60 protein-coding genes (2 of these 60 cut by a window edge) are annotated in these 57,671 nt (G+C 27.1%); 4 read left to right on the top strand and 56 right to left on the bottom strand.

Annotation, left to right across the window (positions count from 1 at the left end; genetic code table 11):
* The 27 genes from AAQM_RS10455 to AAQM_RS10585 form a co-directional block, all read right to left on the bottom strand.
* Positions 1–536 carry the 5' portion of a flagellar biosynthetic protein FliR gene (locus AAQM_RS10455; RefSeq protein WP_129096040.1) on the bottom strand. The gene continues 214 nt to the left of window position 1, outside the view, so 536 of the gene's 750 nt are visible here — the first part of the coding sequence; its start codon is at positions 534–536; its stop codon lies off the left edge, out of view.
* On the bottom strand, positions 536–2,572 hold the full coding sequence (gene fliK, locus AAQM_RS10460; RefSeq protein WP_129096041.1) for a flagellar hook-length control protein FliK: 2,037 nt from the start codon (positions 2,570–2,572) through the stop codon (positions 536–538). Before fliK ends, AAQM_RS10455 begins: the two co-directional genes overlap by 1 nt.
* A gap of 10 nt (positions 2,573–2,582) precedes the next feature.
* On the bottom strand, positions 2,583–3,047 hold the full coding sequence (gene flgC, locus AAQM_RS10465) for a flagellar basal body rod protein FlgC (RefSeq protein ID WP_129096042.1): 465 nt from the start codon (positions 3,045–3,047) through the stop codon (positions 2,583–2,585).
* Between the two features lie 13 nt (positions 3,048–3,060).
* Positions 3,061–3,354, bottom strand: a complete 294-nt coding sequence (gene fliE / locus AAQM_RS10470) for a flagellar hook-basal body complex protein FliE (protein ID WP_228254545.1) — start codon at positions 3,352–3,354, stop codon at positions 3,061–3,063.
* A gap of 10 nt (positions 3,355–3,364) precedes the next feature.
* Positions 3,365–3,700 (bottom strand): hypothetical protein, encoded by a 336-nt coding sequence (locus AAQM_RS10475; RefSeq protein ID WP_129096043.1) that lies wholly within the window; start codon positions 3,698–3,700, stop codon positions 3,365–3,367.
* Positions 3,701–3,766: 66 nt separating this feature from the next.
* The gene (locus AAQM_RS10480) at positions 3,767–4,585 is read right to left on the bottom strand and encodes a P-loop NTPase (RefSeq protein ID WP_129096044.1); all 819 of its coding nucleotides are present in this window, start codon (positions 4,583–4,585) and stop codon (positions 3,767–3,769) included.
* 2 nt (positions 4,586–4,587) lie between these two features.
* The gene (gene flhF, locus AAQM_RS10485) at positions 4,588–5,739 is read right to left on the bottom strand and encodes a flagellar biosynthesis GTPase FlhF (RefSeq protein WP_129096045.1); all 1,152 of its coding nucleotides are present in this window, start codon (positions 5,737–5,739) and stop codon (positions 4,588–4,590) included.
* Positions 5,736–6,146, bottom strand: coding sequence for a hypothetical protein (locus AAQM_RS10490; protein ID WP_171920714.1), 411 nt, complete (start codon positions 6,144–6,146; stop codon positions 5,736–5,738). Before AAQM_RS10490 ends, flhF begins: the two co-directional genes overlap by 4 nt.
* Positions 6,115–6,492, bottom strand: a complete 378-nt coding sequence (locus AAQM_RS10495; protein WP_129096047.1) for a hypothetical protein — start codon at positions 6,490–6,492, stop codon at positions 6,115–6,117. Before AAQM_RS10495 ends, AAQM_RS10490 begins: the two co-directional genes overlap by 32 nt.
* Positions 6,493–6,502: 10 nt before the next feature.
* A complete protein-coding gene (locus AAQM_RS10500) occupies positions 6,503–6,805 on the bottom strand; it encodes a hypothetical protein (RefSeq protein WP_129013427.1) in 303 nt (100 codons plus the stop codon).
* Between the two features lie 2 nt (positions 6,806–6,807).
* Positions 6,808–7,584 carry an OmpA/MotB family protein gene (locus tag AAQM_RS10505; RefSeq protein ID WP_129096048.1) on the bottom strand — a complete coding sequence of 259 codons (777 nt, stop codon included), beginning with the start codon at positions 7,582–7,584 and terminating at the stop codon, positions 6,808–6,810.
* Positions 7,585–7,593: 9 nt separating this feature from the next.
* The gene (locus AAQM_RS10510; protein ID WP_129096049.1) at positions 7,594–8,349 is read right to left on the bottom strand and encodes a motility protein A; all 756 of its coding nucleotides are present in this window, start codon (positions 8,347–8,349) and stop codon (positions 7,594–7,596) included.
* Positions 8,350–8,352: 3 nt separating this feature from the next.
* Positions 8,353–9,231, bottom strand: coding sequence for a FliM/FliN family flagellar motor switch protein (locus tag AAQM_RS10515; protein ID WP_129096050.1), 879 nt, complete (start codon positions 9,229–9,231; stop codon positions 8,353–8,355).
* 10 nt (positions 9,232–9,241) lie between these two features.
* Positions 9,242–9,559 carry a flagellin gene (locus AAQM_RS10520; protein ID WP_129096051.1) on the bottom strand — a complete coding sequence of 106 codons (318 nt, stop codon included), beginning with the start codon at positions 9,557–9,559 and terminating at the stop codon, positions 9,242–9,244.
* Between the two features lie 76 nt (positions 9,560–9,635).
* A complete protein-coding gene (locus AAQM_RS10525) occupies positions 9,636–11,633 on the bottom strand; it encodes a tetratricopeptide repeat protein (protein WP_129096052.1) in 1,998 nt (665 codons plus the stop codon).
* A 13-nt stretch (positions 11,634–11,646) separates the two neighbouring features.
* Positions 11,647–11,976, bottom strand: a complete 330-nt coding sequence (locus AAQM_RS10530; RefSeq protein WP_129096053.1) for a hypothetical protein — start codon at positions 11,974–11,976, stop codon at positions 11,647–11,649.
* Between the two features lie 53 nt (positions 11,977–12,029).
* Positions 12,030–14,141 carry a flagellar hook-basal body complex protein gene (locus tag AAQM_RS10535; RefSeq protein WP_129096054.1) on the bottom strand — a complete coding sequence of 704 codons (2,112 nt, stop codon included), beginning with the start codon at positions 14,139–14,141 and terminating at the stop codon, positions 12,030–12,032.
* 74 nt (positions 14,142–14,215) lie between these two features.
* A complete protein-coding gene (locus tag AAQM_RS10540) occupies positions 14,216–15,718 on the bottom strand; it encodes a flagellar hook-basal body complex protein (protein ID WP_129096055.1) in 1,503 nt (500 codons plus the stop codon).
* A gap of 9 nt (positions 15,719–15,727) precedes the next feature.
* A complete protein-coding gene (locus AAQM_RS10545) occupies positions 15,728–16,408 on the bottom strand; it encodes a flagellar hook capping FlgD N-terminal domain-containing protein (RefSeq protein WP_129096056.1) in 681 nt (226 codons plus the stop codon).
* 9 nt (positions 16,409–16,417) lie between these two features.
* Positions 16,418–16,705 (bottom strand): FliM/FliN family flagellar motor switch protein, encoded by a 288-nt coding sequence (locus tag AAQM_RS10550; protein ID WP_128987113.1) that lies wholly within the window; start codon positions 16,703–16,705, stop codon positions 16,418–16,420.
* 75 nt (positions 16,706–16,780) lie between these two features.
* Positions 16,781–17,440 carry a FliH/SctL family protein gene (locus tag AAQM_RS10555; protein WP_129096057.1) on the bottom strand — a complete coding sequence of 220 codons (660 nt, stop codon included), beginning with the start codon at positions 17,438–17,440 and terminating at the stop codon, positions 16,781–16,783.
* Positions 17,440–18,450: a flagellar motor switch protein FliG gene (gene fliG / locus AAQM_RS10560; RefSeq protein WP_129096058.1), complete on the bottom strand. Its 1,011-nt coding sequence runs from the start codon at positions 18,448–18,450 to the stop codon at positions 17,440–17,442. The genes AAQM_RS10555 and fliG overlap by 1 nt, the downstream gene beginning before the upstream one ends.
* A 12-nt stretch (positions 18,451–18,462) precedes the next feature.
* Positions 18,463–20,181, bottom strand: coding sequence for a flagellar basal-body MS-ring/collar protein FliF (gene fliF, locus AAQM_RS10565; RefSeq protein ID WP_129096059.1), 1,719 nt, complete (start codon positions 20,179–20,181; stop codon positions 18,463–18,465).
* Between the two features lie 16 nt (positions 20,182–20,197).
* Entirely contained in the window at positions 20,198–20,602 is a 405-nt protein-coding gene (flgB, locus tag AAQM_RS10570; RefSeq protein WP_129096060.1) for a flagellar basal body rod protein FlgB, read from the bottom strand.
* Positions 20,602–21,321, bottom strand: coding sequence for a flagellar hook-basal body protein (locus tag AAQM_RS10575; protein ID WP_129096061.1), 720 nt, complete (start codon positions 21,319–21,321; stop codon positions 20,602–20,604). The genes flgB and AAQM_RS10575 overlap by 1 nt, the downstream gene beginning before the upstream one ends.
* A 12-nt stretch (positions 21,322–21,333) precedes the next feature.
* Entirely contained in the window at positions 21,334–22,278 is a 945-nt protein-coding gene (locus AAQM_RS10580; protein WP_129096062.1) for a hypothetical protein, read from the bottom strand.
* Positions 22,279–22,292: 14 nt separating this feature from the next.
* The gene (locus AAQM_RS10585) at positions 22,293–22,664 is read right to left on the bottom strand and encodes a response regulator (protein ID WP_128987120.1); all 372 of its coding nucleotides are present in this window, start codon (positions 22,662–22,664) and stop codon (positions 22,293–22,295) included.
* Between the two features lie 171 nt (positions 22,665–22,835).
* Between AAQM_RS10585 and flgG the strand changes: the two genes are divergently transcribed.
* From flgG to AAQM_RS10600, 3 genes are read left to right on the top strand one after another with little or no spacing between them, the layout of a single operon-like run.
* Positions 22,836–23,621: a flagellar basal-body rod protein FlgG gene (gene flgG / locus AAQM_RS10590; RefSeq protein ID WP_129096063.1), complete on the top strand. Its 786-nt coding sequence runs from the start codon at positions 22,836–22,838 to the stop codon at positions 23,619–23,621.
* Between the two features lie 15 nt (positions 23,622–23,636).
* Complete coding sequence (locus AAQM_RS10595; RefSeq protein ID WP_171920715.1) at positions 23,637–24,017, top strand: hypothetical protein; 381 nt, start codon at positions 23,637–23,639, stop codon at positions 24,015–24,017.
* A 3-nt stretch (positions 24,018–24,020) separates the two neighbouring features.
* The gene (locus AAQM_RS10600; protein WP_129095328.1) at positions 24,021–25,013 is read left to right on the top strand and encodes a hypothetical protein; all 993 of its coding nucleotides are present in this window, start codon (positions 24,021–24,023) and stop codon (positions 25,011–25,013) included.
* 5 nt (positions 25,014–25,018) lie between these two features.
* Here AAQM_RS10600 and rimM read toward each other — a convergent pair whose 3' ends face one another.
* From rimM to rpsL, 19 genes are all read right to left on the bottom strand, one after another.
* Positions 25,019–25,555: a ribosome maturation factor RimM gene (gene rimM / locus AAQM_RS10605; RefSeq protein ID WP_129095329.1), complete on the bottom strand. Its 537-nt coding sequence runs from the start codon at positions 25,553–25,555 to the stop codon at positions 25,019–25,021.
* A 3-nt stretch (positions 25,556–25,558) separates the two neighbouring features.
* Entirely contained in the window at positions 25,559–25,798 is a 240-nt protein-coding gene (locus AAQM_RS10610; RefSeq protein ID WP_128987125.1) for a KH domain-containing protein, read from the bottom strand.
* Positions 25,799–25,814: 16 nt separating this feature from the next.
* Positions 25,815–26,042, bottom strand: coding sequence for a 30S ribosomal protein S16 (rpsP, locus tag AAQM_RS10615; protein WP_004511333.1), 228 nt, complete (start codon positions 26,040–26,042; stop codon positions 25,815–25,817).
* 88 nt (positions 26,043–26,130) lie between these two features.
* Positions 26,131–27,483, bottom strand: coding sequence for a signal recognition particle protein (gene ffh / locus AAQM_RS10620; RefSeq protein WP_129095330.1), 1,353 nt, complete (start codon positions 27,481–27,483; stop codon positions 26,131–26,133).
* A gap of 150 nt (positions 27,484–27,633) precedes the next feature.
* The gene (locus AAQM_RS10625) at positions 27,634–28,389 is read right to left on the bottom strand and encodes a pseudouridine synthase family protein (protein ID WP_129095331.1); all 756 of its coding nucleotides are present in this window, start codon (positions 28,387–28,389) and stop codon (positions 27,634–27,636) included.
* Complete coding sequence (waaA, locus tag AAQM_RS10630; protein WP_129095332.1) at positions 28,380–29,531, bottom strand: lipid IV(A) 3-deoxy-D-manno-octulosonic acid transferase; 1,152 nt, start codon at positions 29,529–29,531, stop codon at positions 28,380–28,382. The genes AAQM_RS10625 and waaA overlap by 10 nt, the downstream gene beginning before the upstream one ends.
* Positions 29,531–30,250: a zinc ribbon domain-containing protein gene (locus tag AAQM_RS10635; protein ID WP_129095333.1), complete on the bottom strand. Its 720-nt coding sequence runs from the start codon at positions 30,248–30,250 to the stop codon at positions 29,531–29,533. The genes waaA and AAQM_RS10635 overlap by 1 nt, the downstream gene beginning before the upstream one ends.
* Positions 30,243–30,998: a Nif3-like dinuclear metal center hexameric protein gene (locus tag AAQM_RS10640; RefSeq protein ID WP_129095334.1), complete on the bottom strand. Its 756-nt coding sequence runs from the start codon at positions 30,996–30,998 to the stop codon at positions 30,243–30,245. The genes AAQM_RS10635 and AAQM_RS10640 overlap by 8 nt, the downstream gene beginning before the upstream one ends.
* Positions 30,999–31,001: 3 nt before the next feature.
* Positions 31,002–31,937, bottom strand: coding sequence for a glycine--tRNA ligase subunit alpha (gene glyQ, locus AAQM_RS10645; RefSeq protein WP_129095335.1), 936 nt, complete (start codon positions 31,935–31,937; stop codon positions 31,002–31,004).
* Positions 31,938–32,171 (bottom strand): glutaredoxin family protein, encoded by a 234-nt coding sequence (locus tag AAQM_RS10650; protein ID WP_129095336.1) that lies wholly within the window; start codon positions 32,169–32,171, stop codon positions 31,938–31,940. It lies immediately after the preceding gene.
* A complete protein-coding gene (gene purE / locus AAQM_RS10655) occupies positions 32,171–32,665 on the bottom strand; it encodes a 5-(carboxyamino)imidazole ribonucleotide mutase (protein WP_128987133.1) in 495 nt (164 codons plus the stop codon). Before purE ends, AAQM_RS10650 begins: the two co-directional genes overlap by 1 nt.
* 37 nt (positions 32,666–32,702) lie before the next feature.
* Positions 32,703–33,962: a glycosyltransferase family 9 protein gene (locus AAQM_RS10660; RefSeq protein WP_129095337.1), complete on the bottom strand. Its 1,260-nt coding sequence runs from the start codon at positions 33,960–33,962 to the stop codon at positions 32,703–32,705.
* Between the two features lie 13 nt (positions 33,963–33,975).
* Positions 33,976–35,268: a peptidase U32 family protein gene (locus tag AAQM_RS10665; RefSeq protein ID WP_129095338.1), complete on the bottom strand. Its 1,293-nt coding sequence runs from the start codon at positions 35,266–35,268 to the stop codon at positions 33,976–33,978.
* A gap of 130 nt (positions 35,269–35,398) precedes the next feature.
* Positions 35,399–38,293, bottom strand: a complete 2,895-nt coding sequence (locus AAQM_RS10670; RefSeq protein ID WP_129095339.1) for a cache domain-containing protein — start codon at positions 38,291–38,293, stop codon at positions 35,399–35,401.
* A gap of 66 nt (positions 38,294–38,359) precedes the next feature.
* A complete protein-coding gene (locus AAQM_RS10675) occupies positions 38,360–39,889 on the bottom strand; it encodes a DNA repair protein RecN (protein ID WP_129095340.1) in 1,530 nt (509 codons plus the stop codon).
* Positions 39,890–39,892: 3 nt separating this feature from the next.
* A complete protein-coding gene (locus AAQM_RS10680) occupies positions 39,893–40,759 on the bottom strand; it encodes an NAD(+)/NADH kinase (protein WP_129095341.1) in 867 nt (288 codons plus the stop codon).
* Between the two features lie 138 nt (positions 40,760–40,897).
* Positions 40,898–43,003: an elongation factor G gene (gene fusA, locus AAQM_RS10685; protein WP_129095342.1), complete on the bottom strand. Its 2,106-nt coding sequence runs from the start codon at positions 43,001–43,003 to the stop codon at positions 40,898–40,900.
* A gap of 9 nt (positions 43,004–43,012) precedes the next feature.
* Positions 43,013–43,480, bottom strand: coding sequence for a 30S ribosomal protein S7 (gene rpsG, locus AAQM_RS10690; protein ID WP_129095343.1), 468 nt, complete (start codon positions 43,478–43,480; stop codon positions 43,013–43,015).
* 16 nt (positions 43,481–43,496) lie between these two features.
* Entirely contained in the window at positions 43,497–43,880 is a 384-nt protein-coding gene (gene rpsL, locus AAQM_RS10695; protein ID WP_014475127.1) for a 30S ribosomal protein S12, read from the bottom strand.
* A gap of 238 nt (positions 43,881–44,118) precedes the next feature.
* Between rpsL and AAQM_RS10700 the strand changes: the two genes are divergently transcribed.
* Positions 44,119–45,270, top strand: coding sequence for an MFS transporter (locus tag AAQM_RS10700; RefSeq protein ID WP_129095344.1), 1,152 nt, complete (start codon positions 44,119–44,121; stop codon positions 45,268–45,270).
* Position 45,271: 1 nt separating this feature from the next.
* Here AAQM_RS10700 and AAQM_RS10705 read toward each other — a convergent pair whose 3' ends face one another.
* From AAQM_RS10705 to rpoB, 10 genes are all read right to left on the bottom strand, one after another.
* Positions 45,272–46,087 (bottom strand): DUF2971 domain-containing protein, encoded by an 816-nt coding sequence (locus tag AAQM_RS10705; RefSeq protein ID WP_129095345.1) that lies wholly within the window; start codon positions 46,085–46,087, stop codon positions 45,272–45,274.
* A gap of 50 nt (positions 46,088–46,137) precedes the next feature.
* A complete protein-coding gene (locus AAQM_RS10710) occupies positions 46,138–46,947 on the bottom strand; it encodes an ion transporter (RefSeq protein WP_129095346.1) in 810 nt (269 codons plus the stop codon).
* A gap of 67 nt (positions 46,948–47,014) precedes the next feature.
* The gene (locus AAQM_RS10715; RefSeq protein ID WP_129095347.1) at positions 47,015–47,287 is read right to left on the bottom strand and encodes a hypothetical protein; all 273 of its coding nucleotides are present in this window, start codon (positions 47,285–47,287) and stop codon (positions 47,015–47,017) included.
* A gap of 2 nt (positions 47,288–47,289) precedes the next feature.
* Positions 47,290–47,886: a nucleotide-binding protein gene (locus tag AAQM_RS10720; protein ID WP_164967049.1), complete on the bottom strand. Its 597-nt coding sequence runs from the start codon at positions 47,884–47,886 to the stop codon at positions 47,290–47,292.
* A 143-nt stretch (positions 47,887–48,029) separates the two neighbouring features.
* Positions 48,030–48,365, bottom strand: coding sequence for a cupin domain-containing protein (locus tag AAQM_RS10725; protein ID WP_129095349.1), 336 nt, complete (start codon positions 48,363–48,365; stop codon positions 48,030–48,032).
* 41 nt (positions 48,366–48,406) lie between these two features.
* Positions 48,407–48,649, bottom strand: a complete 243-nt coding sequence (locus tag AAQM_RS10730; RefSeq protein ID WP_129095350.1) for a cupin domain-containing protein — start codon at positions 48,647–48,649, stop codon at positions 48,407–48,409.
* A gap of 165 nt (positions 48,650–48,814) precedes the next feature.
* Complete coding sequence (locus AAQM_RS10735) at positions 48,815–49,102, bottom strand: YciI family protein (RefSeq protein ID WP_129095351.1); 288 nt, start codon at positions 49,100–49,102, stop codon at positions 48,815–48,817.
* A 63-nt stretch (positions 49,103–49,165) separates the two neighbouring features.
* On the bottom strand, positions 49,166–49,549 hold the full coding sequence (locus AAQM_RS10740; RefSeq protein WP_129095352.1) for a hypothetical protein: 384 nt from the start codon (positions 49,547–49,549) through the stop codon (positions 49,166–49,168).
* Between the two features lie 42 nt (positions 49,550–49,591).
* Positions 49,592–54,115 (bottom strand): DNA-directed RNA polymerase subunit beta', encoded by a 4,524-nt coding sequence (gene rpoC, locus AAQM_RS10745; RefSeq protein WP_129095353.1) that lies wholly within the window; start codon positions 54,113–54,115, stop codon positions 49,592–49,594.
* A protein-coding gene (gene rpoB / locus AAQM_RS10750; RefSeq protein ID WP_129095354.1) for a DNA-directed RNA polymerase subunit beta crosses the window boundary here: on the bottom strand, positions 54,108–57,671 show its 3' portion. 582 nt of this gene lie beyond the right edge of the window; 3,564 of the gene's 4,146 nt are visible here — the last part of the coding sequence; its start codon lies beyond the right edge, outside the window; the stop codon is at positions 54,108–54,110. The genes rpoC and rpoB overlap by 8 nt, the downstream gene beginning before the upstream one ends.

The raw sequence follows: 57,671 nt of genomic DNA on the forward strand, positions 1-57,671 counted from the left end.
ATTCTTTTTATTTCATCAATTGCTAATTGTATCCCATTATAAGAAAATATATCAAAGCTACCTAAATTTATCAATGAAAAACTTTTTACTAATATTACAATAGTCATTTCATACATGCCTGTTTGGAAAAATAACATTAATGCTATCCAATAAAGTAATTTTGCTATTAATCCTTCTTGAGAACCTGTTGTGGGATCAAACATCATAGCCATTGATAAAGCGGTTGAATACTCTATAAATTCACCTATTACTTTTACAGCTGAAAAAATAATATTTATAAACATCGAAGCAACCAAACCTAAAGTTATCTCAGAAATTAAACTAATTAAAAAATTATCTTGATTTATTTCAGAAGAGATTGTAACTAAAGGAAAAACAAAAACTGTAATATAAAAAGCAAAGGCTATTCTGATAGTTGGGCTAATTGCACTATGACCAAAAACTGGCATAAAAGCCACAAAAGCTACAATTCTTGCAAATAAAAGAAGAAACTGATACAAAGTCTCTTCATTAAGTAGTGATAAAAAAGCTTCCATTACATATAGTCTAAAAGTTTATCTTCTCTATCTTTATTTTCCTCTTTTAATTGTAAAACAGACTGTGTATCTATTTGTCTATCAAATCTATTTTGTTGATTTGAATTATTTTGTCCATTTGAAGATTGTTGATTATTTTGATTTGAAGAAGTAAAATCTAAATTAAAAATAGTATTTTCATCAAAAGTTTTATTTAATGAATTTCTTAAGACATTTTGATTTTCAACCAAAGCTTCTAATGTTCCGCCATTAGATGCATTCATACTAATAGTTAAAGCATTAGTATTTTTATCATTTTTCATCAAAATTGCAATACTTCCTAACTCTAAAGGATTTAAATTAATTTTAAACACAGTAACGGGAGGTTTATAATTTTCATACATTTGTCTAGCAATATCAGACATCATTGTTGACATTTGCTGCTTAGCACCAATTATTCTTGATTGAATATTATAAGATAGAGGTGAATTTACACTTACTTCAACATCTTCTGCTATATTAAGAGTATTTTCAAGTAATGCATTACTAGCTTCTACGGATTTCGTTATTAAATGCTTAACATCTTCACTTCTAATACTTTTTTCCATCAATAAACTATCTAAAAGATTTTTCTTATCTAAATTATTCAAAGCTTGTTTTTTTAAATCTAAAGTTTTTAAATCTACATTTTGCTCAACATTAACATCTTCTAATCCCAATTCTAAAATATTAGCACTTTTTTCAATATCAGTTAATGAATTGGCATTTTTTAAAATATTTATAGCTTCACTTTTATTTAAAAGAAATTGACTGTTCAATATGTTTTTTTGTCCACCAAGATATAAACTAGATAAAAAATCTTTTGAGTGACTTAATTCTGTTTTATTAATAGTTTCATTTTCTAAAACATTTAAAATAGAATTTTTACTATTTTTTTCAATTAAAAGATCCATTAAGCTTTTTTTACTGTTTGTATTTTGCATTTCTTCAAAATCAACTAATTGTTCTTTTACAATTGATGAAACTGCTTCATCTGTATTGTTTAATTTAGGCTCAATTGTTTTGATTTCTTCATCTGATGTATTTGAAATAATTTGAGATTCAATATTTTGTAAAGAATTTTGATTTAAAACTTCTTTATTTTCATTTGGTTTTACTATATTTATATCTTTATCTGAATTCTTAATACTCTCATCTTCACTTATTTTTACATCTTTTATTTCTACTTTTATTTCTTGAGTATTTTTTATAGTCTCATCTAAAACCACTTTTTGAGAATCTATTTTTACATCTTGATTATCTTGTATTGGAGTTGTTATTTCTAAACTATCATTTGATAAATCTTTTATAATATTTCCATTTTCACTTATTTTTATAGTTTGTGTATTTTCTTCACTCTCATTTAAAATAACTTTTGGAGAATCTATTTTCACATTTTGATTATCTTGAGAAGTAATTATTTCTTGAATATCTAATGTATTAATTTGATTATTTTTAGAAGCATCATTATTTGAAATTTTGCTATTTGAAGTTTTATCAAGATTCTCTTCTTGTGTTTCTATTTTTGCTTCTTGATTAATTTTTTCACTCTCATCTAAAATTACTTTTTGAGAATCTGTATTTATATCTTGATTTTGAGTTGGAATTTTTACTTCTGTTTCTACTATATCATTTTGAAAATTTTTAGATGTATCATTTAAGATTTCACTATTTAAAGTTTTATCTAAATTTTGTTCTTTTACTGTTTCTTTTTTTGCTTCAAGGACTAATCTATCTAAAAGAGAATTATTACTATTTTTTAAATTTATACTCTCATTATCTTCTATTTCAGTATTATTCAATTCATCAACTACTAAAGTTTCCTTATTTATTGCATCTTTTTTTGTTAAAGTATTATCTTGTTTTAAAGTTTCTTCTTCTTTATCCATTCCCATACTATCTTTTAACAAAGAATCAAATAAAGATGGAGATTCCTTTGTTACTTCTTTATCAGAAACTAATGAAACTTCAGTGCTAGAAGAGCTATTTTTTGAAATTATATCTATTGGATTTGCCATAATTTATCGATTACATATTTAAGATTTCTAAAGTTTTAGAATCTATATTTTTATGAGTGTTAAATGAAGTAACATTTGCCTCATACGATCTCATCGCCTCTATTAAATCAACCATTTCAATTACAGGATTAATATCTGGATATGCAACATATCCTTGTTCATTGGCATCAGGATGAGTTGGATCATATTTCATAACTGGTTTAGCATCAGATTGAATAATTGACTTTACTCCAACTCCTCTTAATGAAAGATCTGAATTTATACTATTTGTAGTTTCAACATCATTAGAATTAGCTTTTTTATTAGTATTTGCTACTAAAATATCTTCAAAAACTACTTGTTGTTTTTTATATGGACCACCCTCTTCTGTATGGGTAGTTTTTGCATTAGCTATATTTGCACTTACAACATTAATTCTTGTTCTTTGCGCACTCATACCAGATGACGCAACATTGTATCCATCAAAAAAACCCATGTTTCATCCTTAATTAAATTTGCATTCTCATTATTTCTTTATAGGCATTAACAGCTTTATTTTTAACTTCTAATGCTAATTTCATTGACAATTCAGCTTCTTCAATTCTTTGAACAGCCTCTTGTAAATTAGTAACTTTTCCTGTTGCTATTTGCTCCATTGAGTCATAACCTTTTAGTTGATGATTATTAACTTCAGATATAGCATTATTTAGCATATTTTGAAAAGATTTATCAGAAACATCAGAAGTTTTTTGTGTTTCATTGTTCAACATATTTAAAGAACTTGTTATTGAAGATATATTCAAAATTTACCCCTTAATTAGCTTTTTTTAAATTTTTTTCATTAGAATCCATAACATCTTTTACAGATAATTCATTTAACATAACTTGTATTTTTTCTTCATTATACTTAAAATTAAACTCATTTCTTTTATTATCAAGACTAAATAAACTAATAATAAGTGAAAGCATCATATTACTTATGCCTTTTAAAATAATCGTTACTAAAATTATACCTAATATCATCTCCATTGGAGTAAAAAAATCTGCATTTAAAGTAAAAAATATTAATGTTGCAAAAAAACCAATAGCTATATAGAGTCTAAAAACTCCACTATTAATTACCGTTTGAGAAAATCGTTCTATTACCATTTTAAAAAACTTTAACAATAAAAATAGAAATAATTAAACAAAACGTCGACACTTAATACTAACCTTCTAATGGATATTAACTAAAATTCTATCAACAATATTTTGCAACTGTCTTGTTATTTCATCTGTAGAAAATTCATTTACAAACAATTTTCTTAAACGTCCTGTTGTTGAAATTGTTTCAGAAGTTGAAATATTGCCTATATATTCTACCATAAAATCTTCTTTTAACCTATTTTTTTTCCCTAAATTTACTAAAGAATTACTTATAGTTTCTCCTATTTGATAACTTTTCGTATGATTAAAACTTAACATTAATTTACTTTTTTCCATTGATAACATCTTAATTAATGAATAAACATCAGTTAATGCACTAGGATCAGTTGTAGTAATAGCTAATATATTATCGGAAATAGATAAAAATTCTTTTACATAATCATTTAAACCAGCACCTGTATCTATCAGTAATATATCGAATTTATTTAATGCAACTAACTCTTTTACAACTCTTGAAAAAACAAAACTATTTTTATTTAAAGTATACTGAAAACCACTCTTTCCAGCTATTAAAGATATATTTGAATAATTAGTTTTCGTAATTACTTCATCTAAAGTTCTAACTCCATCTATATATTCAAAAAAACTATTTTGTGGTTTAACATCAAATAAAACTTGCATATTAGCAAGTCCAATATCTGCGTCTAAAACAGCTACATTAAAACCTCTTCTAGAGAGTAAAAATGCAATATTAGCAGTTATTGTTGATTTTCCAACTCCACCTTTTCCTGAGGTAATAGTTAAAATTTTAGTTTTTGAATAGTTTTTTTTTACAGAATTAGTTAATTTAACTAGCTTACTAGCTTGAGAAGAAATAGAATTAAACAAAACTATCTCCTAATACATTGATTATTCATAAAACAATCTATTAAAAAAGAAGAATCAGAAACTATTAAATCATCTGGAACATTTTGACCTATCGAAAAATAAGTAATAGATTTTTTTGTTTTATGGGCAAATGATATTAAATTTCCAAAACTCTTTGTCTCATCTAATTTTGTAAATGTTAAATAATCTATTGATAATCTTGAATAGTTTTTATAAATTTCAAGTAAATCACTATGTTTTACATTTGCTGGAAGTACTAATATTTTTTCAATAGGAAGCTCTTCGACTTTCTTTTGATACTCATTTATAAGCTCTATTTTATCAATATCATATTGACTTGAACCTGCTGTATCAATAAAAATATAATTACAATCTTTTAATCTTAAAAGTGCTTCAGCTAAACCTTCAGGCTTTTTTACAATTTCTAAAGGTAATCTCATTATATTTGTATATGCTTGTAATTGCTCAATTGCTCCTACCCTAAAAGAATCTAAAGTTACAATTCCTACTTTATAATTTTGACCTAATTTATAAGCATATCTTGCAGCAAGTTTTGAAATAGTTGTAGTTTTTCCAACACCCGTTGGACCTACCATCATTATAATTTTTCTTTGATGTTTTCTTAAAGGAACTTCATGTTTAATTGGTATTACTCTTCGCAAAATTAATTTAAAAAAATCATTCACTTTTTTTGGGTTAGATTTTAAAGCAATAGGTAATTGCTTTATTGTTTTTTTCATAATTGTATAAGTCATTTCTTGATCAAATTCATTTTGTTCAAATATATTATACATTGATGCAAACTCAGGAGGAATTGTTAAGTCATAAAGTTGGCTTTTTGGATTCCAAATCGATTTTTGAACTTGCTCTAAAACACTTTGCATTTTAAGAATTTCTTCTTTAAAATCATACACTTGTGTCTTCATTGGTTCAACATTTTGAGAAGCTTTACTAATTGCTGTTTTTGTGTATATTAAATTTTTTTTCTTATCTTCTTCTTCAACAGCAACAACTACCTCATACATATCTTTTGTATTAGCTTTTGCATTTGATACTTTTTTAGTTGATATAACAATTGCATCTTCTCCACACTCTTCTTGAGCTAATCTTAATGCAACAGATGGAGTTTCTCCAAAAAAAGATAATACATTCATTTTAATCTTCCATCTTTATATATTTGTTCTATAGAACCATCCAACTTTTTAATTCTAATAAATTCATTATTTTCATAAATCACTTTACCTTTTTTTTCTATCTTAACACCACCAAAATCAAAAATCACACTTTCATTCTCATATTTTTTAACATCTTTCATACATATAATAGTATTTTTATTTATATATCTTGCCGTTAAATATTTTTCTTCTGATAATTTTTCTAATGTCAATGGCTCACATGCTTTATTTATAGAAGAAACATCTTTAGTTATTAATTTTTTAGCATCCAATTTCTCTTCAAAACTAATTGAATCTCTTGAAACTAAAACTGTAATAGCAAAAACTTTAGCTGTTAATAAAAAAGTTAGAAAACTAAGCCTTAATATCAAAAATTCTTCCTCCATTTGCAGCACTTATTTCAGATACTAAATCTTTATATAATTGTTGCACAGGCATTACAATTGAAGCTAATTTTTTATTTAGTTCATATAAATCTTTCAAATCATTTTCTAATGAATCAACAGAATTTCTATAAATATTTACATCTATTCCTTCTTGAATTTTTTTTACTAATTCTTTATTCAACTCGGCTTTTAATCTAGTTATTTCATCTATTATAAAATGCTTTTTATCATTTCTTTTTAAAAGTTCTTCATGTTTTGCTTCTTTTATATCTAAAATATCTAAGTTTATAGATTCTTTTAATTCATTTACTAAAGTTTTCATATTTTCAACAATATTTTCTATCATAACAGAATCCTTATTTATTATTTTTACTTAAAAAATCAAACAACATATCACTAATACCCAAAGTACCACTTGAACTATCTGCAACAGCTTGAACATACATACTTTTAATAATATCAGAACCTGCACCCTCTCCAGCAATATTAGTAGAACGTAAAGAGATATCCATGATTTGATTTAAAAAGAATGATTCAAAATCATTACTTACTTTTCTTAATTGCTCTTCATCTTTTGTAATATTTTCAGCATTTAAATTATCAAATTTTTTTGTTTGTAAAATATTACTATTTATTAAATTATTACTATTTATTTCCATCATTACTCCAATCTATCAAAGAAGTTCTCTTGATTTAAAATATCTTGTTGACTATCCTGTGAAAAAAATCTCATTTCTACTCTTCTATTGTCAGCTGCTACATCACTTTTGGGATGATAAGAAGCATATGCTGCAACTTTCAAAATAGAGGGATCAATTCTATTTTTTATTAATTCTTTTACAACAGAAATAGATCTTAAAGCTGAAATATCCCAAGCATCTCTTGGAATATTTGAACCTAAAGTTCTATTTGTATCAGTATGTCCTATTATTTCAATATTAAAAGTTTGTGGCATAGTTCTAATAACTCTTGCAATTTTTGAAATAAAAACTTTTGCACTTGCATTTGTTAATTCATATTGACCATCTTCAAACATAATAGTAGAAGGGATATCTAAAGTAAACTCATTTTTTCCTTTTTCTATACTAATCTCTTGACTTTCAATATTTTGATTTGAATTCAATTCTTGAACTATTTGAGAAACTTCTTCTGCTGTACTTTCAAAAGATGTTTCACTAGAAGATTCACTATCTTCTGAATCTGAACTACCATCTTGTGTAGAGTGTTTTTCACTTTGTGTTTCAACATCTGTTGAAGAGTCTATGAATCCCATTGCTTTTTTCATAATATCAAAATATTCTTCAACTTTTTTCTTATCCATTACTGCCATTGAAAGTAACAAAATAAAAAAAGTTAGTAATAAAGACATTAAATCCCCAAATTGAACTAACCAACCTGGTAAACATTTAGGACAATCAGGACATTTTTCTTTTGCCATATCTATTCTTTACTCTGCAACTTCAACTAAAATAGAATTTAATTGCATTTTTATATTACCTATTGATTCTTCAGCAGCAATCATTGTTGCTCCTTGAATAATAACTTCACATGCTGTTACTTCCACATTATGTTTTTGAGATAATTTACTCTCTACAAGTCCTGCAAATAATGTACCTAACAAAGCTCCATACATTGTAGTAAGTAAGGCAACTGCCATAGCAGGACCAACAGCTGCTGGATCTGAAAGATTTGCTAGCATTGCAACAAGTCCAACTAAAGTACCAATCATTCCCATGGCACCAGCTGTTCCACCCATATTACCAAAAATACTTATCATTGTAGTATGTCTTTTATTCATATGCTCTAATTTTAATTCCATTAAAGGCTGTAAAGCATCTGGCTTAGTTCCATCAACTAATAACTGAAAAGCTTCTTTAAAAAATGGGTTTGTTTCTTGAAGAACTTTTTGTTCGATTTGCATAACTCCATGTTTTTTTATCTCAGTAGCATAAAAAACTATCTTTTCAACCAATTCAGGTAAAGGTTCAACTTTTACTTCATTTAAAGCAACTTTAAATGCAGGAACAATTCTTTTTAAATCTTTTCCCTCAAATTGTCCTGCTGTTACGGCTATAGTTCCTCCAAAAACAATTACAACAGAAGGTATATCAATGTAGGGACCAAAACCTACTCCTCCTAAAACAATCGCAAGCATAACCATTCCCCAACCTGCGACTAATCCTCCTAAGGTACTTTTATCCATAAATTATAATCCTATTTGATTTAATCTTAAATCTTCACTACCGATTTTTTTGATTTTTAATCCAAATTTTCCTTCAACAATAACAGCTTCACCTTCTCCTATTCTTACCCCATTAACTAAGATTTCTAAAGGTTCATTCACCATTTGTTCTAATTCAATAATTTCACCAACATCCCATCTTAAAATATCTTTTAATAAAACTACTTTTGTTCCTAACCTAACACTTAATTTTAATTTTACATTGTATAAAAGTTCTAAATTTCTAGGTGTTTGAATTGAAGTACTTGAACTATTATTGCTAGATGGAGTAGCTTGAACAGAAGGAACAATTTTTGCTTCTACTTCATTACTTGAAGGAGCATTACTTCCTGTAATTGAAAAGAAAAAAGGTGAAATTAACTGATCAAAATATATTACTAAAGGTAATTTTTCACTATCTAAAGATATTACAAATTCAAAAGCATTAGTTTTAGAGTTTAATGCTGTTCCTTCAACTATAGATGAACTTTTAACTTCAGATTTAATTGAACCAATATCAGATAAACCTTGTGCATTTACAGAAGTACAAAAACTTCCACAAATATTGGAAATTATTTCATTTACAGCATCTGTAATTTCATCATCAATATGCTCTTTTAAATCTCCCATTCCACCAAGCATTAAATACTCAAATCTTGTAGCACTTAATGTAGGTACATAAAAAATTATTTGACTTGAAATACCTTTAAAATCAAACTTAACAATACATTCAATTAATTGTGTTGAATCAAAATTTTCGACTTCTAATTTAGTAATCGAATCAACTTGAGAATTTTTTGATAATAACTGTTCTAGTGTATTAGAAAGTTCTTCTTTTAATATGTTTGATAAATCTGATGCCAACTAAAATACCTTATTGCTTATTAATTTTTTGTTCCATTTCTTGTAAGACAAAAGCCTTTACTTTCATCATATCCTCAGTAGGATATTTATATTCTGCTTCACCTCTTGTTACTTTAACAAAAAAATCTTTCGAGTTCCTATTGTAACCGAATTTAATATTATCTAAAATGACTTCATTTTTATCGAGAACATACTGTTGTCCTTGATTTTTTTTGTATTCATCATCTTGGATAACCTTTTGTTTAGCTTCAAGATTATTAACTTTTTGAGATTTCTCAATATTATTTTGTTTCGCATTATCAATTTCAGCAACTCTTCCAATTTCCATGGTATCCTCCAAAAAAGTAACATTTATTAATTATTATAGCAGAAAAAGATTAAATTACTTAAGATTTTGGAGATATCTATAGAGATTCTAAATACTCATCAAACCCTACAATTTTGAAATCTATTAATGAATCTAAGTATGGTTGAGTCAAAAATTGTTTTGCACTTGGAATTTTTAATTCTTGAATAAGTTGAATAGCTGTTAAAAAATCAGCATCTGGATCATTTAGTAATGCTTTAATTAATGATATTTGAATAGAAGCGTCATTATATCTTCCTGCTTCTAAAAGTGCAGCTACAAGTAAATACATCGTATATTTATCTTCTAACTTATATTCACTTTGTAAATATTCTAAAGTTTTAATTGATTCATCTGGCAAATTAAAATGTAAATCCCTTAAAGCTTTAGTTCTTAAATAAGAAGGCGTATTTTTACCTGTTATTCTTAAGTCTGCTTTTGAAAATACTCCTAAAGCTTTCAAAATATCAATATAATATCTAGTTATAACCAAAGGACCTTCTAAAAAATTATTATTTAACGTAAGTGGTATAGAATCTTGCAATCTTGCAAAATAGATAAAGTTAGTCTCATTATTTCTTCTTTGTATCAACCTTATCAAAAAAGTCAATGGATCTTTAAAATGCTCATCCAATAAAGGATGATTTCCCAAAGGCTTATTTTGATTCATTGTATCTAAAAAATCTAAAGCTTTATAAAAAATAGTATTTTCATAAGTTAAAGGTTTATCTGCTGAAGTAAATTGTGGATTTAAAAATAATCTATAAATCTCTTTCCCAAAATAATTATATAAACCGTTACTATTTTTAATAGTAGTCTCTATATATTCTTTATCTTTAACTTTTACATTTATTCTATTTGCTGTTATTAAAAACATTGTAGAATATAACTTATTACCTGGATTTAATTTATAAGCTTTTTCAAAATATTTATACGCACTATGAAAGTCATTTATTTGAGCACATGATAAACCTAAATTATAATAAATGTAAGATTTAGTATCTTTTGTAAGCATCTTCTTTAATTCTGTAACCCTAACAATTGGGTCTTCTTTTACTATATTCAAAAATTTATTATTATAATCTACCATCTCTTCAAGGTTTAAAATATTTTCTTTTTGATTGTAAATAAAACCTTTTAAAGAGTCATAAATAATTTCTTGAGAATCTGAAAATATAAAAGGTGCAAAATAAAAAATAAAATCTATTTTTCTATATTCATCAAATTTCAGAACAGAATCTAAATACTGTTTAGAAGTAAATTTATTTTGATTAAAATATATTTCTAAAGGTAATTCAATATTTGCTTTAAAAGTACTTCTTCTGCTATTTATTAAATCCAAAGTCTCTTTCAACTGTTCTATTTTATTTAATTTCAAGTCAGTAAATGCCAAAAACCATAAAATTTTATCTATTGTATTTGGATTAACATTTTGCTCTTTAGCTTTTCTTAGTAATAAAGCTGCTTTTTCATAATCTTTGAGTTTTATATAAATTAAAGCCTTTTTTAAATCCATTGTATAATCCATAGAATTTAAAACTTCTAATGCATTTTCATACTCTTTTAGTATTACATAAGTATCTGCTAACATTCTTTTTGTATGTTCTGAAAGATTTTTATATCTTTTTGATATTCTAACTATAGTATCTAGATACTTATTATCTTTTGAAATTTGATATAGATAATAACAGGCTGACATATAAGAAAAAGTATTTGAAGATGCGTTTTCTTCTTTTTCATAAATTTTATTTAAATGCACAATTGCATTATCAATAGAACCTAATTTATAGTAAGCAATTCCTATATTTAAAGATGAAGGTATTTCAAGAATTTTTGAAGTTCTTTTAAAAAGTTCAATTGCCTCTTCATATTCATTTTTACTTAAATGTAAGACTGCTTTATTAAAGTCAACTTGTAAAGAAAGATTTTCTTGAGTTTTTTTCAATTTCTCAAACTGAAAAATTATTTCTGGCTGAGATTCTATTAAATCTTGATTAGCATATAAAATAGGATTTACAAAAAGGCTACTCAATAATATTTTATATAATAATTTCATTAAAATTCAAGACCTAAACCATAGCATTAACTTGAGCATAAAGCTCTTCATTTCTTTTTTCTAATTCATCAACTCTATTTTTTAAATTCATATTTTCAAGTCTTAATTCTTGCAAATCATCTCTTGCTACTTGAAGATTACCTTGGTTATTTTTTAAAGTATTAGCACTAATTTTAACTTGTTTTTCATATCTTTCTATCAAACTTTCAAGTTTTGACATATCTTCTTGTATTATATTTTTTTCTTCATTTACTTTCTTATACAAAGATTTATATACATTTGCACTAGAAAAAAAATATAGTAATAATACACCAAGAACTGCTATCAATAAAAAATTTTCCAAATTTATCCTACCAAAAATAAAGTAGAGTAAATAAACTTACTCTACTTATTAAGTTATCTTTTAAGATTTATTAAAGTATTCAATAACTCATCTGATGTTGTTATTGATTTTGCATTTGCTTCAAATGCTCTTTGAAATACCATTAAGTTTACTAAACTTTCACTTAAATCTGCTGTACTTAACTCAAGTGTTTTAGCCTCTACTTTTGCTGTTTTATTATTATTTAGATTATAAATTGGGTCACCTGATTCATTTGTTTTTCCAAGTAGATTATCTCCCATTGGATTTAATCCTCTATTATTATTAAACACTGCAATTGCTACTTGTCCTATTGCGAACTCAGCTCCATCTTGTTTCATTGTAATTAAACCCGTATTATCTACAGAAAATTCTCCAAATGCTGAATCTGAAATTCCTAAAGTATCAAGTCTTAATTGTAAACTTCCTTTTGATGCTGTTTGATCTACTTTATTTATTATTTCTATAAATTCAGCTCCTGCTCCTTTTCTTCCTGAATAGTTAGCATTTACATCTAGTGGCGTTAAAGTTCCTGCATTATCATATTTCATTGAACCCGTAAATTCAACATCATAATTTGAATCTAATGTATTTATTACTAAATTACCATTTACATTTCTTGCTTCTACATATTTTGATAATTCAGCATTAGAATTTATACCTGTTACTAAATCATCAACAGAAGCTACAGGTGTAATATTTATTGGTGCTGAATTATAATCTGGTGCACCTGTATTTGGAACAGGAATAACTTTAGCTATTTCTTTGTCATAAATAGTAATACCATAATTAAAATCTGTAGCTGTTCCTAATTTTAAATCTGTAGGAGTATAAACATCTTGTTGTTTACCTGTTATTAATTTTGATAATGCATCTCTTGATGTTTCAAGTGCTGCTATTCCTGATCCTCTCTCTGCAAATGATGTTGTTTGAAAATTCCCTTGAATTACTGTTCCTGATGATTCTTCTGCTACTTCAGATATTGTAAACTCTTTCCCTGGTATCAATGATCTTATTTGTATTATCCCTTTTAACATATCTGCACTATTTGTTGAATCATTATATGTTGTTGTTGTATTAAACGTATCATTTTTTGTAGAATCTACAGCCATTGTTGCTACAAGTCCTGGTATTTGTGATACCATATCTGCTAAAGCTTTATATGTAGCTATTTTACTTGCTGCTTTATCATAGGCTGCAATTGCGGCATCATATGCTGGAGTTGTTGGAGATGGTGCTGGTACTAAGGTAGCTGGATCAACTAATCCATTTTCAGCAGGTTCCAATGCTTGTCCTGCTGCACCTAAAGAATTCCATAAATCTTCTCTAAAACCTTGGCTTGAGCTTGTTAATAAATATTTTTGTGAGTATTTATTCCCATCTATATATACATATATTTGATCACCATCTTTACTTATTATTGATTCATCACCTGATTTAAAATTTATTTGTGATATTTGTGATATTGAAGTTGCAGATGATGCATCTGGTTCATCTTTCAATTTTTGCAACCAAAAGGTATAATCTTTTATTGCTTCTTCTACATCTGATATTTTTGAAGATTTTGTTTTTGATCCATCTCCACTAAATATACTTGTTGCATCTGATTTTGCTGTTGTTGTATAATCTGTTGCCTTGGCTGTTATTGTTTCTACATATGTTCCATGTCTTATTATTTTTGTTCCTAATAATTTATTATAATTAGTATTAAATACTGAAACATTTGGATTTGTACTTGTTACATCATTTTGGCTATCTATTGGACTCATCATCCAACCTTGTACTTCATTTCCTGCTGCATCTTGAAGGGTTCCATTATCTCCCATCCTAAAGTTACCTGCTCTTGTATAAAGTGTCTCTGATGCTCCTGAATTTCTTGTATTTACTACTGTAAAAAATCCATCTCCACTAAGTGCCATATCATAGTTCACACCTGTTAATTTCAAATTCCCTTGAGTATAAAGTTTCTCTGCATCTAGTATTTTAGAACCTTTCCCTATTCTATCTTGATACATTTGATCTGCAAACGATATTCTTGAGGCTTTATATCCTATTGTATTTACGTTTGCTATATTATTTGACTCATTATCTAAAGCTTGTTGTTGAGATGACAATCCTGAAATCCCTGTCCATAGTGCTCCAATCATGATTCGTCCTTTATTTTAAGGTTTATGAACTTATGTTCATACGTTAATATTAAAATAATATTAAAATATGAACACTATTTCTTTAATTGTATTGCTGTTTGTAACATTTCATCAGAAGTTGTTACAGATTTTGAATTTGCTTCAAAAGCTTTTTGATATATCATCAAAGCAGTTAAACTATTTGCTAAATTTGCTTTACTTTGCTCTAATGAATTACTAACTAACTTGTTTAAACCATTGGCATTTGAAACATCTCCAGCTTCCTTTGACCAAGAATATAAATTACCTCCTTGTGGATCTAATCCTTGCTCATTTACAAAACTTGCTGTTTGAAGTTTTCCCACAACAAATTTATTCTCACCATCTTTAATATAAATAATCCCATCTGAAATTTCCATATCCGTTGAAGAATTGTTTGAAATCCCTAATTTTAAAAGATTTAATTGAATACTACTTAAATCTAAATTACCGTTTCTTTCACTCTCTAAAGATACATTATTAGTAATTTCTAAAAGATCTGCATTTGCTTTTTGTAAAGCACTTTTTAAAGCATCTCTTGCACTTTCAACCATCGCTATTCCCGAACCAAATTCAGCTTCTTGGATATTAGATATTTTTAAATCTAAATTTTCTTTATTTATATAAGCTTCATTTATTATTACTTCTTTTCCTGTAATTAAAGAATCTATTTTTAAGATTCCAGTATTAGTATCTATCGAAGAGCTAAGTCCAGCAATATTTGATATCTTGTCTGAAAAAGCTTTTAATGTTCCTTCTAAACCTAATTTAGGATCAAAATTTTGTAAAATTTGATTTCCATTTATATTTACTTTTATATAGTCATTTTCATTTTGAAGATTATTTATTGCTGTTGAAAAATTGATTTCTGTTTTTTGAGCTTTAGAAGAGACAGGTTCTTCTGTAGAATTCAAAGAATACTCTTTTAACTTATTTTTATAATCTAAAATCAAAGCATCAATATCATTTATTTTAGAAGATTTAGTTTTATAATCACTTCCACTTTGATTCAAATCATCATCTTTTGCAGTAGTTTTATAATCTGTTGCTTTAGTATTTATTGTTTGTAGATTATTTAAATTCCCTATATTTTGACTTGCTATAAAATTAACAAAACTATTATCAAACTGTTCTGTTCCATTTGTACTATTTACAGTTTTTGTACTAACAAGTCCCATTACATCCATATTACCTTGTGTTTGTAAGAAACCACTTTCAGCAACTTTAAAATTTCCAGCTCTTGTATAATAAGTTTCAGGTAGCCCTTTTGAATTTATATTTTGAACTACAAAATATCCCTTACCTTCAATTGCAACATCATAAGGACTAGAAGTTAGTTTTATTCCACCTTGTTGATACATAGCTTTATCTACCGTTGCAACAGTACTACCTTTTCCATAAGAAGTAGATGTGTTATTTTTATACATTAAATCAGCAAAATTAATAACATCTTCCTTGTATCCAATAGTGTTTACGTTAGAACTGTTATTAGATTCTACACTTAAAGCTTTTTCAAAGCTATTAAGTCCTGTTATTCCATTCCATAATCCACTTATCATAACTATTCCTTAAAATATTTTTGTTATTGATGAGAAAGGTAAAGTTGCCATTTGATCAGAATATACAGGAGTTGTTACACCTGCTAATGCATATTTATGATCTGTTATTTTTTCATTGTTTTCATCAAGTATAGTTAATTTACCATCACTAATTAATGGAGTACCTGGAGCAGTTAAAACTATTTTATTTCCTGTTTTAGCTCCATTTTCATCAAGAAGCTCTCCATTTAAATCATAATTTACTATTTTATTTTTTGTTTCATCAGATGGATCTTGTAGAACAATTCTATCTTCTAGATATAATATTTGTTGTGCTTTTACTTGAATTTCTCCATCTACATTTTCAATTGATCTAACAGTATAAGCTTTTGTTACTCCATCTTCTCCAATATTTCCATCTTCAATATTTTTACCAATAATTCCAGTTGCATTTGCTAATGCAGTTTGAGTAAAAGCAGTTTGCATAGACTGCATAGCTTTCATCATTTCTTGATTTGTAGCAATAGTTGACATTTGCATTTGAGTTGAAAGCATTTTTGCAGAATCCATAGGTTTTGTTGGATCTTGTAATTTTAATTCTTGAATCATTAATTTTAAAAAATCATTATTTGTCAACTGATCATTACTTATTGCTGTTGTATAAGAGTTACCATCAACTCCTACATTTGAATTAACTTGAATATCTGCCATTTTAAACTCCTAAATCATATGTTCTTCAAAAAAATATCTAACTACATTATCTGAGTCCATAGAATCTTGAACTCTAACAGCTAATTTATCATCTATTACTATAATATCACCTGTTCCTATAATCCTAGTGTTAACATAAATCTCTCCTCCTGAACCAGCAGGTTTATGTAAAGAAATTATATCACCTTCACTAAGCTTAAGAAATTCAGAGATAGTAATATTTGTATAACCTAACATTACATCTACAACTATTTCTGTATCAACTAATAAATCATAATCTCTTTCACTAATTTCCATTTAAATACTTTTCAACTTATTTTGATAAATTATATCATAAAGTTATGTTATTTTTATTAATTATTAATTTTTATACTAAACAACCAAATCTAATGACTCAAGCATAGAAGCTACTTTTACTTCAATATTTCCATCAAAATTTCCAAGATCACTTGCTATTACAACTCCTCCTGCAACTACATTTGCATCTTTATGTAATTCTATGAAAGGTTCTAAATTCAACTGTGATTTTAATATTTCATAATCTTTAGGATTAAGATGTATTTGTATTTTTGAAGCCGTTTTTATTTTTTCAAGAAGATGGCTGATTGTTTGTTTGGCAATTTTTGCTGAATTTTCACCAACTTCTATACTTATAACTTTTTGAGCAATTGCTATTGAAGTTTTCAATAATTTAGTTTCCATTTGAAATGTAGCCTGTTCAAAAAAAGCTGCATAATGTTTTAAATCCCTTATTGCTTGAACAACTTGTGCATCAATATCTCTACCTTTTATTCCATCATTTTCTATATTTGAAACTTTTAATGATATTTCATTTAGTTTATTACTTAAATTTCTAACTTCAATTAATAAAGGATCTGTTCTTCCATTAATTTCTCTATCATCCAAAATAGCTGTAGAATTTGTAACACTATTTGTTTCTGGTTGGCTATTAATAAAATTACCTAATTCATATTTTTCAATATTATCATTTTTACCAATTACTTTTGCACTTGAATATACGTTATCAGCCATTAATTACTCTCTCTATCAATGATTCCATCTTCTATCATTTTTTGCGCAACATCAAGCATTTTTCTCTGAGCAGCTTCAATATCTTTTATTTTTACTTTATTTAGCATTTCAAATTCTTCTTTAAATCTATCTCTTGCTCTTTGAGACATTGCACCTGTTACTTTTTCCATATCTTCTTCTGTAGCATTTTTCATAGCAACAACAACATCAACTGTTTCTACATTTTGCAAAATTTTCATTATATATTCAGTATCTAAATTTAATAAATCTTCAAATACAAACATATTTTCTTTTATTTTAGTAGCTAATGTTGTATCTATTCCATTAATATTTTTTAAAATATCTTGTGCTTTTGGACCAAGTTTATTTAACATATCAGCAACAACTCTAACTCCTCCAACATCAATAATAGAAGATAATAAAGATTCTAGTTTTTTTTCTAAAACAGAAGATATTGTTCTTACAACATCAGGCGAAACATCTTTGATTGTTGCTATTTGAATCGTTACTTTAACTCTTATCTCTTCGTCTAACTGCATTAATACTTCCGATGATTTAGAAGGATCCATGTGTGATAAAATAACTGCTATTGTATGTGGAGATTCATCTTTTATAAAATCACTTAATTGTTTAGGGTTAATACCATCTAAATATGAAAAGGCCTGAGAAGCTAACTTCATTCTAGATAATTTAGCTAAAACCTCATCTGCTTCAGCTTTTCCTAAAGATTTATATAAAATATCCCTAGCAAAATCATAACCACCTGAACTAATAAACGTTTTAGATCTTGTATATAAATGAAATTCCTCTAATATTGCTAAAGAGACATCTTTATTTATTGAGTTAATCATAGTAATTGCTGTAGAAATATTCTCTACAATATCTTTTGGAAGATGTTGAAATATTTTTACAGTTGATTCCTCACCAATTAATACAAAAAATCTTGCAACTTTTTCCATCATTGACATTCCTTTTAGAACGTCATTCTCTTTCATGTTAGATTCCGCCATATTAGCCCTTTATTATTTAAAACTACTATTACCTTCATTTAATAATAATTCTATCATTCTCGCAATTTCCGCTGGATTATTATTTATTTCTCTATCTAATTCTTCTATAAATATTTCATATCTTGCTGCTGATTCTTCATCTAATCCATCAATATTATTTAATATTTGACTTTTAACTTTAGATTTAAGTCTACCTTGTGCTGTACTTGCATCAAATTCATTTTCATAATCAGTTAACATATCATTTACAAGATTTTCATCATTTATATCAACTTTTTGCTTTGTTCCATCACCTAAAATAACTATTTCATTTGAAGCTATAAACTTCTTATAAAAAATAAATAATAAAACTGCAGCAATTAAATATTGAATATATTCACTAAAATCTTTAATTACTGACTTTACCATAGAAATAGTATCTACAGGCTCATCAGAGATTACAACTACATTTCCATCTTTATCAACAGTTTGAGCAATTTGTTCAATTGGTTTAACACCTATAAATTTAAAATCTTTTACAGTAACTTTATCACCTCTTGCTTGATCATAACCTATTGTATCTTGGATTACAGATTCTAAAGAAGTAATAAATTCATCTTTATTTTGAATATCTTTTAATACAGAATCATCAAAAGTAACTGCAGCTGTAATTCTTTTTATATTAGTATAGTTATTATCTTTTTGACTTATTATTTTTTTAGAAATCTCATAATTTGTTACAGTATTTGTTCCTTCACTATTCGAAGCTATATTAGCATTTCCATTACCATTATTCGGTGTTTGAATATTATTATCAACTCCGGCAACACCACCTGAATTATTAGGCATTCCTTGAGATGCTGATGTATTTTCAATTACTTGCTGAGAACGAATACTTCCTTCAGGATTGTATATCTCTTCCTCTATATCTTTTTTCACGAAGTCTAAAGAAACAGTTACTTTAGCTACAACTCTTCCTACTCCTACAAAAGGTTCTAAAAGTGCAACTATTTTTTTCGAATAATCTTCTTCTAAATCCTCTTTATATTTATTTTGTGTAGAAGATTTTTGATTATTTATATCTTCAGATGAAAGTTCAAGTAAACTCCCATCTTGATCAATAAGTTGAATATTTTCTTCTTTTAAATCAGGTACAGCTGAAGCTATAAAATTTTTAATTCCATCTATTTGTTTCTGTGTTAAAAAAATTCCAGGTTTTAAAGATAAAACAGCTGAAGCAGTAGTATCAGCTTTTTTTTCAGTAAATATTGTATCTTTGGGAATAGCTATTTTAACGCTTGCTCTTAAAACTCCTGTTAGTGATTCCAATGAACGTGATAATTCACCCTCTAATGCTCTTAAATACTTAACTTTATTTTCAAAATTTGTAGTACCCAAAGATGATTTTTCAAATATTTCCCAACCCACATGTTTACTAGTAGCAGCTTCACTTGTAACAAGTTTAATTTTAGCTATATTTATAAACTCTTTAGAAGTTTTTAATGTAAGATTATTACCACTTCCTACAACAGAAAATTGAATACCAGCAGCTTCTAACTCATCACTTGCAAGCATTACTTGAGATTTAGTCAAGTTTGAAGCTATAGTATAATTTAGTTTTTTATCTTCAGCTTTTATACTTGAGTAAATCAATAAACCAACCAATAAAATAAATAATAGAGAAAATCCACCTATTATAACAGCTCTTTGAGCTGTATTTAAATTATTTATAAACTTTAAAAGTTGATCCATTAAATTATTATCCTAATTAATTTTTTGCAGAAGATTCAATTACTGACCTAAATAATCTTGAATCTCTTTTTATAGATGATTGTATTGCATCAAATATAATTTTGTTTTTAGCTTGCTCACTCATTTGAGTATCTAAATTTACATTGTTACCATCATTTTGCTCTTGTAAATTTTGAACTTGAATCAATTTAGGATTTATATTATTTAATCCATTATTGATTGAAGAGATATGTTTAAAATTCGTTTGATTTAGTGCTAAAATATTTTTATTCGAATTATTAAGTTCATCTTCAAATACTAAATCCTTTGTTTTATAGTTAGGCGTATTTATATTTGCAATATTACTTGATATAACTTTTTGTCTTTCACCTCTAAAATTCAATTGCTCAAAAAGTTTATTGGTTATACTACTTGCTTCCATTATCTAGTATTACTCCCTACTTTTTCAATTAATCCAGCATTTAATTCATCTATAGATTTTATAGCTTTTTGTGATTGCTCAAATCTTCTATGTGCATCAATCAACTCTACCATAGCTGTAACTGAATTAACATTTGATTTTTCAACTGCTCCTTGAACTAATAAAGTATCGTTATTTTCAAATATTTCTAATTGATTCTGATCAATCACTTTATATGTATTATCTCCGATTTTATCCAAATTTGTATAAGCAGTTTTTACAACACCTATTTGCTCTATAAACTCCCCCTCCATAACTATAGGTTCATTATCAGCATTTAATACATTATTGCCATTTGAATCAACTAAAAAATTATCTAAATTTTTAAATGAACCATCTCTTGTATATACAATATCTCCATTAGAGTTTTGTATTTTAAAAAAAGTATCTGGACTACTTAAAGCAAAATCTAAATTATTACCTGTCATAACAATAGGACCCATTTCTGAATTTATATATTTTGAATCGATTTTTGGTATATTGTTTGTAACTTCATTTACTTTAGTAGGTGTTTTGCCTTCATTTTGCATTCTTTCTAAATAATAATTAAAAGTTGTTTCTGTAGTACCTTCTTGCTTAAAACCAAAAGTATTAACATTTGCCAAATTATTACTTATTTGGTCTAATCGATTAATTTGATTAATCATTGATGCAGCAAGAGGATAAACACCTTGATTCATACTTTATTCCTTTTATTTATTATTTGAAAATTCTGCTATTAACTTATCCAAGTCATCACCTATTAAATCATCCGTATCATCACCATGAATATGTCTAGCAACTGCAATATCTTTCGCGCCACTATCATCTTCGAATAAATTATTTAAATATAGAGATAATTTTCTAATAACCGACATAACTCTTTCAATTTTTTGCCTATTTATATCATTAAATTGCATTAATTCCATTGCTTGAAAAATTTGATTATCTTCCGTTTGCAATAAATTTTTTAAACCATCCAAAGAATTAACCATTGATTTAGTTGAAGTTAGATGTTCTTCAAATAGTTTTATATTAGGAAATTTATTATTTAATGACAAAAGTAATCCAGATTGAGAATTTAAAAACTTTTCATAATCCTTTAAAATTTTTCTAATTTCATTATTATTATCTAATGTCAAACTTAAAACATCAAAAATCTGTGATACTTTTTCTTCAGAATCATTCGCTACTTGTGTTAACTGATTTACAACTTTAGTATCTTTTTCAGCTGGCAAAGGGAAAACTCCTTCATTTATTTTAGAAGAAGTCCAATCTTTAACTATATCATCTTCACTTCTACTAACCACACTACTTTTTTCTACATTATCTTCTAAATCTTTTAAAGGAACAATTTCATCATCTTTTTCAATTTCTTGTAGGGTAGTTGAAGATTCTATATCCTTTAGCAACTCATCTATTTCAGTATTATCAACTATTTCTCTTTGTGTATTCTTCTCAATTTCCAAATTTTCTAAATTAAATACTTCTTCTTTTGAATCTATATCTTCTTTTACTTCTTCAGTCTGAGATAATAATTCTTCTATCTCTTTAGTGTTAACTTTAGCTGTTTCTACCACTTCTTCTGGTTCATTATTATCATCAGATATTTCTAAACCATTCATTAAAGCTTCAATCTCTTCTTGACTCATACTCATGATAAAACCTTATATTATTTTTTCAATACTCCATCAAGCTTCTCTTTTAAAACTTCTGCATTAAAAGGTTTAACAATGTAGTTATTTACTCCTGCTTTTAAAGCAGCAATTACTTCACTTTTTCCACCTTCTGTTGTAATCATGATAATAGGTGTTTTTTGATGAGTACCCTCTGATCGTATTTTTTTTACCAATTCTAAACCATTCATATTTGGCATATTCCAATCAGTTAAAATAACATCATAATGCGCTTCGCTAAGAAGTTTCCAAGCTTTTAAACCATCTTCAGCTTCATCAAAATCTTCCTTAGCGAATCCTAACTGCATAACTACATTCCCAATAATTCTTCTCATTGTAGAACTATCATCCACTATTAAAATTTTCATCAACCATCCCTTTTTTAGTTAAATAAATATTTCCATTAAATTATGCATTATATATAATTTGTTTTAAATTTATACTTAATACTATTATATAAAAAATAATCAATTAAATTTATCAAATTTTAATTATTCTTAAATTATAATTAAAATAGAAGTAAAATTAAAGGAATTTCCATGATTAGGGGACTTTATACAGCTGCAACAGGAATGAATTCTATGCAACATCAAATTGATGTTACATCAAATAATATTGCGAATGTAAATACAACTGGATTTAAACAAGATAGAGCAGAATTTCAGGATTTAATGTATGAAACATTGAATTATACAGCTGGAAGAACTACTCAAATAAGTCTGAATCCTACAGGAATCGATGTAGGATTAGGAGTTAAAATTTCAGGAATTCAAAAGAATTTTACAGAAGGTGATTTAAAACTAACTTCAAATCCTTATGATTTAGCGATTCAAGGAAAAGGTTTTTTCCAAATCACACTTCCAAGTGGAGAAATTGGATATACTAGAAATGGAGCTTTTAAACTTGATTCTGAAGGAAATATTGTTAATGCAAATGGATATTTACTAGAACCAGCTATAACTATTCCTGAAGATGCAAAAGATATATCAATTGGAAAAGATGGAATAGTATCTGTTACAAATGCAAATGGAGAAATAATTCTTGAACAACAAATTACAATTGTAGATTTTATTAATCCTCCAGGCTTAATACCTCTAGGAGATTCTTTATTTATGCAAAGTGATGCATCTGGAGACCCAATAGAAGGTAATCCTAATGAAGATCAATTTGGTTCTATTCAGCAAGGAATGATTGAATCATCAAATGTTAAATTAGTAAATGAAATGGTAGATTTAATTACAGCGCAAAGAGCTTATGAAGCAAACTCTAAAGCTATAACTACAGCTGATAGTATGTTAGACATTGTAAATAGATTGAAAAATTAATTTTATATTAAATAAATGAATTTAGATGAGTTAAGAAAGATTAGGAAAGAAAATCTTTTAGCACATAAAAAGAAAAAAAGAGAATATTACCTAAAGAGTAAATTCAAAAAAAAAGTTATTGATTATGAAGATGAATTAAAAGATTTAAATTTTATTTCCAAAATTAAAGAAATTGCGCATAATCAAAAGCTTTATGTTGATAAAAGAATGGATTCTATTAAAAAAAAATTAAATGAATATAAAGAATTCAAAAAAGAGTATTATAATCAGAATAAAGAAAAGATACTAGAATATAATAAAGAGTATAGAGAAAGAAAAAAAGAAGAATTAAAGCAGTATAGAAAAGATTATTATAAAAAACTAAAAGAGAATGAAAATAAACTTGAAAAAGAGTAAATAATGGCTAATAATGAAAATGAAGAATCTAAAACTCCTGACAAAGATATTTCTGAAGAACAAGAAAATCAAATAAATATAAAACTGGATGACGAATCGACTACAAAAGAAGACGAGTTTGAAAAAAACAAAGAGGAATTTATGAAAAAAACAAAAAAGAATCCTCTAAAAAAAATATTATTGATTTTAGTAGCTTTTTTAATTTCATTATTACTAATAGGATTAATTCTATATTTTACAGGTTTTTTTGAACAAAAAAATGAAGAAGCAGCAAAAATAGAAAATAATACTCAAGTAACTACACAAACCCAACCTGTTGTAGAAGAATATAAATTTGATTTGAAAGATATAAATTCAAAAAAATTAAACGATCAATTAGCATCACTTACTAATAAAAATTTAAATGAAGAAAAACAAGAAGAATTAGAAAGAATTGAAAATGAAAAAAAATTAATTGATGAAGAAAAGAAAAGAGAAGAAGAAGCATTAAAAGCTCATGAAGAAAATCTATTAAAAGAACAAGAAGCTTTAAAAGAAAAAAAAGCTGAATTAGAAAAAGAAAAAGCAGAACTTGAATTATTAAGACAAGAGGCTTTAAAAATCAAATCAGAACTGCAAGCGAATCAAAATTCTTCTGTTGATTTAAATAATGAATTACAAAATCAAAATAATGAAGAACCTAAACCTGATATAATAGAAAATGAAAACATAGAAAAAGAGAATAAAATTAATGAAAACAATGGATTTTTAAAATTCATTAATGTAGCAAAAATAAAGGGTGTTTTATATAAAAAATATCTTGATAGTGTTGTTGCAATAAATCCAAATGTAATACTTTGTAGAGATGATAAAAATAGAATTGAATTATATTATGGTCCATTTAATTCAGATAATGAAAGAACTGAATTACTAAATAAACTGATTGATAATAATTTTGAACAAGCTTATGAATTGGAATTTACACAAGAAGAATTTAATAATAGATGTAACTATTAATTATTTTAAGAGTTTTCTAAAATTTCAAAAGAATTAGTTACATTGATTATTTTTTTATCTATATCTACATTTAAAATGTATTTATCAAAAATATGAGGTATTAAAAATATTTTAGGATAACCTTTAGTTACTAATTCAATATCCGTTTCTATTTCAAAATAATCATTTAAAGGATATCTATGAAGTTCTTTGACTTTTCCTAATCTTAAATCATTCTCAAATACTTCACATGAAATCAAATCAAACCAAAAAAATTCATTTTTCCCTAATTTACAATTTTCTTTTGTTTGTTCAATTGTAGAATATAATTCTTGATTTGTAAGTTTTTTTGCAGTTTCGACATCTTCATAATTTTCAAATTTAATTAATTCTCGTGAAGAGTTATATTCTAAAACTTTTAATTCTAGATTTCTGTTAGTTAAAAAAGTTGCACCTTTTTTAAATTGTTCTGGGAAATCAGAGTCTATAAAAAGCCTTAAATCACCTTTTAAACCAACTGCTTTCCCAAGTTTTGCGACATAAATATTGTTACTTTTATCCATAAATTATTTTACTACTACTTGTATTTTATAAGATATTCCATCTTTTGCCTTACAGCCATTTGCCATAGTTTTTAAAGCATTTATCATATTACCATTTTTACCAATGAGTTTTCCAATATCAACACTATTTACGCTTATTGTTATTTCAGCAAAATTTTCATCAATTAACTCTTTAGTAACAGTAACATCTTCAGGCACACCAACAATTAGTTTTGCATAATTTTCTATGAATTTAGTAATCATATTATTTTCTAATTAATTATTTTGAAGCTAATTTTTTAACTTTTTCAGATGGTTTAGCACCAACACTTAACCAATAGTTATATCTTTCTTCATCAATTTTTAAAACTTTTGGCTCAACTACTGGGTTGAAATATCCAATTGATTCAATCCATCCTGAATCTCTTCTTTTTCTTGAATCTGTTACAACGATTCTATAAAATGGTTTTTTATTTCTTCCCATTCTTGTTAATCTAATTACTGTCATGTTTTCTTTCCTTTTTTGATTTATAGTATTGAATTCTAAACTCCAAAACTTTAGTTAAAAGTTTACAGCTCAATACTATTTTATTTATTTATCTTGGAATTTTAGGCATTCCATTTGGTCCCATTTGAGACAACATATTTTGTAAGCCTTTCATTCCACCTTTACTTGAAAGTTGTTTTGCCATTTTTGAAGCATTTTTAAACTGTTTTAGTATTTTATTTATTTGAACTTCACTTAATCCTGAACCAATAGCAATTCTTCTTTTTCTACTTGCATTCATAAGCTCTGGATCTTCTCTCTCTTTTGGGGTCATAGAACCAATTAAAGCTTTTATTCTTTTTATTTCAGCTGAATTTTCAAAATCCATATCTTTAATAGGTCCTGCCATTTGTGAAAGACCTGGAATCATTCCAATAATTGATTTCATAGAACCTAATTTACTCATCATTGAAAGCTGGTCTAAAAAGTCATTAAAATTAAATTGTCCTTTTTTTATTTTTTTAGTAACTTCTTTTGCTTTTTTCTCATCAATAATAGCTGAAGTTTTTTCTGCTAATCCTTCAATATCTCCAAGTCCTAAAAGTCTTGAAACTATTCTATCTGGAATAAATACTTCAAGATCTGGCATTTTTTCACCAATACCAATGAATCTTAATGGAACTTCAACTTGGTGAGAAATCGATAGAGCAACTCCACCTTTTGTATCACCATCATATTTTGATAAAATAACTCCATCTATTCCAATTTTTTCTTTAAAAGTAGTTGCAGTTTTTGTAGCATCATGTCCAGTTAAAGAGTCTGCTACATAAAAAATTTCATTAGGTTTTATCGTATCTTTAATATCTTTTAATTGAATCATTAATTCTTCATCGATAGCAAGTCGTCCTGCTGTATCGATTAAAAGGACATCATAAAACTCTTTTGTAGCTTTTTCTTTTGCTGCAACTGCTATTTTAATTGGATCTTTTTCATTATCATCAAAATAAATATCAACATCAATTTGGGCCGCTATTTGTTTTAATTGCTCAACAGCGGCAAGTCTTTGTAAATCACAAGCTGCTACTAAAACTTTTTTCTTTCTAGTTTTTAAATAGTTAGCCAATTTACCTGTTGTCGTTGTTTTTCCAGAACCCTGAAGTCCTGTCATTAAAATTGTTGTGGGAGGAGTATTTGAGAAAACAAAACCTTGATTACCTGAAGTTGTTAAAAGATTTGTTAATTCACTTTTTAAAGCTTTTAAAAATGAATCTTGACCTATTCCAGCACTTTTTGTCTGTAACTCTATTGCAGTAATCAACTCTTTAGTAGTTTTATGATGAACATCTGCTTTTAACAAAGCTTTTTTTAATTCTGATGTTGCTTTATTTAAAGCTGCAACATCGTCTTGATGTCTAATTTTATTTACTGCATTTCGTATCGAACCGGTTATTGAATCAAACAAAATTTATCTCCACAATTTTTAAATTGTGCAATACTACAAAACTTTTACTTTGATTTAGATTAAGATAAATTTATATTTAAGTTTTTATTTAGTTTTTATTTTTCAAAAACCCCTATTTATAGGGGTTTTGAGTTTTTAAAACCTTAATTTTTAATTAAAGTCATACACTTTAAACTCTTTTGGCTCAGGTGATTCAAAAGTATAATCGAATATTTTTGTTACTTTTGAATGTAATAGTACCCTGTTTACATTAGATGAAGTTCTTCCATAAACAGCATCTCCAATAATTGGCAAACCAACAGAATTTAAATGAACCCTAATTTGATGTGTTCTTCCTGATTCAATTACTACTTTTATTTTTGATTTATTACCTTCAACTAAAAGTGGATAAACTGTACTTTTAGCAGGTTTCCCTCTTTTCATATCAATCTTTGATTTTGCCATTCCTCTATCTTTAGTTGTTAATATTGGCTTGTCAATTTCTATTTCTTCTATAACTTTTCCTTCAACAATAGCGACATACTCTTTATAAACTCTATTAGCTTGAAACTCTTTTATTGCTTTTTTTTGAAATTCTTCATTTTTTGCAAACATCATAACACCGCTTGTTTCTTTGTCAAGTCTATTAAGTAAAATTGCATTTTCATATTTTTTTGCTATATCATCAGCTGTTAAAAATGCTGGCTTATCAACTACTAAAATATCTTTATCTTCAAAAATTACTCTTATTTTACTTATTTCTTTTATAGTAAATTTTGTATCAACTCTAATTTCACCTCGTGCAATTAAAACTTTTTTATCTCCTACTTTTACTACACCTCTATCTATTAATTCTTTCGCTTTAGAATTAGATATTTTTTCCTGTAATGCTAATAATTTATATGCTTTATCATATGCTACAGCCATTTGTTTATCTCCTTAATAATAGGTTCATTTGAACCTGCTTTTGTTAGAATCGGTTTTTCTAAATTTTCAATTCTTCCTAAATAATAACTTAATTCTTCTTTTTCAATCAAATAATAATTTTTAATACACTCAAAAAGAGATTTTTGATTAAAAATATTTTTACCACTTATTAATTTACAACCAAAATAAGCTGGTTCAATAGGATTGTGACCACCAATTTTTTCAAATGCACCACCTAATATTACAACATCAGATATTGCATAAATATCATTTAATATTCCCATTCTATCTACTAAAATTATATCTGAATCAAAAGTTTCTTTCATTGAAAATCTATGATAAGTTAAGTTCTTATTTTTTATATATTCACTAATTAAACTATTAACTTTTTCAAATCTTTCAGGATGCCTTGGAACAATAATTAATTTCCCAAACTCTTTTTTATAAGAACTTAAGATTAATTCCTCTTCTTTTTCATGTGTACTTGCAGCTGTTATTAAAATTTCATTTGGTTTATCAAAATCTATTTTCTTTTTTGGTAATTGAGCTAATTTGATATTTCCAATTACTTCAATATTTTTAGCACCTAATTCTTCTAATCTTTTTTTATCTTCTATAGTTTGTGCAAAAACTTTATCAATATTTTCAAATATTCTTTTATAAAAAAAAGAAAATTTTTTATATGAATTATATGATTTATCTGAAATTCTTGCATTTATTAAAAAAGTTTTTGCACCTTTTTTCTTTGCAACTAAAAAAAGTAAATACCAAAGTTCCGCTTCCATTACAACTAATACTTTTTGTTTATTAACCCAAAAAGGTAAAAATATTTCAAAAGGCAAATATCTAACATTTGATGTTAATGTTTTTGCTTCTTCGTATCCAGTATTTGTAATAACTGAAATATTTACTTGGTCTTTATAATATTCAACTAAAGGTTTAATAGCTTTAGTTTCACCCATAGAACATGAATGAAACCAAACTTTATTCTCTTGAAATCTACTATTTTTTATAAGAAAAAATTTAGAAGGTATAGCTTTTTTATATTTTTTATTTTTTGATTTAAATATTAAATAAGGAATTGCAAGTATATATACAATAGTTAATACTAAATAGTAAAATATACTAAAAAGGCTCAAAATTAAGCCTCTTTTTCTTCATCTTCTTTGTAAAGAATTCTTCCACAGTGTGGACAATTAACAATCTCTTCTGCTTTAATTACTTCAGCATAAGTTTTATCATTAATTTTCATAAAACATCCATAACAAGCTTGTTTTTTTACAGGAACAACAGCTGAATCTTTAGCCCATCTTTTGATTTTTTCATAAAAAGTTAAAATTTTATTATCAAATTTTTCTAATAATTCACTTCTTTGTTGATAAACACTATTTCTGTCATTATTAATTTCTTCAATTATATTATCAACTGCAACTTGAATCTCTTTTATATCTTCTTCTTCAACCGCAAGTTTTGCTTGTAACTCTTTTAATCTCTCATCTTTTGATACAGTTAAATTATCAAGTCTTTCTATCTCTTCATTTGCAAATGAGATTTGCTCTTTTGCTATTTCTTCTTCTAATTGTAGAGCTTTTAACTCTTTATCATTAGCAACATCTTTATTTTTTTTAGCTATATTGTCTAGCTTAGTTTTTAGTTCACTTAAATGAATATTATTTTTTGTTCTTTTTGATTTTACATCATCTATTTCTAAATATAGTGTGTTAATAGATGCCTTTATTGCTTCAGCTGTTTCAACAAAAGTTGCTAACTTTGCTTTCTCTTTTTCAATTTTTGGCTCAAACATACTAATTGCTGTATCAAATTTTGATAATTTGATTAAATCCTGTAAATACTTATTCAACCGTTTCTCCTTCTATAAAAAACTCAAATGGATTTTTTGAAGCTGTTATTATAGCTTTTAATTTATTTTTTTTCAAATATTCAAAAAGAAGTTCTTCAATTAACTTATTAAAATACTTCTCACTTTCATAATGTCTTATATCAATTAAAGATATATTTCTTGCTTTTGCTTCCATAGCATCATGATATTTAATATCACCTGTTAAAAAACAATCTGCTTTTACTTCATCTAATAAAGACATAGCAGAACCCGTAACAACAGCAATATCTTTAATAAAATCTTTACATCGAACAGCTTTTAATGTTTTTAAATTCAATTTATTAGAGATATGCTTTACTAATTCTTCAAAAGTCATATTAACTTCACAATAAGCCAAAAACTCTAAAGAATCTTTTATTTTAAATCCTAAAATTTTTTCAACAAAATATCTGTTTAGATGTGTTTTATCAATATTCGTGTGCATTGAAATTAAACTAATATCTTTTTTTATCAACTCTTTTAATATTTTAGTACTGTAAGTATCAAAATTTACTTTTTTAATTCCTGAAAAAATTAAAGGATGATGAGTAATAACTAATGAATTCGCTTTTAAATCTTTTGCTAATTCTAAATCCAAATCCATACTAATATAAATATTTTCAATTTCATCCTCAAAAGAGCCAACAAGAAGTCCTGAGTTATCCCATTTTTCTTGAAGTTCAAATGAAGAAATATCATTTAAAACATCATAAATTTCTTTTAATTTCATTTATTAAAACAACTCTGGATTAGTTTTTTCTAAATTTAAAAGAGCTTTATTTGCTGCTTCACTTCCAACTCTTTTTAATCTTTGAACTTCTTGTTGTTTATATAAAACAGCACAACCTTGTGCTAATTCTCGCACTTTTAATATATAATTTTGACGTTCTGTTACAGAAATTGCTTTTCTAGCATCAAGAGTATTAAATGCGTGAGAAGCTATCATACATTGATCATATGCAGGAAGTGGTAATTGCGCTTCTAAACAAGCTTTACATTCAGCAAAAGCATCATCAAAATGTTTAAATAGCATATCTGTATTTGCTATTTCAAAATTATATTTTGAAAACTCATATTCACCCTCTTTATGAACATCTCCATAAGTTGTTTTTCCAAAAGAGTTTTCATTCCAAACAATATCATAAACAGAATCTACCCCTTGTAAATACATAGCAAGTCTTTCTGTTCCATAAGTAATTTCAACTGCAACAGGATCGCATGCTAATCCTCCAACTTGCTGGAAATATGTAAATTGTGTAACTTCCATACCATCAAGCCAAACTTCCCATCCAAGTCCCCAAGCTCCTAAAGTTGGTGATTCCCAATTATCTTCTACAAATCTAATATCATGTCTTGAAATATCTAAACCTAAAAACTCCAAAGATTGTAAGTATAAATCTTGGATATTATCAGGACTTGGTTTTATTAAAACTTGAAATTGATAATAAGCACCTAATCTATTTGGATTTTCTCCATATCTTCCATCTGTTGGTCTTCTACTTGGTGCTACATAAGCTGTACTCCAAGGAGTTGAATCTAAACTTCTTAAAAGTGTTGCTGGATGAAATGTTCCAGCTCCAGCTGGAATATCATAAGGTTGAACAATATTACAACCCTGTTTTGCCCAAAACTCTTGTAACTTTAATAAAATTTGTGAAAAAGTAATCATCTATTTTATTCCTAACTCTTTGTTTATTTTATTTTTATCAAAACCACAAATCCATGAATTTCCTATTAAAATAACAGGAGCACCTTTACATCCATGCTTTTGACAATCTTTTAATGCTTCTTTATTTTTTGATAAATCAATAAGATTATATTTTAATTTTTTACTTTTCAAATAATTTTTTGCCTCTTCACACCATTTACAATTTGGTAAAGTAAATAATGCAATAGGCTTCATTATAAAATTACTTCGATATCTTTAGAATCACTTTCAACAGCTTTTGCTTTAACTATTCTATCTTCTTTTAATTTTATTGATAATTCTTTATCTGTAATTGCTAAAATTTGCATTGCTAAATATGCAGCGTTAATCGCACCAGATTTTCCAAGAGCAACTGTAGCAACAGGCATTCCAGCTGGCATTTGAACAGTTGAAAGCATAGCATCCATACCATCCATTGCTCCACCTTTCATCGGAACTCCAATAATTGGTTTAGTTGTAGTTGCAGCTAATGCACCAGCTAAATGTGCTGCCATTCCAGCAGCTGCTATAAATACAACAGCACCTTTTTCTTCAGCATCTTTTACATAATCTTTAGTTCTTTCAGGTGATCTATGAGCAGATGATATTATCATTTCGTATTTAACATTAAATTTTTCAAATGTATCAGCACAATTTTTCATTATTTCATAATCAGATTTACTACCCATAATAATTGAAACAAACTTCATTATTTTTCCTTTTTATTTTTAAAAGTCACCGATTATATCAAAAACTATCTAATAGTTTTATAATCTTATTTATATTAAGTTTTTTCCACGAATCAAATTTATTTACTGTTAAACTATCATTTTCATAAATAAATTTTGATAAATTTTTACTTCTATCTTTCACATAAATAGGCTTTACATAATTGTAATATTTAATCTTTTTTTCAAATTCTTTATCAGTAAATATAGTAACTGTAGGTATCATAAAAGATTCACTTATATGATAGGTAGAAGTATCCACAGTGATTATTTGATCCATTGAAGAGATTATAAACATAAAGTCTTCTATACTTTTTGATTCTTTTGATAAATCTAAATGGTTAAATTCTTTAATTTTACTATCTATATTTAAAGTAGTTATTATTGTGTAATTATCAAGTTTTGATATTAATTCTTTTAACATTTCAACAGCAAAAGCTTGAGGTATTGATTTATTTATATTAGCAGAATATGGATGAAATAATAAAACTTTTCCTTTTTGCTTTGCTACTTTAATTTTTGTAAATAAACTATCTTGAGGTTTATATTTTAACAAATTTATAACACTATATTTATCTTCATCAACTATTTTTTTATAATCAATCCCAAATTTAGTAAGCCAAGCATCAACTATATTTAATTCATCAAAAATTTCTTCAATTTTAACACTATTATCAACAAAATAATCATACTCACACAATTTTTTTGAAGTAATACTTAAAGGAAAAATATTAGAGATATAATCTTGTGTAAGATATATTTGTTTATCTCTTGTATAATAACTATTATTTGAAGCATCAATATATAAATCAAATTTTACATTTTTACAAATTTCTTTTAATTTTTTATGTAAAATTCTTAATGCAGCTAAAGATGAAATAATTTGACTAATACTATTACCAATTCCACCAATAAATGCAATTTTTATTTCATCATTTTTTATGTTTTTTAATTGTTTATAAATATCAACTGATTTCACATCATAAAAAAAGAGTTTATCATTAGCTTCTCTTTTTTTATATTCATCCAAGTTCTCTATGCCTAATTCGATAGGAAAATTTTCCAATTTACGAAGTCTTTTTTCTTCAAAAACTTTTGGAATATATTTATCCTTATCTACTTTATTAAATATAGTTTTCAAATCATTAAAATCAGAATAAGTAGTTATATAAACTGTCTCATTTTCCATATTTGATGGATTTTTAAATCTAAAATAATTAACTAAAGTTCCATCTGTAGTTTTAATATTTATATTTTGAGTAACTCTAAAAAAAATCATTTCTTTTAAAAGCTTATTCTACAATATTATCTTCAATATTTTCTATTCTAAACATTGTTAAATAAGGAAGTTTTCCTGGTAATTTTATCTTATTTACATTTCCACTATGAACTGATTCCAACTCTTTTCCAGTTTCTGTTAAAATCTTTTTGAAATTAATATAATATAACCCATCTTCTTTTTTGAAAATTTTTCCTATTTCATTCTCACATTCAGATAAAACTTCATCTTTTGGAGTAAAAATTTCAATATCTTCGCTTGGATAAACTTTATATTTACATAAAAAGTGTTCTTCATCTTCAGTTACAAGACCTGTAACTTCATAAGAACCTTTACTTAATGCATAATCATGATTTTGAGAATCTGTTTTTTCAAATGGTCTATGAATTAAATATGCATCAGTAAATCCTCTGTTTTTTGTTGTATGCAACTCTTTTTGATAAAGATTTGCATCAAATTTACCAGCGTAATAATCATCTATTGCACTTCTATATGCTTTTGCTGTAACTGCTGCATAATATGGAGATTTTGTTCTTCCTTCAATTTTAAGAGCATTAACTGCACCACTATCTAATATCTCTTGAATATGAGAAGCTAAATTTAAATCTTTTGAATTAAATATATATGTTCCAACTCCTGGTTCTTCTTCCAATCTAAATAGTGTTCCATGGTCTTCATTTACTGCATATAAAGTATATTCGAATCTACAATCATTTGCACAACTTCCTCTATTTGGAACTCTTCCCATTTGAACAGCACTTACTAAACATCTTCCTGAATATGCAAAACACATTGAACCATGTGCAAAAATCTCGATTTCCATATCTGGTAAATGTTTTTTAATCTCTTTAACATCTTTTAATGAGATTTCTCTAGCAACAACAATTCTTTTTACTCCCATATCCCAAAATACTTGAGCATCCATATAATTTAATACGTTTGCTTGAGTTGATAAGTGAATAGGAATTTGAGGAGCTAATTCTCTACAAAGTCTTACAACACCTGGAGCTGCAACGATAAATGCATCAGGTCCTAATTCTGCCATTGTTAAAATATGTTTTTTTAATAAGTCTATTTGTGAGTTAAAAGGAAATCCATTGATAGTTGCATAAACTCTTTTTCCTCTTGCATGAGCATAATCAATTCCTTCTTTAAAAGTTTCAAATGTAAACTCTTTCCCTGCTCTTATTCTTAAACTAAAGTGACTAACACCTGCATAAACTGCATCTGCACCATATTTAATAGCTATTTTTAATTTTTCTAAATTACCTGCAGGTGATAGTAACTCTACTTTTTGATTATTCATAAAATTCCTTTTAATACTTTTATAATGATATTTTGTTTTTTAATTTGAGATTATACCTATTTTTAGATAAATATAAAAGTGGACTATTTTAATCTTAATTAGATTTAAAAAAAGGATTTATGAGAGGGCTTTAAAAGCTCTCCCATTCATCATCATCTTTTGATTTAGATGATATAATTTCTGATTTTTCATTACTTACATTAATTTTTGAAGCAGATTTAACCTGTTTTTCAATTTTTTCTAAATTTACAGGAGTATTAGAAGATACTTTTTTTGCAGGAATAGATTCTACAAAACTATTATCTTTTTTTAATTGATCCAATGCCTTGAAAACTTCAAGTGTTGCATTATCTAGTTTTTGAGATAAGTTATTCAATAATGAACTATCAGATACCTCTTTACAATCTTCATTTATATAATCTTGTACACTATTATGAACTAAATCATGATTTAACTTTAAATGTTTCCAGTTTTCTGTTTTTGTAAAGGCTTTTCCACTATTTTCTTGCTCAACTAGCCATTTTCCTAAATCACACTCTGTTGGTTTTGTAACACTCCATGCAACTTTTGTACTACCTACTTTATCGAAATTTACCAATTTAAATTTTATATGATCATTTTTAAGTTTTGAAATTTTAAATACTAAATCAATATCTTCAATCTCTTTTTTACTCATTTCTTTAAATTTTGCTCTATCTGCAATTTTTAATAAATTTTCAGATAATGCAGCTACTTCAGAAGCTAAACCGCTTATTACAGTAGCAGAATTTGCATTTACTTGTGTTGCTTGATCTAAAGTATTTATCGTATCATTAATTTGAATAATACCTTTTTCTTCTTCTTTACTTCCTTGTGAAACATCTTCAATTAAAGTAATAGTTTCATTAATCTTAGTATTTAATGTTGTATATCCACCTATCATCTCATTTGCAATTGCTTTTCCTTCATTTGCTTTTGCAGTTGCTAATTGAACAATATTTTTGATTTCTCTTGCAGCTTCAGCACTTCTACTTGCTAGATTTCTAACTTCTTGAGCAACAACAGCAAATCCTTTTCCTGCTTCTCCTGCAGTTGCTGCTTCAACAGCTGCATTTAATGAAAGAATATTTGTTTGGAATGCAATTTGGTCAATCACAGTAATTGCATCATTAATTGATTTAACTTGCTCATCAATATCATCCATCGCTCTGTTTGTTTTAGAAGCAAGAACTTCACCCTCTTTTGAAGAGTATTGTAATTCAGCTGCTAACTGAGACATTTGATGTACTTTTTGTACACTTGATTTAACAATAGAAGTAATCTCTTCAACAGCTGCTGCTGTTTCCTCTAAAGATGCTGCTTGTTCATTTGCTGATGCTGAAAGTTTATTTGCTGCATTTGATAAAACATTTGTATCTTCATTTAATTTTCTTCCACTTGTTACTATCATTGATAAAAATTCAGATACAGTAACTCCTATTAGTTGAGTGCTAGCTGCTAATGAAGATATTATTCCATTTACTTTTGAAGTATCAATTTTTGAATCACTTAAAGAGAAATTAGAATTTCCATATTCAATTAAAATGTTATTTAAACCAACTAAATTTTCATTAGTTCTATCTATCATAGAATTAATAGAATCTCTTAATTTTTGTATTTGTGGATTAGAAGAATTTTTTTCAATCTTATATACATAAAATCCATTTATAACTTTTTCTATAACTTGGTCAACATTCTCTATAACTTTTGAATCTTCATCATAACCAGCTCTTAATTTTGCAATATATCCATTGAAACTATCAACAAGTTTTCCTATTTCATCATTTGATTTTTTCTCAATATGATCCGCTTTTGTATTGCCTTGAGAAATATCAATAATTGCATCATTTAAATTTTCAAGAGGTCTGATAATTGTTTGATTAACAAAATAATTATAAACTAAATAAACAATAATTATTAACACTAGAGAAAAAAGTAAAATATTTATAATAATACTATTAATCTCTTTGTCTGTATTTTCTTGCATTAAAGCAACGTCATTTTCTATATCATCTACATAAGCACCTGTTCCAATTATCCAATCCCAAGGTTCAAATTTTTGCACATAAGAGAACTTTTCTTTAGGGTCATTCTTTTTGTTTGGCTTATCCCACCAATATTTTACTAAACCACCTTCTTTATTTTGATTGGAAATTTTTGACATTTCAACAAAAAGTTTTTTACCTTTTGCATCTTCATACGTAGATAAATCTGTTCCATTTAATTTTGTATTTGGATGATGAATCATTTTAGGGAAAGAATCATTTATCCAAAAATAATCATTATTAGCGTATCTCATTTCAGAAATAGTTTTTAATGCTTCATCTTGTAATTTTGTTGTTACATCATCAACATATTCACCTGTACCAATAACCCAATTATAAGGCTTAAATAATTTTACGAAAGAGACTTTTAATTGAGGTGCTTCAAAGCCAGGTTTAGGCCATACATAGTCAACAAAGCCTTCACCATCTTTTTTTGCAACATCAGAAAATTCTTTAAATATTTGCTTTCCACCTTTGTCTTTATATTCATACATATTTTTATTGTTTAAAGCTGGATTAATTGGATGTGTCACTATTACTGAATCAGTATCATTTATCCAAAAATAACCTGTCTGTCCATATCTTGTTGCATCTACTATAGATTTTAATCTATATTTTAATGCTTCTTCAGATAATGACCCTTTCAACTTAGCATATTCTGATTCTAAAATAGAAAAAAGAAAATTTGTTTGTGTTTTTAACTGATCTTGAACTTCAATCTTAATTTTATCTACTGCTGTTCTATTATGATAAGCTTCAACAGTTTTCACAGCTAAAGAGACATAGTTTTTAAGTTCTATTTCTTTTTTTAAATAAGCTTCTTCTTTATATTTTTCAATATTTTCATCAGAAAAACTTTTTATTGAAAATATAGAATTTATAGCTATAGCTATTGAAATTACTATGATTGTAATCAAAGATAAAATTAATATCTTACCTTTTATTGATATGTTTGAAAACATTTAGCACCCCACAATTTAATTGAACATATAATATCCATTGTATTATAAAATTGTCAAGCTTTTTTATTATTTTATGAGATTTTTAGCAAATTCTAAAGCCTCTTGCGTTACTTTTTCACCGCTTATCATCCTTGCTATTTCACTAATTCTTTCTTCTTGATTTAATAATTTTACAGATGATTTTTTATTATTTTTATCAACTAAAAAATGCTGATTTGCTTTTGAAGTAAGTTGTGGTTGATGAGAAATTGCAAATATTTGATAAGAACTACTTAATTTTGTTAAAACTTTTGATATTGCATCACTCTCTTTTCCACTTAAGTTTGCATCTATTTCATCTAAAAACAATATACCATTATCAACAATATCAAATTCACTCATAGATGTAAGAAGAGCTAATCTTAATCTATTATATTCTCCTGAACTAATAGTTTCTAAAGAAACATGGTTTAATTCAAATATAACTTCATCTATACCATTAGAATCAAGTTTTTTATTTTTTATAATAATTTTCGCATTACTTAAATATAAAAATTTAAGATAATGATTAATTTTTTCTTCTAAAATTAAAGCACTTTCTTTTCTAAACTTAGATAATTCAATAGAAACTCTTTCAATTTGAATATTAATTTCATCAAATTTCTTTTCTAAATTTTGTTTATGAAAAAAAATATTTTCATAAGATTCTAACTCTTTTTTCTTTTCTTCTTTATATTTTAAGCACTCTTGTATTGAACCAAATCTCTTTTGTAAAGAAGATAATTTTTCTATTCTATCTAAAACTTTCTCTATATTTATATCTTCTAATTCATGTAACGAATCGTTGAATTTTTCAAATGTATTATTTAATTCATTCATTGCTTCATCAAAAAAAGATGAATCAACTTCCATAGATTCCAAAGCATGAATAACATTATGATTAAATTCAAAAATTCCTGATGCTTTTTTTATTGCAACTTCAATTTTCTCTTTTTTTGCTAATCTTTTCTTTAAAGAATTTAATTCTTCATATTCATCAATTGTTGGATTAATTTGCTCAATTTTATCAATTTCAAATTTCGCAAACTCTTTTAAATCTTCTAGTTTCTTTTCATCTTCGCTTATTTTTTCTAACTCTTTATTTATTAAAGTTAATTCTTTATACAATTCATCAAATTCATTTTTAATTTTAATAAACTCTTTTTTATTTTTGAAAGATAATTTATCTAAAAAATCTATTAATTTAGAACTATCAAACTCTGAAGTATCTTTTAAATTTAAATGTTTTATTAATTTTGATGAAAATTCAGATAAATTTTTTTTAGATATAGTTTGATTATTTAAAAAATATCTTACTTTATCTTTTTTTATACTTTTAATTATAATTTCATCATCAATTGATATATCAAAATTTTCATCAGAAATTTTTGTATCAGATAATATAACTTCCGATACAGAAGCTTTTACATCAGATAAAGCAAACAACGATAAAATAGATTGCATCAAAATAGATTTTCCAGCACCACTTGGTCCTGTAAAAATATTTAATCCTTTATTAAATTCTAAATCAACTTCCTCAAAAGATAAACAATCTTTTAAATATACTCTTGTAATCAATTCCTAATTTCCCCATCTTAGTTTTTCATTTAAAACTTCAAAATAATTTCTTTGAATTCTATGTAACATTTTTGCTTTTTTATTTGCTATATTTATTTTAATTGATTGATTTTGTTCAACTTCATAAATATCTTGTCCATCAACAATCACAACCGCACCTTGTGTATCAACAATTTTAAACTCAATTTCAAAATCAGCAGGCATAACTAAAGGTCTTTGTGTTAAAGAATGAGGTGCAACAGGTGTTACAATAAAAGCTTTAGTTAAAGGATAAACTATCGGTCCTCCAACAGATAAATTATATGCTGTTGACCCTGTAGGTGTAGAAATAATAACTCCATCACCATAATAAGTATTAAAAGCTTTTCCATCTATTTTTGCTTTTATTTTAATCATAGAAGATATAGATTTTCTTGAAATTACTATATCATTAAATGCGACAAATTTATTTAAATTTACACTTCCTTCTATTAGCATTCTATTATCTATTTTATAAATATTGTTTTTTAAGTCTTCAATAAATTTAGGTAATTGCTCCATACAAATATCAGTTAAAAATCCTAATGTTCCAAGATTTATTCCTAAAACAGGTTTTTCAAAATTAAATGACTTTCTAACTACTGATAAAAGTGTTCCATCTCCACCAACCGAAATAAGAAAATCAACTTTTAAACATAATTCTTCTAAAGAATAACCATTATCACTAATCATTTGTGCAGAATTTTCTTCTAAAAAAACATTAATTTTTTCATTTTCAAATAACTCTTTTATTTTTAAATATGTTGATTTTAATTCAGGACTAGAAGGTCTTAAAACAATTCCTACATTTTTAACATTATCTAACTGTTCAAAATTTTTTTCAATTCTCAAAATTTGCTCATTTTTATAAATTTATTTAAATCATTCGTATTTAATTTTAACCTATTATTTATTAATTACTTAAATAAATCTAATCAAAAAAAAAGGGATATGCAAAAAGCACATCCCTTTAAACAAAACAGTTAAATATTAACCATTTCTCTTTTTAATAATCTCTTCAGAAACATTTCTTGGAACTTCAGAGTAGTTATCAAAAATCATTGAGTATGTAGCTCTACCTTGAGACATAGATCTTAAGTCTGTAGAGTATCCGAACATTTCAGATAATGGAATCATAGCAGTAACTAATTTGATACCAGCTCTGTCATCCATAGACTGAACTTGTCCTCTTCTTTTATTACAATCCCCAATAACGTCTCCCATATAATCTTCAGGAGTTTCAATTTCAACTTTCATAATTGGCTCTAGAATAACCGCACCAGCTGCAGCACTTCTACAAGCTTGTTTGAATCCCATTGAAGCAGCTAATTTAAATGCCATCTCAGATGAGTCAACATCGTGATAAGAACCATCATAAACAGTAACTTCCATATTTACCATTGGATATCCAGCTAAAATACCACCTTGCATTGCTTCAAAACAACCTTTTTCAACTGCTGGAATATATTCTTTTGGAATTACCCCACCTTTGATATCATTATTAAATTTAAAGTTATCTTCACTATCAACTAATGGTTTAATTTCTAAGAATACGTGACCGTATTGACCTTTACCACCAGATTGTTTTGCATATTTATACTCTTGTTTAACAGCATTTCTAATTGTTTCTCTATAAGCAACTTGAGGAGCACCAACTTCAGCTTCTACTTTAAACTCTCTTTTCATTCTATCTACAAGAATTTCTAAGTGTAACTCACCCATTCCTGAAATAATAGTTTGTCCAGATTCTTCATCAGTATTAACTCTAAATGACGGATCTTCTTCTGCTAACTTTCCTAATGCAATACCCATTTTTTCTTGGTCAGCTTTTGTTTTTGGCTCAACAGCTACAGAAATAACTGGTTCTGGGAAATCCATTCTTTCTAAGATAACTGGATCTTTTTCAGAAGCTAATGTATCTCCTGTAATCGTAGATTTTAATCCAACAACTGCACCAATTTCACCAGCATAAAGTTCTTTAATTTCCTCTCTACTGTTTGCATGCATTTTAAGTAATCTTCCGATTCTCTCTTTTTTCATTTTTGTAGAATTTAATACATAAGTTCCAGATTCTAAAACTCCTCTATAAATTCTAACGAATGTTAATTGTCCAACAAATGGGTCAGTCATAATTTTAAATGCTAATCCTGCAACTTCACCTTTATCAGTAGAAGGAACAATAATAGCATCTCCATCTTGTGTTTCACCATTAATATCAGCAACTTCAGTTGGAGCTGGTAAATACATAGCAACTGCATCTAGTAAAGGTTGAACCCCTTTATTTTTAAATGAAGTTCCACAAACCATTGGAGTAATTTCCATAGCTAATGTTCTTTTCTTTAATCCAGCAACAATCTCTTCTTCAGTTAATTCTATACCTTCTAAATATTTTTCCATCAATTCTTCAGAAGACTCAGCTGCTGCTTCAACTAGTTTTTCTCTATATTCAGCAACAACATCTTCTAAATCTGCTGGGATATCTTCAATGTTATACATTTCACCTGCTTGTGCATCAAGGTTATAAGTATAAGCTTTTAATTTAACAAGGTCTATCATACCTCTAAAGTTTTCTTCTGCACCAATTGGAATTTGAAGTGGTAACGGATTAGCTTTTAATCTTTCTGCAACTTGTTTTTCAACATTGAAAAAATTTGCTCCAGTTCTATCCATTTTGTTTACATAAATAATTCTTGGAACACCATATTTATTTGCTTGTCTCCAAACTGTCTCAGATTGTGGCTGAACTCCACCTACTGAACAAAATACAGCTACAGCTCCGTCAAGAACCCTCATAGATCTCTCAACTTCAATTGTAAAGTCAACGTGACCTGGAGTGTCAATAATATTTATTTGTAATTGCTCATTTGTTTTTGGGTGATTCCAAAAACAAGTTGTAGCAGCAGAAGTAATTGTAATACCTCTTTCTTGCTCTTGTTCCATCCAGTCCATTGTAGCGGCACCTTCATGAACCTCACCAATTTTATGAGAAACACCTGTGTAGAATAAAATTCTTTCTGTTGTTGTTGTTTTTCCTGCATCAATGTGAGCAGCAATACCGATGTTTCTAACTCTGTTAAGTGGTATTTTTCTAGCCATTTATTTTTCCTACCATCTGTAGTGTGCAAATGCTTTATTAGCTTCTGCCATTCTATGCATATCTTCTTTCTTCTTGAAAGAAGCTCCTCTTTCATTAGCAGCTTCGAATAACTCATTAGCTAATCTTTCTACCATTGTTCTTTCATTTCTTTTTCTTGAATATTCTACTAACCATCTTAATGCTAAAGTTTGTCTTCTTACAGCTCTTACTTCAACAGGAACTTGATATGTAGCTCCTCCAACTCTTCTAGATCTTACTTCTAAAAGTGGTTTTACATTTTCGATTGCTTTTTCAAATAAATCAAAACCTTTTTCTTCGCCTCTTGCATCTAAGTTTGCAATTGCACCATATAAAATTTTCTCAGCAGTTGACTTTTTACCGTCTAACATAATTGCATTAACAAATTTTGTGATCACTTTACTATTGTAGATAGGATCAGCCATTATTTCTCTAACTGGAGCTTTTCTTCTTCTCATTTTCTTATCCTTCTACTTATTTTTTACCGGCTTTTGGTCGTTTAGTACCATATTTAGATCTTGCAACAGTTCTGTTTGCAACACCAGCAGTATCTAACGCACCTCTTACGATGTGGTATTTAACCCCAGGTAAATCCTTAACTCTTCCACCTCTTACAAGTACAATTGAGTGCTCTTGTAAATTGTGACCTTCTCCACCGATATATGAAATAACTTCAAATCCTGTTGTTAATCTAACTTTTGCAACTTTTCTTAAAGCCGAGTTAGGTTTTTTAGGTGTAGTTGTATATACTCTTGTACATACTCCTCTTCTTTGTGGACATTCTTTTAATGCTGGCGATTTAGATTTTTTTATAACCTTTTTTCGCTCATTTCTTACAAGCTGATTGATTGTAGGCATTTCTTTCCTTTATATAAATTGGTTTGAGTAATTATAAGCTTTACTCAAGCTTCTCGTGCAAATCAACATTAAGTTGAAACGATACTCCGATTCTAGGAAACTTGGTAGAGTTTTCTAAAAAAGTTCAAGATTATACTTAAAATAATATTAAAAATATCTTATGCTAAATTATTTGATATATTAAGTTTGAAGTTATCTTTTTTTACTAAAATTCGAAAAAATAAAAGGTAAAAAAAATATGACTAAACAATTATTCCCTTTAGCTTTGGGTGGTTTAGCAATAGGAACTACAGAATTTATTATTATGGGACTACTTCCTGATGTTGCAAATTCATTAGATGTTTCTATTCCTGTTGCTGGACACCTCATCTCTGCTTATGCATTTGGAGTTGTTATTGGAGCTCCTACATTAGTTGCACTTAGTGCGAAATTTCCTCCAAAATATATACTAATTACATTAATGATTTTATTTACAATATTTAACGCTTTTTCAATTATTGCACCTGATTACAATACACTTTTAATCTCAAGATTTTTTGCAGGTCTTCCCCATGGAGCATTTTTTGGAGTTGGAACTGTAGTTGCGACAAAATTAGCTCAAAAAGGAAAAGAAGCACAAGCTATTTCTTCCATGTTTACAGGACTTACTATTGCAATTTTGCTTATGGTTCCATTTGTTACATTTATAGGTCATAATCTTCATTGGAGATATGCATTTGGAATTGTTTCAATACTTGGATTATTAACTATTTTATCTTTATATCTTTGGTTACCAAAATTAAAACCTCTAAAAACTGTAACTTTCAAAGAAGAATTAGAATTTTTTAAAACAATTAAAGCTTGGCATATTTTAACTATCGTTGCAATTGGTTTTGGAGGATTATTTACTTGGTTTAGTTATATTGCTCCTCTTTTAATTCATGTATCACAATTTGATGCTTCGCAAGTTTCATATCTAATGATTGTTGCAGGTGCTGGTATGGTTGTTGGTAATATTTTAGGTGGTTATTTAGCCGATAAAAAAGACCCTGCAATTACAACTATTATGCTTTTATCATTTATGGTTATTTCACTTATTTTAGTATTTTTTCTATCAGAAAATAAAATCATTTCTATTCTTCTTACTTTTATTTGTGGAGCTTTAGCTATGTCTATTGGTACACCAATTAATATGGTAATGTTAAAAAGTGCAAAACATTCAGAAATGTTAGCTGCTGCTTTTATGCAAGCTGCATTTAATGTTGCAAATTCTTTAGGAGCATTTTTTGGAGGAATACCTCTATTTTTTGGTTTATCTTTTAATTATCCTTCACTTGTAGGAGCACTTATGGCTGGAACTGGTGCTTTATTATGTGTAGTATTTTACAAAAAATATCAACAAAGTTTTTAAATCATCTATATGATGATTTTGAACTTTTTATTTTTACATTATAAAAACCATTATTAGCTAAAAATATTCTTATTTCTTGGTCTATAAACTTATTTTTGGGTCCCTTTATTATCTCTAATATTGGTTCATTTTCTTCATTAAAGTTATCAAATTTTAGTTCAAAATATGGTATTAGGTTTCCACAAACTGCTCTAAACATCATAGGTGAAATATTATTTTCAAAAATAAATCTTTTCGTAGATTTATCTTCTGTTATTATTGGATTGTGAATTAATCTTATTTCTTGTTCTTCCATAAAAAGTTCATTTTTTGATTTTGCTGATAAATAATTTATTTCATCTATAATTTTTTCACAAAATTTTTCAAATTCATATAAATCAAAATCAAAATTATCTTTTAGTTCAAATAATGGTTTTAAAATTTTTTTAATCTCTTTTTCTTGTAATTTTTCATCATATAATACTTTTGATGTTTTAATCAAATTATTTTCTTTGAAATATTCAGTATTAAATCCAATAGCAACGCCATATCCATCATCAGAATAAGCTCTCCATTGACTTAATAAATCTTCACCTTGTGAAAATGAAGCTATATAAACATTTGGTTGTTTATTTTCATAAAATTTTAAAAAAGTATTAAATTTTTCATAATTATTTTTTGTAGTTATTTCTTGGATTTTTTTTAAAACTTTCTCTTTTATCCAATGAATTTCTTTGTAATCATTTAGATTATAAACAGAACTTAACCATAAAGTTTTATTTTGAATAATAGCTTTAAAAGCTTCAACATTGCAGTAATGATACATAATATTTCCCATAGTAACTCTCCTATGGGAATATTATACTCTATTATAATTAGGAGAAAATATTAATTTTTGTTTTCTAAACTATTTTTTAGTAGTAGTTTTAACTCAGATATTTCATCTTTTAAACTTTTTAGCTCTTTTTCAATTTTTATTTCGTTCGATTGAACTTCATCTATTATATGTTGTTCCTCTTTTTGATTTAAAATAGCCATTGCATCAACTATAATAGCAACTACAAGGTTTATCATTACAAAAGTTACTACAAATATAAAAGGTACAAAGAAAACCCAAGCATACGGATAAACTTCCATCACAGGTCTTACTATACCCATAGACCAAGATTCTAAAGTCATAACTTGAAATAATGTATAAAAAGATTCACCTAATGTTCCAAACCATTCAGGAAATCTTTCTCCAAAAAGTTGTGTAGCCATGATTGCAAAAATATAAAAAAATAGTGTCATTAATGCAATTACAGATAACATCCCTGGAATCACACTAATAAGTGCTGAAACTATTTTTCTCATCTGAGGAACAGCCGTAACTAACCTAAATAATCTAAGAACTCTTAAAACCCTTAATATTTCAAATCCTGAACTTGTAGGAACTAAAGAGATTGCTACAACGAAAAAATCAAATAAACTCCATGGGTCTTTGAAAAAAGAGATTCTATGAACATAAATTCTTAGAATAATTTCGATAGTAAAAATAGCAATAATAATTTGATTAAATATTGTTGTATAAACTCCAAAACTTTGCATAAAAGTTTTAGAAGTTTCTAGTCCCATAGTTATACCATTTAAAACTATTAAATAGATTATAAATTTTGAAAAAAATCCACTCTCTACAATATTTCTAACTCTAAGATACATAACACTCCTTTAAGTAAAAATTTTTTCGTAATAATAACCAAAAAATAGCTATTTATTAAACTCTTTATTAACTTTTAGGCATATCTTTAAGTAAAATCATTCTCATCCAAGCTGATGTTGTTATTTTAACACCTATCTCTTTTGACATTTTGTTAGCTTGTTCTTCAATCCAATCCTTTTCTATTTGATTTAAAGCTACTGGAATTGCTACATTTCTAACTTCACTTTCAATTTTCTTAGGTCTTCCCATAGATTTCTTTTTAACAACTTTTTCTTCTAATACTTTCTCTTCTGTTTTAATTTTTGTTGTATTTTGTTTTAATTTATCTGCATATCCCATATCTATTTCTCTAAAACTTTTTTCAATTCAATCATATCTTCAATTGCATTTCTGTAAATATGTCTTTTAAATCTATTATTACCAGCTTTTGTTTCTACATATTCACAATCAAATAAACTATCTTCTAAAACAGAAGATTCTCTTACAAAAATAATAGGTATATTTATACGAGAATCAATTTTATTTATCTCTTCTTGTAAATACTCTTTCAACTCAACTGCTTTGTTGTTATTTTTAGTTCTATTTACTACAATGATTATGTTTTTATTTATTTCAAGAACATCTTTTAAAGTAGCCATTGTTGCTTGAACATCAACAATAGATGTTAATGTCGGAATTACAATCTTATGAGCTTGTTTTATAATCTCATTTATTCTATTATCTTTAAAACCACCAAAATCATATACTACTTTATCATCATAAGGAATTTGTTCATACTCATCAATTGAAACTAAAAATCCTTTCTCTTCTGGCATCAAATTATGTGCTGATGAGTGAGAATCATTTGTAACATATGTATAATCAATCATTTGAGATATTTGAACAGATAAAGTTGTTTTTCCAACGCCACCTTTAATACTATAAACAACAAACGACAATATGGACTCCTTTTATTTATTTCTATATAATTTTATATTAAATATATAAATATATTTAATAATATACAAATATTATAACTTATATATTATTAAATAAATATTCTATATATTCATATATAAACTATAAAAATATATATAAAGAACTATAAATGTCCTGTTTTTACAAAAATAATAGTTTCATCTTCCACATAAGGAAAATGTTGACTTAAATGAGGACTTCTAATCCATGTACCTTTTGGATATTTGCCATATTCATCCATGAATATACCATTTAAAACATATATCTCTTCTCCACCCCAATGTTTATGAGAAATAAATTTTTCATTTTTAGTCCATTTTACCAATGTTGTTTGCTCAAATAATGGCATTACTTCTAAATTTCCTTGTCCTTGTAGCCATAAGATATTATTTGTATCAATAACTATATTTTGAGTTTTATCAGTAAAATGATTTGTTTTTCTAAATATGATACAACCCATTTTTCCACTCTCAACAAATGACTCTTTCTCTTTTGATAGTCTTAAATAAGTACCACTTTTAAACTCTCATATTCATTTATGTAAGTTCCTTCTAAAACTAATATTTCAACACTATTTATTTTTGGATTAGTATTTAATTTGTAATTTTCTTGAATTTTTATTATTGCTGTTTCTTGATTATTTATTTTTGATAATAACTTTTTTGAAACACCTTTTACTTCATCTTCAATCCATTTTAAATCATTTGTATTAATTAAAACTCTCTTTTCATAATTATCATTCATATTAGTTCACTTTTTTAAAATTTTTTATTCTTTGATAGAGAAGATACTAATGCTTATAAAATTAAATAAAACTTATTTTTAAAAGCCTTTTGTTTTTATTAAGACAAATTGAAACTATAAAAAGTCCAATTTGTCGAGTTTTATGAGATATTTTGAGATTTATTGTTATTGTTTAGGAAGCAGTTTCATAGGAACGATTTGGAATTCATCCATATTCCAAACATTATTTTTAACATAAGGTTCATTCTGTAACCATTCATCTATCTCTTCATCAGAATCAAAATCAACAAATAGTGTTGAACCAACCATTACATCATCTTCAATTAATGCACCAGCATTTATAATTTTACCTTCTGCCATTAATTTTCTAGCTCCTTCAATGTGAGCCTCTCTAGATTCTAATCTTCTTTCTAAAGCGTTATCATTATCATAAGCTATAACTAAATATTGCATTTTATTCCTTTTTTATTTTATTTTATCATTCTATCATAAAAATAAAATGATAAAACAAAATTATTACATCATAGTTGCTATTAAAAATGTTAATGGATAAATTATCACATTCATATATCTGAAAACTGGTATCATTTTAACATTTATTGGTACTATTTCTTCAATTGAAATACCCAACGATAATTTTTTCATTATTGATAATTTAAAGCTTATATCTAAAAATTTCAAAATAAATATTGAACTCATCCAAAAACTAAAATTATTAAAATAAATTGCTAAAAAAATAGTATAAAAAAATGATAAATGTAATAAAAAATATATAAAAATATTCTTTTTAAATATTAAATAGTTATTATTTATAAGACCGTATAAATCATAAGATTTTTGCCAATTTGACTCAAAAAGTTCAACTGCAATAAAAATAAGAAAAAGATAAATGTAATCCATATCAAGTAAGTATTCAATAGGGATAAACCCTATTGATTAATTTTAATGTTCAGAAAATTTAATTTTTTGATTTTTATAAAGACCAGTTCCTACAGGAATTGTTCTACCAATAACAACATTTTCTTTTAAATCTTCTAACATATCCATTTTAGCACTAATTGCAGCTTCTGTTAAAACTTTTGTAGTTTCTTGGAATGATGCAGCAGAAATAATAGAATCAGATGTAACAGCAGCTCTTGTGATACCTAATAATAAAGGTTCAGCAATCGCAGGTTGTCCACCTAATTTAATAATTTTTTCATTTTCAATTTTGAATTTCTTTTTAGAAACCATATCTCCAACGATAAATTTAGTATCACCACCATCTAAAATAGAAACTTGTCTTAACATTTGAGATGTAATAACCTCAATATGCTTATCAGCAATATTTACCCCTTGAGATCTATAAACTTGTTGTACTTCAGATACAATAAAGTAATGTAATGCTTTTTCTCCAAGAATTCTTAATACATCATGAGGAGATATTTGTCCATCTGTCAATGCTTCACCGGCATGTACAAACTCACCATCATGAACAAGAATTTGTTTAGATTTTTCAACTAAATATTCTGTTGTATTTCCTGTTCCATCCGAAATTACTATTCTTTGTTTATTTCTTAACGGTTTACCAAAAGAAACAATTCCATCAAAAGATGCTAAAACAGCTATATTTTTAGGACGTCTAGCTTCAAATAACTCAGAAACTCTTGGAAGACCTCCAGTAATATCTTTTGACTTTTGGCTGGCTTTTGGAGTTTTACCAATGATATCAGCAACCTCTACTCTTTTACCTTCAGTAACGTTTAAAGATGTCTTAGGATCTAAAGAGTATCTAATAATCTCTTTATCATCTGTAGCTAAAACAACCGATGGCTTATATCCACTTGGAATATATTCATTAACAACTAGTTTAGAAGTACCAGTTAATTCATCAAATTGCTCAGAAACTGTAACTCCTGGAATTATATCTTCAAAAGATACAATACCTGATTTTTCTGCAATTGTAGGATTTGCATATGGATCCCACTCTGCAATTACTACTTGCTCACTTGTTTCAGGTGCAGAAATAACTGAATCTTTTTCAACTTCAGTATTATCATCTAAATTAATTAAAGAACCTCTAGCAATATAATGTCTTAATGCTTCTCTATCATCAGCATCAACGATAACTGCAAAAAGACCTTTTTCTCTAACTGCCTCACCTGCTTTAATATCATGTCTTCTTTCTAAATAGTCACCTGTTAATTTATAATATTTAACAACACCTTTAGAACCTGATACTATAGTTGAAGTAATAGGTGCTCCATCTTCTACTTTTAATTCAGAAGCAAAAGGAATTCTATTTGGAATATTCCATCCTTCTTTAATCATTTCAACAATTGATTCATTTTGATCAACTTCTTCACCATCTCTGTATGGTAAATATAGTTTACCTTCAATTTTTCCTGAAATACCCGCTAACTCATTTGCTTTTGCAACATCATTTTTTCTTAAATAATATTTTTTTGTTTCAGTTCCATTTGTAATTGTTAAAATAGTCTCTTCATGTAAAGTCTCAACAGTTACTTTACCTTTAAATGGTGCATTAATTTTTGGTTCAACCAATAATAATCCAGCATTTCTTCTATTTGCTACAATGATTTTTCCATCAGATTTTACATATTTTTTAATGTTGTAATATCTAATAAATCCTTCTTTCTCAGCTTTTAATTCTCTTTCAGTTTGAGTAGCACTTGCAGTTCCTCCAACGTGGAATGTTCTAAGTGTCAGCTGAGTTCCAGGCTCTCCAATAGATTGAGCAGCAACAACTCCAACAGCTTCACCTGGTTTAGCTTTTCTTTGCTCACCTAAGTTTAGACCATAACATTTTGAACATAATCCATTTTCAACTTTACAAGTTAAAGGAGTTCTAATAACTACAGATTTTACTTCAGCTTCAGTTACAACTTTAGCATCTTCTTCTGTTATTAATGTACCTTCTGCAAATAATATTTCATTTGAAATTGGATCAATAATATCTTCAGCAATTACTCTTCCTGTAATTCTTTCTTCTAAAGACTCTATCAATTCATTTCCTGATGTAATATCTGTAATCTCAATACCTTCATGTGTACCACAATCTTCCATTGTAATTCTTACATTTTGAGAAACGTCAATAAGTTTTCTTGTTAAGTATCCAGCATTTGCTGTTTTTAACGCTGTATCTGCAAGTCCCTTTCTAGCTCCGTGAGTAGAAATAAAGTACTCAAGAACGTTTAGACCTTCTCTAAAGTTTGAAATAATTGGTGTTTCAATAATAGAACCATCTGGCTTAGCCATAAGTCCCCTCATACCTGATAACTGTCTAATCTGTGCAGCAGAACCCCTAGCTCCTGAATCTGCCATCATATAAATAGAGTTAAATCCTTCTTTATCAGCTTTAACAAGTCCCATCATCTCAGATCCAAGTTTATTATTAACTTCTGTCCAGATATCGATGATTTTATTATATCTTTCTTGCTCAGTTAACAAACCTTGAGAAAATTGTTTTTGAACTTCAATAACTTCTTTTTTAGATTTTGTAATATGTCCGATTTTACTCTCTGGAACTCTAATATCATCAATAGAAATTGAAATACCAGCAGTTGTTGCATATTTAAAACCTAAGTTTTTAAGATTATCTAAGAATCTTGGAGTTACTTCATATCCAGCTTGTTTATAAATATAATCAACTAGAGTTCCAATATCTTTTTTCTTTAAAATTTTATTCCATAAGTTAGCAGGTACAAAAGATGGTAAAATTTCATGAATAATCAATCTACCAACAGTTGTATGAATAACTTTATCATCTAACTTTGTTCTAATTTTTGCATGTAAATCAACTTGTCCCATATCTAAAGCAATTTTTACTTCATTTACGTCTGTAAATAATTTATGCTCACCTTTTACACCATCTTTTTCTAATGATAGATAATAAATACCTAAAATCATATCTTGAGAAGGAACAGCAATCGCCCTTCCTGATGCTGGTAGAAGAATATTCATAGAAGACATCATTAAGATTTTTGCTTCAGCAACTGCTTCTTGTGATAAAGGCACGTGAACTGCCATTTGGTCACCATCGAAGTCGGCATTGAAGGCAGCACAAACTAATGGGTGTAATCTAATTGCTTTTCCATCAATTAAAACTGGATGGAAAGCTTGAATAGAAAGTTTATGTAGAGTTGGAGCTCTATTTAACATAATTGGATACTCATCAACAATCTCGTTTAGACATTCCCATACTTCATTTGCTTCTGATTCTATTAATCTTTTTGCAGCTTTTAAAGTTGTTGCATAACCTTTTTCTTCTAACTTAGCCATTAAATGTGGTTTAAATAACTCTAAAGCCATTTTTTTAGGAATACCACATTGATCCATGTTTAATGTAGGTCCAACAACGATAACAGATCTTCCAGAGAAGTCAACCCTTTTCCCAAGTAAGTTTTGTCTAAATCGTCCTTGTTTCCCTTTAATAATTTCTGATAAAGATTTTAAAGGTCTTTTATTTGCACCTTTAACTGCATTTGCAGTTTTTCCATTATCAAATAAAGCATCAACAGCTTCTTGAAGCATTCTTTTTTCATTTCTAATAATAATTTCAGGTGCATCAAGTTCTGTTAATCTTTTTAATCTATTATTTCTATTGATAACTCTTCTATATAAGTCGTTAACATCTGAAACAGCAAATTTTCCACCATCTAGTGATACAAGTGGTCTTAAATCTGGTGGAAGAACTGGAAGTTGAGTTAACATCATCCATTCTGGTCTATTTCCTGAATTTAAAAAGTTTTCAACAACTTTTAATCTTTTAATAATAGTTTTTCTTTTTGCTTCAGATTTAGTTGAATCCATTTCTTCTTTTAATACAGTTAAAAGTTGGAATAAATCAAGATTTTCTAATAAATCTCTTACAATTTGTCCACCCATATTAGCTTCAAAACCAGTATGTTCAAATAAATCAGAGATAGTTCTGTATTGTTCTTCATTTAAAATATCATATTTTTCAACTTTTTTAGTTTTTTCATTATCATAATAAGCCTCACCTGCTTCACTTACAATATATGCTTCATAATATAATACTCTTTCTAAATCTTTAAGTTTAACACCTAATAATGTACCAATTCTTGTAGGTAATGATGAAACCATCCAAATATGAGCAACAGGAGATACTAAATCAATATGTCCCATTCTGTGTCTTCTTACTTTTGATGAAGTTACTTCAACTCCACATTTTTCACAAACAACACCTTTATATCTCATTTTTTTGTATTTACCACAAAGACATTCATAATCTTTTACTGGTCCAAAGATTTTTGCACAAAATAATCCATCTCTTTCTGGTTTTAATGTTCTATAATTAATAGTCTCTGGTTTTTTAACTTCACCACAAGACCATGAAAGAATTTTTTCTGGACTTGCTAATCTTAATTGAAAGGCAGCAAAATCTTGCGGTCTTTCTAACTCTTTTATTTCTATTGGTGATAATACTTTTTCATTATTACTCATTGTTTTCTACCTCTCCAAAAATCTCTACATCTAAGGCTAAAGCTTTTAACTCTTTTGTTAATACAAAGAATGTTTCAGGAACTCCAGAATTTGGAACATTTTCACCATTTGCAATAGCTCTATAAGCTCTTGTTCTTCCTTCAACATCATCTGATTTAGTTGTAAGCATTTCTTTAAGTACATTCGTTGCACCATAAGCTTCTAATGCCCAAACCTCCATCTCTCCAAATCTTTGCCCTCCAAATAGAGCTTTCCCTCCAACTGGCTGCTGTGTAACTAATGAGTAAGGACCTGTTGATCTTGCATGTACTTTTTCATCAACTAAGTGGTGAAGTTTAAGCATATACATATAACCAACATTAACTCTTTCTTTCATTTTTTCACCAGTTTTTCCATCATAAAGAACTGATTTTCCATCTGAATCAATTTTTGCTAATTCAAATAATTTTACAAACTCTTCTTCTTTTACACCATCAAAAATTGGAGTAGCAAATCTTACTCCTTTTGACCAATCTTGTGCATACTGAACTAATTCTTCATCATTTAATGAATCCATGAAAGCTTTACCATTCATTAATTTAGCAACAGATGCTATTTCAGACATTTTATTTCTTAATTCAATAATAAAATCAGCTCTTTTTGCTTCAAAAATATCTTGAATTTGAGCTCCTAACTTCTTACCTACTAATCCTAAGTGAACTTCAAGAATTTGACCAATATTCATCCTAGAAGGAACCCCTAGTGGATTTAAAATAACATCAACTGTAGAACCATCTTCTAAGTAAGGCATATCAACCTTTGGAACGATGTTAGAAACGATACCTTTGTTTCCGTGTCTTCCCGCCATTTTATCCCCAACTTTGATTTTTCTCTTAGTTGCGATATAAACTTTAACTTGTTTAATAACACCACTTGGTAAGATATCATCATGCTCTAAAATTTGAAGTTTTTCTTCATGTTCTTCTCTTAATTGAGCTTTTTGTTTTATAAAATGTTCTTTAATATCATTGTAAGTTTTTTCAACTTCTTTAGAATAAGAAGATACAACTTTTTTCATTGCAAATCTATTAATATTCATCAATACATCAACAGGAATTGTGTCACCTTTTTTATATTCTACTTCATCAAGTTCTAAATCTTTAGTTAATACAGATTTTGATAATAAATCATTAATTTTTAAGATCTCTTCTCTATCAAGCATCAATAACTTATCATGATGTTTCAAGTCTAATTCAGCTTTTTCAGCTTCAATTTCTGCTATTGCTCTTTCGTCTTTTTCATATCCCTTTTTAGTAAATACTTTAACGTCAACAACTGTACCTTCCATTGATGTTGGACACACTAAAGATTTATTGATAACATGTCCAGCTTTTTCACCAAAAATTGCTCTTAATAATCTTTCTTCAGGAGTTGGTTTGATTTCACCTTTTGGTGTAACTTTACCAACTAAAATCATTCCTGGTTTTACGTAAGTTCCAATTTTTACAATTCCTGAATTATCTAAATGAACTATTGATTCTTCTTTAACTCCTGGTAAATCTCTAGTTATTTCTTCATTACCATGCTTTAATTCTCTACATTCAACATCTTTTTCATAGATATGAACTGAAGTAAAGGCATCTTCTTCAATAAGTCTTTCTGAAAGAATGATAGCATCCTCATAGTTATATCCATTCCATGGCATGAAGGCAACCATTGCATTAACTCCAACAGCTAATTCCCCTTTATCCATAGAAGGACCATCTGCAATAACTTGACCTTTTTCAACAAAATCACCCTCTTTTACTGCAATTCTTTGCCCAAACGACGTGTTATTGTTTGTTCTTACATTTTTGTTTACTGTGTAATAATCAATGAAAGCACCATTTTCATCTTCACCTCTAACGTAAATATTTTTAGAATCAGCTTTCTCAACTAATCCAGCTCTTTTAGCTTTAATAGCTTCCCAAGCATCACGTGCTACAATTTTTTCTAAACCTGTTCCAACCACTGGAGCATTTGGTCTTAATAATGGAACAGCTTGTCTCATCATATTCGATCCCATAAGTGCTCTGTTGGCATCATCATGTTCTAAGAATGGAATTAAAGAAGCAGCAACCCCCATAACCATTTGAGAAGAAATATCAATTAAATCAACACTACTTCTTTCCATAAGTAAGATTTCACCATCTTTTCTAACTTCAATTAAAGGCTCAACAATTTTTCCATTTTCATCAACTTTTGTTGATCCAGGAGCAATTACAAGTCCCTCTTCTTGAGTAGCTGTATAATATGAAATTTCATTAGTTATAACACCGTCAACAACTTTTTTATATGGAGCTTCAATAAATCCTAAATCATTAACTTTTGAGAAAGTTGATAAAGTATTTATAAGTCCAATATTTTGTCCCTCAGGAGTTTCAACTGGACAAATTCTTCCATAGTGAGTTGGGTGAACGTCCCTTACCTCAAATCCAGCTCTTTCTTTTACAAGACCACCTTCTCCAAGTGCAGAAAGTCTTCTTTTATGAGTAACTTCTGATAATGGATTTGTTTGATCCATAAATTGAGATAATTGCCCAGACGTAAAGAATTCAGTAATTGTTGAAGTAATCATTTTAGAGTTAACTAAGTCATGTGGCATAATGTCTTCTAAAGTACCAGATAAAGTAGTCATTTTGTCTCTAATTGCTTTCTGCATTTTGATTAAACCAGCATGTAATTCATTTGCTAATAATTCACCAATTGCTCTAATTCTTCTATTTCCTAAGTGATCTCTATCATCGATATGACCATGTCCAGATTTAACTTTTACTAAATATTGAACTGTTTTAATAACATCTTCATAAGTTAAAGTAGTAACATACTCAGGTACATTAACACCTAATTTATGATTCATTTTCATTCTTCCAACTTTAGTTAAATCGTATCTTTCAGGATCAAAGAATAATTTTCTAACAAACTCTTTAGCAGCTTCTTTAGTAACAGGTTCCCCTGGTCTCATTACTTTATAAATTCTAATTGCTGATAAGTCATTTTCATCATCAATTTGTTCTGTTTGTTTTAGTAATTTTAAAGATTCAGCATCTGCTTTAAATGCATTAATAATTGAATTATCAATTCCTGTTGCTAAATCATTAGCAATATCAAATGATTCAAAACCTAAATCTAAAAGTTTTTTAAGTTTTATTTCATCAAGATTAGTTAATGCATCAAATAACACTTCTCCTGAAACTGGATCATAAATAGTATTTGCTGTACTTCTATCCATTAATAATTCTAATGGATATTCTATTAATTTAAGTCCACCTTCAATTAAAGCTTTTGCTTTTCTTGCTGTTAATCTTTTTCCAGCACCAATAACTAAATTTCCTTTATCATCTTTAACATCAAATTCAATTCTTCCCATGAAATCATCAGGATTAAATTCTGTTAAAAACTTATTATTCTTTATTTTAATATTAACTATAGGATAGAATAATTTAATAATATCCTCTTTAGAATAACCTAATGCTCTGAATAAAATTGTTACAGGTACTTTTCTTCTTTTATTAATTCTTACATATAATACATCTTT

It is taken from the genome of Arcobacter aquimarinus, assembly GCF_013177635.1.
Taxonomy (GTDB): Bacteria; Campylobacterota; Campylobacteria; order Campylobacterales; family Arcobacteraceae; genus Aliarcobacter; species Aliarcobacter aquimarinus.

Excerpts from the sequence above, each read along its gene's own strand:
- fliK (WP_129096041.1), bottom strand. The coding sequence starts at position 2,572 with ATGGCAAATCCAATAGATATAATTTCAAAAAATAGCTCTTCTAGCACT.
- flgC (WP_129096042.1), bottom strand. The coding sequence starts at position 3,047 with ATGGGTTTTTTTGATGGATACAATGTTGCGTCATCTGGTATGAGTGCG.
- AAQM_RS10475 (WP_129096043.1), bottom strand. The coding sequence starts at position 3,700 with ATGGTAATAGAACGATTTTCTCAAACGGTAATTAATAGTGGAGTTTTT.
- flhF (WP_129096045.1), bottom strand. The coding sequence starts at position 5,739 with ATGAATGTATTATCTTTTTTTGGAGAAACTCCATCTGTTGCATTAAGA.
- AAQM_RS10490 (WP_171920714.1), bottom strand. The coding sequence starts at position 6,146 with ATGGAGGAAGAATTTTTGATATTAAGGCTTAGTTTTCTAACTTTTTTA.
- AAQM_RS10495 (WP_129096047.1), bottom strand. The coding sequence starts at position 6,492 with ATGATAGAAAATATTGTTGAAAATATGAAAACTTTAGTAAATGAATTA.
- AAQM_RS10500 (WP_129013427.1), bottom strand. The coding sequence starts at position 6,805 with ATGGAAATAAATAGTAATAATTTAATAAATAGTAATATTTTACAAACA.
- AAQM_RS10505 (WP_129096048.1), bottom strand. The coding sequence starts at position 7,584 with ATGGCAAAAGAAAAATGTCCTGATTGTCCTAAATGTTTACCAGGTTGG.
- AAQM_RS10510 (WP_129096049.1), bottom strand. The coding sequence starts at position 8,349 with ATGGATAAAAGTACCTTAGGAGGATTAGTCGCAGGTTGGGGAATGGTT.
- AAQM_RS10520 (WP_129096051.1), bottom strand. The coding sequence starts at position 9,559 with ATGGAAATTGGAAGAGTTGCTGAAATTGATAATGCGAAACAAAATAAT.
- AAQM_RS10525 (WP_129096052.1), bottom strand. The coding sequence starts at position 11,633 with ATGAAATTATTATATAAAATATTATTGAGTAGCCTTTTTGTAAATCCT.
- AAQM_RS10535 (WP_129096054.1), bottom strand. The coding sequence starts at position 14,141 with ATGATTGGAGCACTATGGACAGGGATTTCAGGATTGTCATCTCAACAA.
- AAQM_RS10540 (WP_129096055.1), bottom strand. The coding sequence starts at position 15,718 with ATGATAAGTGGATTATGGAATGGAATAACAGGACTTAATAGCTTTGAA.
- AAQM_RS10545 (WP_129096056.1), bottom strand. The coding sequence starts at position 16,408 with ATGGCAGATATTCAAGTTAATTCAAATGTAGGAGTTGATGGTAACTCT.
- AAQM_RS10550 (WP_128987113.1), bottom strand. The coding sequence starts at position 16,705 with ATGGAAATTAGTGAAAGAGATTATGATTTATTAGTTGATACAGAAATA.
- AAQM_RS10555 (WP_129096057.1), bottom strand. The coding sequence starts at position 17,440 with ATGGCTGATAACGTATATTCAAGTGCAAAAGTAATTGGTAAAAATGAT.
- fliG (WP_129096058.1), bottom strand. The coding sequence starts at position 18,450 with ATGGCGGAATCTAACATGAAAGAGAATGACGTTCTAAAAGGAATGTCA.
- fliF (WP_129096059.1), bottom strand. The coding sequence starts at position 20,181 with ATGGATCAACTTTTAAAGTTTATAAATAATTTAAATACAGCTCAAAGA.
- flgB (WP_129096060.1), bottom strand. The coding sequence starts at position 20,602 with ATGGAAGCAAGTAGTATAACCAATAAACTTTTTGAGCAATTGAATTTT.
- AAQM_RS10575 (WP_129096061.1), bottom strand. The coding sequence starts at position 21,321 with ATGAATCAAGGTGTTTATCCTCTTGCTGCATCAATGATTAATCAAATT.
- AAQM_RS10580 (WP_129096062.1), bottom strand. The coding sequence starts at position 22,278 with ATGAGTATGAGTCAAGAAGAGATTGAAGCTTTAATGAATGGTTTAGAA.
- AAQM_RS10585 (WP_128987120.1), bottom strand. The coding sequence starts at position 22,664 with ATGAAAATTTTAATAGTGGATGATAGTTCTACAATGAGAAGAATTATT.
- flgG (WP_129096063.1), top strand. The coding sequence starts at position 22,836 with ATGATTAGGGGACTTTATACAGCTGCAACAGGAATGAATTCTATGCAA.
- AAQM_RS10595 (WP_171920715.1), top strand. The coding sequence starts at position 23,637 with ATGAATTTAGATGAGTTAAGAAAGATTAGGAAAGAAAATCTTTTAGCA.
- AAQM_RS10600 (WP_129095328.1), top strand. The coding sequence starts at position 24,021 with ATGGCTAATAATGAAAATGAAGAATCTAAAACTCCTGACAAAGATATT.
- rimM (WP_129095329.1), bottom strand. The coding sequence starts at position 25,555 with ATGGATAAAAGTAACAATATTTATGTCGCAAAACTTGGGAAAGCAGTT.
- AAQM_RS10610 (WP_128987125.1), bottom strand. The coding sequence starts at position 25,798 with ATGATTACTAAATTCATAGAAAATTATGCAAAACTAATTGTTGGTGTG.
- rpsP (WP_004511333.1), bottom strand. The coding sequence starts at position 26,042 with ATGACAGTAATTAGATTAACAAGAATGGGAAGAAATAAAAAACCATTT.
- AAQM_RS10625 (WP_129095331.1), bottom strand. The coding sequence starts at position 28,389 with ATGGCTGTAGCATATGATAAAGCATATAAATTATTAGCATTACAGGAA.
- AAQM_RS10640 (WP_129095334.1), bottom strand. The coding sequence starts at position 30,998 with ATGAAATTAAAAGAAATTTATGATGTTTTAAATGATATTTCTTCATTT.
- glyQ (WP_129095335.1), bottom strand. The coding sequence starts at position 31,937 with ATGATTACTTTTTCACAAATTTTATTAAAGTTACAAGAGTTTTGGGCA.
- AAQM_RS10650 (WP_129095336.1), bottom strand. The coding sequence starts at position 32,171 with ATGAAGCCTATTGCATTATTTACTTTACCAAATTGTAAATGGTGTGAA.
- purE (WP_128987133.1), bottom strand. The coding sequence starts at position 32,665 with ATGAAGTTTGTTTCAATTATTATGGGTAGTAAATCTGATTATGAAATA.
- AAQM_RS10660 (WP_129095337.1), bottom strand. The coding sequence starts at position 33,962 with ATGATTTTTTTTAGAGTTACTCAAAATATAAATATTAAAACTACAGAT.
- AAQM_RS10665 (WP_129095338.1), bottom strand. The coding sequence starts at position 35,268 with ATGAATAATCAAAAAGTAGAGTTACTATCACCTGCAGGTAATTTAGAA.
- AAQM_RS10670 (WP_129095339.1), bottom strand. The coding sequence starts at position 38,293 with ATGTTTTCAAACATATCAATAAAAGGTAAGATATTAATTTTATCTTTG.
- fusA (WP_129095342.1), bottom strand. The coding sequence starts at position 43,003 with ATGGCTAGAAAAATACCACTTAACAGAGTTAGAAACATCGGTATTGCT.
- rpsG (WP_129095343.1), bottom strand. The coding sequence starts at position 43,480 with ATGAGAAGAAGAAAAGCTCCAGTTAGAGAAATAATGGCTGATCCTATC.
- rpsL (WP_014475127.1), bottom strand. The coding sequence starts at position 43,880 with ATGCCTACAATCAATCAGCTTGTAAGAAATGAGCGAAAAAAGGTTATA.
- AAQM_RS10700 (WP_129095344.1), top strand. The coding sequence starts at position 44,119 with ATGACTAAACAATTATTCCCTTTAGCTTTGGGTGGTTTAGCAATAGGA.
- AAQM_RS10705 (WP_129095345.1), bottom strand. The coding sequence starts at position 46,087 with ATGGGAAATATTATGTATCATTACTGCAATGTTGAAGCTTTTAAAGCT.
- AAQM_RS10710 (WP_129095346.1), bottom strand. The coding sequence starts at position 46,947 with ATGTATCTTAGAGTTAGAAATATTGTAGAGAGTGGATTTTTTTCAAAA.
- AAQM_RS10715 (WP_129095347.1), bottom strand. The coding sequence starts at position 47,287 with ATGGGATATGCAGATAAATTAAAACAAAATACAACAAAAATTAAAACA.
- AAQM_RS10725 (WP_129095349.1), bottom strand. The coding sequence starts at position 48,365 with ATGGGTTGTATCATATTTAGAAAAACAAATCATTTTACTGATAAAACT.
- AAQM_RS10730 (WP_129095350.1), bottom strand. The coding sequence starts at position 48,649 with ATGAATGATAATTATGAAAAGAGAGTTTTAATTAATACAAATGATTTA.
- AAQM_RS10735 (WP_129095351.1), bottom strand. The coding sequence starts at position 49,102 with ATGCAATATTTAGTTATAGCTTATGATAATGATAACGCTTTAGAAAGA.
- AAQM_RS10740 (WP_129095352.1), bottom strand. The coding sequence starts at position 49,549 with ATGGATTACATTTATCTTTTTCTTATTTTTATTGCAGTTGAACTTTTT.
- rpoC (WP_129095353.1), bottom strand. The coding sequence starts at position 54,115 with ATGAGTAATAATGAAAAAGTATTATCACCAATAGAAATAAAAGAGTTA.